Source organism: Halomonas sp. AOP13-D3-9 (genome assembly GCF_052379125.1).
Taxonomy (GTDB): Bacteria; Pseudomonadota; Gammaproteobacteria; order Pseudomonadales; family Halomonadaceae; genus Vreelandella.
Genome location: NZ_JBQSYH010000008.1, coordinates 115,343 through 173,013 on the forward strand (window position 1 = coordinate 115,343; position 57,671 = coordinate 173,013).

Genomic DNA, 57,671 nt, shown 5'->3' on the forward strand with positions numbered 1-57,671 from the left:
CCTGATGAGTCGATACAAGAACTGAACCGGGTGATTGAACGTATGCGCCACACCGAGGGTAGCCGACTGCGCCTCGACCTTGGCACCAGCTTCGACTGCCCCTTCGAGGGCACCATTAGCTGGCAACAAGTTGATCGTATTCTCAGCAGCGCACTTGATCTGATTGGCGACTTGCCTCTAGAGGTAGCGCTTTGTGACACGACCGGACGAGCTACACCCTACCAAGTAGCCGACTATTTCACGCAATTGCGCGAACGACATGCCAGAGCAGGAGTGAACTGGGCCTTCCACGGCCATAATACGTTTGGCATGGGGGTAGCGAATGCCCTTTTCGCCATCAGCCATGGCGCCACAGCAGTCGACACTGCTTGCGCAGGACTTGGTGGATGCCCATTCGCGCCAGGCGCCACGGGTAACACCGCCACAGAGGATCTGCTATATGCCCTACATGGTGGTGGAATCACTACCGGTATCAACCTACCGAAACTGCTAGAAGCGGCTGATATGCTTGCCGCCCTGCCTGGCGGTCAAACGGCTAGCCATCTGCGGCAGGTTCCTAGGGAACGAGTGAGCTGAGGGGGTTCCCAGGATTGCCTTGCTCACAACGTTGGGCTTCTCCTCAGGACTTACAAACAACTTTGCGACTAATCTTCCACCGACTAAAAAGCCATAGAAAAGTGCTAACGAAAAGCGATAAAAACAATGAAATCCAAAACGCAAAACCGGAAGGCAATAATTCTATACTTACACTTAACACAGCACTAAACGCTACTAAGCTGAGCATTCCAAGCTGCGTATTGGCTAACGTAACCCGCGCTACTTCAACCCCATATCGCTGATGAAGCGTCAGAGCAATGGTTAACATGCCGATGGGGAAACTCAGCACAATACCCGAGACAGCAGGGTCGACATTAACCAACAGAATTGTCGCCAAGCAGACAACACCTCCCGCTAACACACCGCGAACGAGCAAGTCTCCCCAACGTACGGGTGCCGAAACGGCTTTGGAAGAGAGCCCAATCGAATTAATGTAAACCCGCGAAAACAGTAACATTACCCCAAAAAGCGACAGCGCTAAGAGAACGCCGCCTGGTAGCCGATCCGATATTGCTGCTGCCAACATCCAAATGAGTGCAGAGCAAGCAACACTCGCAACAGCACCCCATCGCTTAGCAAGCAGCACATAGCTAAGACAGAACATCAACGTCGCCAACATAGCATGCAAAGAGCCCAGTGCCGCATCAGCCACAAATGGGTCGGACTGCTCACGAATCATGAAAAAGTAGCCAGGGCCCAGCACTATTGGCGTACCGGCCAACACGCCTCCGATCTTAGGGCCCAGGCGAACAGCTGCAAGCGATACGCAGACCACCACTAACGTGGTGGAAAGCCACTTTACAAGAATAAGGCTTAGCATAAGTCTATTTTCAGCCCACTACATGACGTCGCCACTGTTAGGCCCGAGCGTCTGTCCAAGGTAAAGATCGCCATCGGGAGAGGCAGCGAGCATAAGCGCCGTGGGCGCCACTTCTTCTGCTGTTCCAAACCTGCCTAGCGGGAGTTCAGCTTCTTTATTGGCAACCCACTCTTTACTAAGCCCCTCTAGCATCGGCGTTAGAATAGGGCCTGGTGCGATGGCATTGGTAAGAATCCCATAGGGTGCTAACTCTCTCGCCATCGATTTAGTTAGCCCCAATAGCCCCGCCTTCGCTGAGCAGTAGTGAGATAAGCCCACGCCTCCTTTGAGCGCTAACTGGGAGGAAATATTGATGATCCGACCGCTTTTTCGCTTCACCATCTGCTCGGCAACATAGCGTCCCACCAAGAAAGTACCGCGCAGATTAATACTGATCATTCGATCAAACGTCTCAGCAGACATTTCCAAGAAAGGCGTTTCATCCAGAATGCCCGCGCAATTGACCAGTACATCGATAGTCTGGTGATGGCGTATCACCTCATCAACCATCAACTGAACAGAGGATTCCTCAGCGACATCGACGCTATGATGCGTTGCACTGTCTCCAAGTAATACGGCTATCTCTTCACATGCGTCACGATTGCGATCAGCCAAGGCAACGGTGGCGCCTTCCGCATGAAAACACTCCGCAATCGCACGGCCGATGCCGCTAGCGCCACCCACGACGAGGGCAACTTGTCCCTGAAGTTTTTTAGACATAAGGATCACTCAGCTTATTAAATAGAAGAAGCGAGGATTGCTCCTCGCTTCATAGGCAGATAATTAGCTCGGCCAACGCACGGTCAAGCCGCCATCGACCACCAGTTGCTGGCCTGTAACGTAGGCTGCATCGTCACTGCTCAGAAAACGTGCCGTACGGGCAGCCTCCTCGGCATACCCCACACGCCCTAAAGGAATTAATTTACTAGCCGCCGCTAAGCCTTCTGGCCCAAGTGAATTAACCGGATCAAGCGATTGAGGCGTCTCGATCAGCCCTGGAATCAGGGTATTCACACGAATACCGCGAGGGGCAAGTTCAACCGCTAGCGACTTGACTAAGCCTACTAAACCACTTTTGGCGGCAGCATAATGGGCGTGGTTATCCCATCCATACACACCACCGGCGATAGATGAAATAGCCACCATAGCGCCCCCTTCATGCATTAACTTGGAAGCACTACGGAAGACTCTCATTACCCCCGTCAAGTCTACGGATAGCATGTCGTCCCATGCTTGATCGGTAAGCTCGCCTAAGGGTGCCTGGCGTAGAATGCCTGCTCCGGCAACAACGATGTGAAGGGCGCCAAAGGTGTCGATGGCCGTCTGCGCAAAGTTATCGCATTGATTGGCATCTCTAACATCTAATGCAACCGCGACACACTCTCCGCCAATGGCTTTTACGGCGGAAACCGTCTCCTCGACATCGTGGGGATCGTTCGGGTAGTAACCTGCCACTACCTTAACGCCAGCTTTGGCATAGCTAATGGCAAGGGCTTGACCAATGCCGCTAGCGGCACCTGAGATGATGGCCACCTTGCCTGCCAAACCATCGTCGCGCGCTAATACGCTCATGCTACCGCCTCCTCTATTGGGTCATTTTCGAGGTGATCCACATGGCGCGTACCAAACATCAACAAGCCACTGAGAACCAATGGCAAAGAGCCCGCCAAAATCGCTGCCCAAATCATACTGACGCCAATCGTCAGCAGTATGGAAACCAGGCCTGAGCCAATAATCGCGCCTACCGGTGCCATTACGTGAGCCACGTTAGTGCCCGTGCCACGAACGTGCGCGGGGAAAGATTCGCCCATATAGAACAGGATTGCCGCAAAAGGGCCAAGCAGGAAAAACAGCGTGACGGCGTACATCATGTAGATAAAGCTGTCATTAGCCGGGCCAAGCAACATAACGATGCTGGCTATCCCCCCCAGCAGAAAGCCCATCAGCACGGTGTTGCGGCGACCAACACGATCTCCCATCCAGCCATGGCTTAGGTAGCCGACAAAGCCAACGGCGTTAGCCAGGATCAACACGTAAAGAGAGTTTTCAAAACTAACCCCCTTCGCTTCAACTAGTACGGTGGTACCCAGCACCGCGAAGACTTGAATGGCCATCCAACTGAATAGCCAGACCAACGAGAGCGAGATGGTATGACGGCGCAATTCTGGTGAAAAAACCCCTTTTAGACCCAGATTATTGCCAGTGTCGACTTCAATATCTTGCTCAGCAGCCAACTTTGCTGCGCCCTCTGCGTCTCCAGCCTTACGACGACGCTCTACTTCTTTAATAGCCGCAAACACAGGCGATTCAGGCAACTTAACTGCCATCACAATAACAATGATGGAGGCACAAGCGGCAACAAAGAAGCTGCCGCGCCAGCCCACGATGGGCAATAACAATGAGGTCATACCTGCAGCTAGTAGAGCACCCACAGGCCAGCCACTCTGTACAAGGCTGTACATGAAGCCCCGACCCTTGGCCTTCTTATAGATCTCATTGAGATAAACGGCGTTGACTACCTCTTCTGAAACCGCAAAGCCAGAGAAGGCGCGAATAATCACCATCGAAGCCGCCCCCATGGCGACACCCGATAGCCCAGAACTTACTGCTCCACCAATCACCAGTAAAATCAGCGTTTTCTTGCGCCCATAACGGTCAAGCATGAAGCCGACTACCAGCGAAACCAAAAATACGCCTATCGTTGCAAAGGTGTTAATGGCAGTGGCTTTAGCCGCACTCCAACCAAAATCCTCAGCAATGACAGGAAGCAATGTTCCAAACAGGGTGTAGTCGTAGACCGACGCCACCCAGGCAATGAAACAAACCAGCGAGGCATAGCCGATCTGTTTTTTAGTGATGACAGCATTCCAGGGCTCATCAGCGTGCTGACTTGCCTCGGAAGTCGTATTTGAATTTGGTTCGGCCATCGACTTCACCCTCTTTTCAATTATCGTTTTGTATTATTAACAGTGCTTATCGGCTTCAACTGCGCGGGCTGCGCTTAGCGAAGTCATCAGCGATCTCATCGAAGGTACAGAAGCGCACACCCTCATGGCTCTGCATATGCTCAATCAGACGCTCAAGCATCATCAGTACTTGAGGGCGGCCCGAAACATCCGGGTGAATGGTCATGGTAAACACCGCATAGTCGTTCTCGCGGTAGACCCAATCAAACTGGTCTTGCCACATTTCACCCAAATGGCGTGGGCTAACAAAACCATGGCTGTTGGGCGACTTTTTGATGAACATCATTGGCGGGAGGTCATCGAGATACCAGTTGGCAGGAATCTCGATCAAATCGGTTTCTTTGCCGCGAACCAGCGGCTTCATCCACTCCTTCGCAGCCTTGGAGTAATCAATTTTGGTCCAAGAGTCGCCGACGCGTACGTAATAGGGGTGGAAGTCATTGTGCATTAAGCTGTGGTCATACTTGATGCCACGCTCGAGTAAAAGCTCATTGGTGACCGGGCTAAACTCCCACCACGGGGCCACATAACCTGTCGGCCGCTTACCGGATAGCTGGGTAACCAGCTCGATGTTGTAGTCGAGCACATCCCGCTCTTGCTCACGCGTCATGGCGATCGGGTTTTCGTGGCTATAGCCATGAACGCCAACCTCGTGACCAGCATCAACGACCGCTTTCATCTGCTCCGGAAAGGTCTCAATGCTGTGGCCGGGAATGAACCAGGTCGTCTTCAGGTTGTAGCGCTCAAACAGTTTAAGCAGGCGCGGCGCCCCCACCTCACCAGCAAACAAACCGCGGGAAATATCGTCGGGCGAATCCTCACCACCGTACGACCCCAGCCAGCCAGCGACGGCATCAACGTCAACACCAAATGCGCAGAGAATCTCTTTTTTAGCCATTTTGAACACCTCGTTATTAGTACTTGGTCATGGTGTGCTTGCAGCAGGCGAATGATCACTATCACCAAACACCATAAATTGAAGACTGGACACAAAGGTCATTTATGTCAATAACGTATTATCGGCTGCCAAAAATGCTCAACACATCACTGCCAACTGCACCAAAAAGGAAAAAAATCGCTAAAAAACCCGAAAAATAAGCTATTTCCGCGATAAATTCATAAAAATCGCCCGTAAGAACCTAAGCCGCTTGGTGCAGCACATCGTTGAAGGAGAAGCGAAAGATACTCTTATGCCCCAAAAATGGGCATATTTTTGACTAATGGATCCGGTTAACGTTTTAAAAATGACGTCAATCCGCCAAAAACTGCCCCTACCGCAAGTATCTAGCGTTTTACAGGACAGCAGGGCGTTAAAAGAGAGTGGCTCAAGTAATTTTGAGTAGGTAAGGCGGGAGGTCTGGCTCGGGAAAAACCGATAAAACCTTTAACCGGCGCCGGGTACGCTCGGCGGCAGCATGGAGATGTGCTTGCAAACTTGATGCGGCAGCATCGAAAGCACCAAACAAGAGGTGGTCAAGCACCAGCTGATGCTCCCTCAAAAGGGGCTCGTTCGGGGGCACACCGACCGTTTGAAAAAACATACGATTGACAATTACCGGCAGCTGGCTCTGGGCAATCATCTCGCGAGCTTTGCGGTTTCGGTAGTGGCGCAGGCACCGCTGATGCAAATCTTGCTCAAGGTGATTTATCGACTCCGCACTCTGTAGTTCAGGATGGTCAATCAAGCGCTGAGTGTGTGCTTTCATCGCCTCTAGTTCAGCTTTATCCAGCAGAGGGCCTGAAGCCCTAAGCGCCGCTGGCTCCAGCAGCGCACGAATTTCGAAATCTTCAGCCACTGCCTGGGCAGTAAGGGGCCCCGCCAACCAGTGCGAGTAATTATCTTTTTCGACCAGCCTTTGGTTACGAAGGCGTCCCAGTACTTGCCGGGCGACGGTACGACTGACGCCGTAATATTCACTAAGCGTCGCCTCAACGATGCGAAAGTGGCCAAAGGCTAGGCACGTGGCGACAGCCTCTTCCACCTGAGCGTATATGCGATCAGAGATCGGACGAGCATCTATCTGTGACTTATAGTCAGAGGCGAGACCCAGCATCTCCGGCGTCAGCGTCTGACGCTTCGGCGTGACCGTTTCGGGCTCGGACGTTGCCAAAAAACCACGCCCCTCAAAGCGACTGATCATCCCCTCTTCATGCAGCAGCTCGAGCGCCTTGCGCACTGGCCCGCGACTGGTTCCATACATCCTCGCAAGCGGCCCCTCAAGCAGCACCAAACTGGGCGGCAAACGCTGAGACACAATGGCATCACGTAACGATTCTTGAATCTTGGCATAGCGTGGAGCTTGCCCTTCTTGAACGCTGTTAGAACTATCGTCAATGGTCAGAACCACATCCTCCACAAACTTATCCTTCCCTAGTTATTACCAAGTCCTGCTCAGCTATCACCATCAAGGTAAAGATACATGTCAATTGTTATATCCTAACACTTCCCTCCCTGCCTTTTGAGCCGAGAAAAAACGGCAACAGCCTGCCAAATACCCTCGCACTAACCTCCACCAAGATCTCTCTTAATTTTTTCATTTAAAAACAGAATATTAGATTAACCCAGGCAAATTTTCTGCACAGAATTATCGCGCGCCACTTGCTAGGTAATGTTTTTTGTATCCATACTACATTTTATAATTTAAAAAATAAGCACGCCATTGTCACCAAAACTGACTACCAACAATTCAGGGGAACAATGCAATGGAACCTACAAAAGATATCAACGAACCAGCAACGGCTGGATCAGACAATAGCCATCAGAACTTGCTGGAAGCCTCCATTTTGCCGGTCTGGCTGAATCAGCGAACGATTGGTTTCTTTGGTTTTATCTGGTTATGGATCGGGATGGCCGTCATCATTGCCACCTTCCAGCTCGGCGCTGGCGGTGTTGCTGGGCTACCACTGATTCAGGTCGTGGCCATCATCTTCTTCGCCAACCTTGTGCTTGGCGTCGTCATGAGTCTTACCGCTGATATTGGAACAGAGCACGGCCTCTCTTTTGCCGTCTACTTACGCGCCCCCTTTGGGCTCAAGGGCACGCATCTTCCTGCGGTCTCCAGGGGCGTGGTCGCTGCCATTTGGTTCGGTGTACAAACTTACCTCGGCGCCCTGGCCCTTAACGGCATTGTGGAGTACCTGTGGGGGTTTGATAATTGGGTATTGTGGTATGTGCTTTTCGCGGTAGTGCAGATCGTCAACACCGCTCTCGGCATTCGCGCAGTAGAATTACTCGCCTCTATCGCCGCCCCCTGCATCGTCGCCATCTCAGTCTGGATGTACTTCACGCTCAACGTGTTAGCTGAGACCAACGGCATCAATATCTGGACCTTTGTTGGCGATCAACAAGTAGTGCCTTTGGCGCTGTTCTTCGCCAACATGGCTTTTTGGTCAGCATTGGCGGTGGATATTCCCAACTTGACCCGCTTCCTACGCACGCCTGGAGGAGAACGTAGCTTCTTCGCCCGCAATCGCAACGTCTTCGTCGCACAGTTTCTGGCCTTACCTGCGACTCAGGCCTGGGTGGCGTTGATTGGTGGCGTGTCCTTTATCGCGGCAGGTGACTGGAACCCCGTCACCGTCATTCAAGGCCAGGGCGGGGGCTTCACCATGGTGGCACTATTAGCCATGGTGATATTGGCTCAGTGGTCTACCAATAATGCCGCCAACCTGATTCCGGCCGCCCTTACCTTCGTCAATGCCGGTGCACCTCGTATTAGCTATCCTGTCGCCTTGGTCATCGCCGGTATCATCGGCACCGCTTCCATGCCTTGGCTGATTCTGAACAATTTGTTTACCTTCCTTAGCTACTATGGCGCGATACTCTCCGCTATCGGCGGCATTATGGTCGCGGATTACTACATTTTGCGGCACCGTCGCCTTAATGTGCCCGCCTTGTACGATCCCGCAGGCCAGTTCCGCTTTTTCAACGGATTCAACCCAGCTGGCATTATCGCCTGGCTGGTTGGCGGGATCATGGCACTGATATTCCTACAGTACGCCTATGCAGTTGGTTTCATCACCGCGTTGGTGGTGTACGTGCTACTGATGAAAACCTGGATCCTGCGTCGCTACCCTCAAGAAGAGCTAGAGAGCAATTTTGATGATCGTTTTCTAGCGACGTCAGTAGGCATGAATTGGGTCTACACCGAGCAGAAACGCTTCGAGCGTCTGACGACCGACGACATCCCGACCTCTGCGCTTAAGCGTGAAGATCGCTAAGCTGGCATGCATCGTCGCTACAGCGCCAATCGACTAACTCGGGGGACTTTTATGGCCCATTATCCAAGCACTGCCCTTGCCATTGGCGAAGCCATCAAAAATGGCAGGCTCGACCCGGTCACACTGACGCGCCAATGCTTGGCAGCGGCTAAAGACAGCGACTCAGTGTTTATATCGCTCACTCCCGAACGCGCCATGTTCGAGGCCGAGGCCGCTGCACAGCGCCAAGCGCACGGCGCTTTGCTAGGGCCTCTCGATGGTGTCCCGATAGCCTGGAAAGACCTGTTCGATGTCTCAGGGAGCGTGACAACGGCTGGCAGTCGAGTACTCGCAGATAAGCCCGCCAAATACGATGCCATGGCGGTTCGCCATGCAACAGCAGCTGGCATGGTTTGCCTGGGCAAGACCAATCTGACTGAACTGGCCTACTCAGGCCTGGGGCTGAACCCGCACTATGGCACGCCTCACCATACGCCGGGCACGGGAGAGCCCAGGGTGCCCGGTGGCTCCAGCTCTGGATCAGCAGTGGCCGTCGCCAAAGGCATCGTCCCTGCAGCAATCGGAACCGATACGGCAGGCTCGCTTCGTGTACCTGCCGCTTTTAATGGCCTGGCATCCTATCGCCCATCCCAGGCTCGCCATAGTCGGCAAGGCGTCACTCCCCTAGCCCATAGCCTGGACACCATTGGCGTCATCGCTAATTCCTTGGAAGACTGTCTGGCCATCGACGATGTCATGCGAGGAGAAGAGGTTACAACGCGGGAGGGTGCTGACCCCGAACGCACGGTCATCGTGCTGGATACGTCCTATCTGGACGACGAACGTATCGAAGAAGCCGTGCGGCAAAACCTGGAGCGCAGCGCCGAGCAGCTTGTTAATGCAGGCTTTCACCTGGTCAGACGCAAGCTTGCCAGCGTGAGCGACACTCTGCACCTTATTCAACATCACGGCTGGCTGGGCGCAGCAGAAGCTTACACCGAGTACCGTGTGCTGCTGGAAAGTGACGCGGCAGACGCTATGGATCCAAGGGTTCGGCAGCGATTATTGAGTGCGCAAAAGATGGCACCAGACAGCATAGTGACGCTTTATCGCCAGCGCCGATCACTTCAAGCGCAGCTTCGCCATGAACTCGCCGGGGCGACGCTACTCTCACCCACGGTTGCTCACGTTGCGCCTCTCCTTGCCCCTTTGGAAGATAATCCAGAGCGTTTCGCTGAAGTGAATCTCGCCACGTTGCGGCTGAGCATGGTGGCAAGCCTGCTGGACTCCCCCGCTATCGCACTGCCCAGCGGTGTGGACGAGAACCAGCAGCACACCAGCATCCAGCTAACGGCACCTTGCGGAGAAGATGAGGCACTCATGAGAGTTGCACTTGCCGCCAGCGATCACTTGGGCTTCCCGGCTGCCACCCAATAGGCCCGTTGCCACTCTGAATCAACTGTTAAAGGAGCTGTTATGTGCGGATTATGCGGCGTATTCGGCGGTGAAAACCACTGGAGCACTCACATCGAAGACCCTGAGCAGGCTCACTACGAACGCCGCCGGGCCAGGGCCTACCGTGCAGAACTGATCAACCGCGTACTTAAGCCGCATCGCCTCGTGCTCGAGGATTTTCAGGCGTCCAGCTTTGTGATTGCCAGCGCAACAGGCAAGCGCGAGATCGTCCAGGATCTGGGCGGCATCTGGCGCCAAGCCGAGCTGATGACCGGCCGGGATATCGACCCGTTGGATGCCACTTTTCTGGCATCGTTAAACTAGAGGAGCCGATCAATGAACGACAAGACGCCACTGCTACCGGTTCACGTCATATCCGGCTTTCTTGGCAGTGGCAAAACCACCTTGCTCAAATCGGTGCTGGCCAGTGAAGAGTTCGGCGACAGCGCCGTGCTGATCAACGAATTCGGCGACGTGGGCCTAGACAACCGCCTGCTGGGTGAGATCGCCGAAGACGCTGTGCTGCTCTCCAGTGGCTGTGTCTGCTGCACCATTCGTGGCGAACTGTCTGATGCGTTACGGCGCCTGATGTCGCAGCGACAGGACGGCAAAATTCCGCCCTTCAAGCGCATCATCCTGGAAACCACTGGCCTGGCCGACCCCGGCCCCATCGCCTCAACGATTACCGCTGATCCTGTGCTGCGACACCATCTGCGCCCAGGCACCAATCTCACGCTGGTCGACGCCCTCAACGCCACCGCCAGCCGCAAGCTCCAGCCGGTGTGGGAATCCCAGATTGCCGTCGCCGACAAACTCGTCATCAGTAAGGTCGACCTGGTCGATCAAGCCCAGCTTGATGAAGTTCAGAGCCTGATTGACGCCATCAACCCGGCAGCACAGCAATTGGGGCAGGAAGCCTTAAAGCAGGCCAGTGATGAGCTATTCGGCAGTGGGCCGCATATTGACCACTACAGCTACTCAGAGGTAAAAACATGGCTTGGGCCCTGGCGTAAGCCGCCAGCACCTGACGCGGCTGCTCACCTTGGAGATGTTCAGTCATTCCGCCTCTGCTTCGACGGCGAAGTGGACTGGACGTGCTTTGGCCTTTGGCTCTCGATGTTGCTCAACCGCCATGGCAGTCACATCATGCGCGTCAAAGGCGTGCTGCATGTCAAAGGGGATACCCGCCCGGTGATCATACACGGCGTTCAGCACACCATTCATCCACCCGAGCACGTAGACGCCTGGCCTAAAGACGACCGCATCTCGGAGCTGATTTTCATCACTCATGGCATCACCGCCAAGTGCGTGACAGACTCGCTGAATACCTTCATGAATGCCGTTAGCAACCACCCAAGCCCCAGGATATTCCATGCATGAAGCTGCATCCCCCAAACCGCTAGCCATGCCCTATGTGAATCGTGGCCCCGTTACCCTAAGGGTGCTCGGCACGTCGGTGACGCTGCTTGAAAGCATTCGCAAGCGGGCTCGGGAAGACTTGGGCCTTCGACTCACCTTTGAGGTGCTCGATGGCGTCGCCGCCCAGCAAGCGGGGGTGCTCACCCCTGACAGCTTCGATATCTATGACCAATGGTTTCACAACGTGGACTTCGTATGGCCCGCTAATGCGATTCAACCCATTCAGGTCGATCGCATTAAACACTGGGACATGATCAATGATCTCCCCAAGACAGGAAGATTAACGCCCCACGCCCCCCTGGGGGCAGGCAGTAACCCGGTCAACCTCCTCTATGTCCAACCCGATGGCAGCTACGGTTCTAGCCCAAGTGGGCATATCACCATGCTCCCTGTTAGCCACAATGTGGACAGCTTCGGTTATCGCACCGACATGCTCCCCAAAGGGCTGGATATCCACCAAGAGAGCTGGAGCTGGTTGCTGGACAAGCGCTGGAAGGGCGTGGTCAGCCTGCAAAATGACAGCGCCATCGGCGCCATTGATGCCGCACTGGCAGCCAAAGCAGCGGGGCTAGTTGAGTTTGAAGACCTGGGCAATCTCAGCCTGGCAGAGATCGACAGCCTGATAGACTGCCTTATCAATCTTAAGCGTCAGCAACACTTCCGCGCCTTCTGGAGCAACCAGGATCAAGCCTCTTCGGATATGGTTCGCGGCCGGGTCGGCATCGAAAGCCTATGGTCGCCTGCCATGACCGATCTCAAAAAACGCTACATCAAGGTACGCATGGCGGCCCCCACAGAGGGCTACCGTGCCTGGTACGGCGGCATGTCAATCTCACGGCATGTGAAGGGGCGCACACTAGATGCGGCCTATGACTACCTCAACTGGTGGATTTCAGGATGGCCCGGCGCCGTCATGGCCCGCCAAGGCTATTACATTTCCACCCCTGAACTGACCCGCCCTCACCTTTCAGCTGCGGAGTGGGACTTTTGGTATGGCGGCAAACCCGCCGCCAAGAGCCTCCCGGGCCCCGATGGCAGCTCTGACATGATTCATCGAGGCGAAATCCGCGACGGCGGAGACTACCAGACAAGAATGAGCCGCATCGCGGTGTGGAATACCGTCATGGATGAGCATAACTATTTGGTAAGGCGCTGGAATGATTTTATGTCGGCTTAAGGTCGGTGCTTGATCTAGCATTTAGACTCTTCTCATTCGCCGCCCTCATACTGGCAGCTAACAGCTTGATGACCAAGCACATGCCCCGCCTATTGGCTTCCACGAGCTTATGCGGGGTGCTTGTTTGCTCTCCAGTTACCATCTAATCAAGACTGCGCCTGCGACACACGCACCAAAGCTGGAAAATATTATAGATCCTAGCCAGCAGGTCACGAAGAAGCGTTGAAAAGAAAAACTTACGAGCCTCATCCCGATTAAGCAGCTTGTGCTAGGCTAAGTTCAGTAGAGAATTGAGCAAGTGCCCGAAAGCTAAAAGGCAATGTATGGCTACGTAGCATGAGGTAGGACATGAGGTAGGAAATGCCACTGAACGGACGTGCTGGGAAATCCAGGAGGTGCGCTAATTTTTAATATCCAGCCTAATTAAAATTATAAATAATGTATATCAGTGGCTTAGATTGGATTTTGTAGGCTGCATTTGTCGGATAAACGTACAGTCACGTTTATCCAATCATAGGATGGGCAGTCTAATACCTATTAGGCCAATCAACGTATCCGTAAGAGGTGTTTTCAAGATGATAGAAAATTTGAACCTAAGTAAAAATGCACAGTTCTATAACTTGAAAAAGCCTTTGAGTCGGAAGTCTGTGGTTGATACTTTTAAGGAAATTTCTCAAGGTCGTATTGGAAATTACCTGATCAATAAAATAAAGGAAGCCTATATAACAAGCGCAGGACATAAGGCTATTTACTCAGTAGTCTCATATAAGATTGAGGCTGAGCCAGCCTTTTTAAAGGGTACTACCACAAAAGAACAAAAGTATGCATATTTGCTATTAATTGAGCTTGATGATGCATTGACAATTTTGAAGAAATATGTGGATTCGCCAGAGAAATACTTTTCTAGATTTATTGATGAATATGACTATGAGCAGTTCTGCCATTTTCATGGCGATAAAGATCCGGAATACGAACGGGTAACAATGAAAAATATGAGCATCTCTAATGCTGTTATTAGATCTCGGTCGTTAGAAGCAAAAAATTTAAATGGAATACTGTCATCTAATGCATCAAGTAGATCAATCCCCAGTAATTTTAGAATGAAAATTGGTCAAAGGTCATACACTTTGACGCCAAGTACTTCAAGAGTCAGTCATCGAGATAATAAATCTAACCTTGAAAAAATTATTGACTGGGCTTTCGAAATAAAAGAAGAAATAAAATCGACAACAGGCTTAAGCGAATTTATTAGTAATTTCGCCTCACCTATTTGCTTGCGAGAAATCATGGATGGTGGTTATAAAGTGGTTGCCATCCTATTGGATTTGAGTGAAATAGAAGAGAAAGTAAATACTGGCATTGCAAGTTTAAAGAAAAGTGATGGAACGCAGCTTGGTGCGAAAGAAATTAATAGATTTTTCGACAACATAAAAGCGCCAATACTAGTTGAGGGAGATGCTCTCAAAACTAAGGGTGTTATTTTAGCGGGAAAAGTGACCTATTCAAAAAATGTAATAACTGTCAGAAATAAAATACTTGAGCAAATTTTGGTTGAGGAAAATGGTGTTTCGGAATACTCCGTTGGAGCGTTTGTTAATAAACACAAGCCTTTCTCAGCAGTTTTCGACTCTCCTAACTATTCGTACTTCTCTAGATCATGCTTTGAAGATAAGCATCTATTAGGCAACATTCAGTCTATTCTTAACGTCTTTGAAGACAGTTATGACTTCTCTCTTGTTACTAGTGAAAAGGAAAAGCCACATGCTGCACACTTGACTAGATTCCCAGAAAAGTCACTATTTAGAGTCGTCGAGGATAATTATTGTAGAGGACACGATATTATTATCTGTGATGACATGAATGACGAATGGGCTGATCATATTGCTATTGATCGAAAAAATGCAATCCCATCTATATCTTTCATACACTCTAAATTCACTAAAAAAGATACTTATGGAGCTAGCGCATTCCATGAGGTAGTAGCACAAGCCTTAAAAAATATTGGACGAACCCAAGCCGAAAAATCTTTATACAAGTCTAAATATGATAATGAATGGTGTAAAAACTATGAAAGTACAAATATCAAGAGAGTTATTGGCGCAAAAAATTGGGTGGAATTAGAACAAGCTCTCGACGCCGTTGATCAAAACCCTAATTCAATTAAAAAAATAGTTTTGGCTGCTCCGTTCTTGAAAAAAGAAAAGCTGAAAAAGGAGCTGGATAAGCTTGCTCAAGGCCAGAAATGTAAGCCCCATTATGTACAGTTGATATGGCTGATAAATACATTTATAAGTTCATGCAAGGAATTTGGAGTACAAGCTCATATTCTATGCAAGAAATAGCCCTAACAATTGGCCCTTGATGGACATGCTACGCTGCTCTCCTGCACGTCGCAAAACCAAGACGTTATACGTAATTTTGCTGCACGCAATGGAATGATTTATGAAAAAAATAGCATTTCAAGTTGACACTAGATTAGCCAAACTCCTTTCGGAGAATTATAGGTCGACTGAGAGAGCTCTTAAAGAGCTGATAGATAATTCATGGGATGCTGACGCCACATCGGTTAATGTTTTTCTGCCGGAGCCTATGACTGACAGCCCTATTATTGTGCATGACAGCGGATCTGGAATGACCGAGCAGGAATTGCTTAGAGAGTATTTGTTTATTGCAAGTGATCGTAGAAAAAGGCGTGGTGAACTTACAGCAGTAAAAAAAAGAAAAGTTAAAGGAAAGAAAGGTATAGGTAAATTTTCTGGGTTAATGATTGCAAACTCGATGCGGTTAGAGACGTGGTCTAGAGGAGTTAAGTGTGAGTTTTCAATATCAATAAATGATTTTGAAAATGCAACTGACATTGAAGACTTGCCTATCAATCTTATTGTTGAAGATTGTGACCAAGATGCACAAGGAACCAAGATTACGCTATCCGAACTCATTCATGGACTGGCATTCCCTAATCCTGAAAAAATGCGGCAGCTATTACTGCAAGAGTATGGGCGTGAAGAAGGTTTTAATGTGAAGGTGAACGGCAAAATACTAGATATTGATGATATACAGGGAAATTATACTGAACATAATGCAAAACTTCAATCTACTGGAAGCGTGAATCTAAAATTCACGGTATCAAACCAAAAAGGGAAGTTGAAACAGCCAGGTATATCTATAAGAGTTGGCGGCAAAACTGTTGGCAGTCCCGGTTTCTTTGGGTTAGATCAGGAAGATGATTTTCCTCCAAAATTGTTGGAAAAAATATATGGAGAGGTGGAGGTCGATGGTTTGTATGACCATGTGACTGCTGATTGGGGAGCATTGGTAGAGAATAGCGAGCTGTATCAAGAAGTTGCAGATTACATTCGTCCAATAATTAAAGAAAAAGTCAAAGAAGAATATGGTCGGGAAATGAGTCTTGCACAAGCAAGGTTAAAGAAACGAATTAATGAGCGACTTGCAGAACTTCCAGAATATAAAAGAAAATATGCAGACAAAGCAATAAAATCAATTTTGGGGAGATACTATGGGGAGCCAGAATCAAAAGTAGAACCTATAGTCGGGGTCTTGTTAGATGCACTTGAACGAACAGACTATCGTGCGGTATTGGATTACATACATGATGCTCAACACTCGGATATAGCTAAGCTAGCTGAAGCACTGTCAGAGTTTGGCTTGGCAGAACTTGCAATCGTAGCTGAGCAAGCTAAAAGCAGGCTGGAGTTCCTTGACCGGTTTGAGGAGCTTTGCAAAAAAGACGATACAGAGGAAAACGTGGTTCACACGGCACTTGAAAAGTGTCTTTGGATTTTTGGTATTAAGTACTCGGTATTTAGCAGTAATAAAACTCTGAAGCGGCAGGTGGAAGATTATTTAGATAAAAAGTATTCGGGCAAAAGAGCTAACAAACGCCCTGATCTTCTTTTAAGCGCTAACTTTTCTGGTGAATATCTTTTGATTGAGTTTAAGCGGCCAAGCCATAGCTTAAGACACAAAGACTATCAGCAGGCTACTGCGTATCGAAATGATTTCGTACCTTATACAAATGCCGAGATGAGAGTTTTGCTAGTTGGTGGAAAAAGAGGACAAGACCTCCCCCCTCATTATAATAAAGAGCCTAATTCTGAGGTTGTTATTTTCGACGAGATTATTTCAAGCGCAAGAAACCAGCTAAATTGGCTTTTAGTAGAGCTTGGGGGCGAAGCACATGCATAAAAAACGTATAACAATCGCAAGCACTTGAAAAAACTTCGCTACTCTTCGTTTTTCGGGTGTTACGGGCGTTATGCATTAATTCTAATGATAAAAATCTAGCCAGGAGACGAAATGTCTGCGAAATCAAAATTGAAGCGAGCGCTAAATGCAATAGATGATGCTAAACGTGCTTTGAATCGTGTCAAGAATATAGAGGAAGCATACAGCGATATCCGAAAAGCTATTAGAGAACTTGATGATGCTGAGTCAGATATAAAGAGGGCAGTCCGCGAGATCCGTGATATTGAATAGTCTCAATAGAAGAGCCGAACATCAAGTATAAAGGGCGTCATGTGGTCAGAAGAAGAAGGAGGACGATTTATGGATGATGAGATTGAGTCAATCATGGCAATTCAAGAGTGTATGAGTAGTTTGGGGCTTCCTCGCAACAAGGCTCCGACCCAGAAGGCGAAAGCCCAAGTGAGAGACCATGCTGGTGGTTACATGCCAGGGTCAATTTTGGTCACGTTTCACTGTAATCAGCATTCTGGTCAAGGGCCGTACATTGAAATGGGCAACGAGATCAGAGGCTATGGAATCCTCTTCAATGAATTCAAGCCAAGGTTTCAAAGATTCAAGTTCACCAAGTCCGGGAAGTTTCTCACTGTCACAGGTGACGGTTACAAATTCTCGCTGAAATTCGACCTCGATGCATAACTAATCGCGCCACACGGACGAACTAAGATGCGGCGGTGCGCTTCGGCGCTACATCAGTGTCACCTAAAAGACTGTTCTTGGCCGATAACAGCCAAAAAAAGGGCCCACGATTTCTCGCAGGCCCCTTTTTACAATTTGGCGCGCCCGGCAGGATTTGAACCTGCGACCCTCGGCTTCGGAGGCCGATACTCTATCCAACTGAGCTACGGGCGCTTGTGGGTGCGTATCGTAACTGTGCGGGGGCGCTGTGTCCAGCCGTATGGCGCTTGAGTCCTTTGGTCAATTGACCGTTTTCCCCGCGGTGGTGCATGCTTTGGGAGCACTTCTGCACCTTCATCGATTGGGAACATAATAATATGAAAACATTTGCACGTAGCACGCTGGCACTGGGCATCTCACTGGCGCTGGTTAGCGCCGCGAACGCCGCTGATTTTGCTGATATGGATCCTGTTACCCTGCGCCTGGCCCACGTGGTCAATGAGCAGGATGGTTTCCATATCGCCGCCACCAAATTTGAAGAGCTGGTGGAAGAGCGCACCGACGGTAAGGTGGATATCGAGATCTACCCTAACGCCACCTTGGGTGACGAACGCACGCTGCTGGAAGGCATGCAGATCGGCACCGTGGATATGGGCGTGATCACCAACGGGCCGGTGGCCAACTTTGTCGAAGAGATGGCGGTATTCGAACTGCCGTTCCTGTTCCCCTCCCCGGAAGCCGCTTACGAAGTGCTCGATGGCCCGATTGGCCAGGAGCTGCTCGATAAGCTTTCTGAGGTGAACCTGAAAGGCATGGCCTACGCCGAGCGCGGTTTCCGCAACCTGACCAACAGCGAGCGGGCGGTAAACTCGCCGAAAGACCTGGACGGCCTGCGCATCCGCGTGATGGAAAACCCGGTTTACACCGATACCTTCCGCGAGCTGGGCGCCAACGCGATTCCCATGGCGTGGACTGAAGCACTCACCGCCATGCAGCAAGGCACCATCGACGGCCAGGAGAACCCGGTGAACGTGATCCACTCGTTCAACCTGGATGAAACCCAGAACTACATGACCCTTTCCCGCCACACCTACGCCCCGGCGATTTTTGTCATGGGTATGCCTGTCTGGAACCAACTGCCGGAAAACGCCCAAGAGGTACTGCTAACGGCAGCACAGGAAGCCGCAGAGCACGAGCGCCAGGTGAATGCAGAGATGGAGAGCGAACAGCTGCAGGCGCTGCGTGATGCAGGCATGGAGATCAACGATAATCCGGATATGGAAGCCTTCCAAGCCGCCGTCGCGCCAGTATACGAGAAGTACGGCGAGCAGTTCGGTGATTATCTGCCGCGCATCCAGGAGGCGCTCAAGTAAGTGACCACCACGACTCAACCGCTGTTAAAGCTGCTGCGTCGAATCGAGCGCGGGCTGGATGCCATCATCCAGCCCGTGGTCTTTGCGGGCATGGCGGCACTGATTGGGGTGATTACCCTGCAGATCGTCTCCCGGGTGCTGTTTACCGCGGTAGGCTGGACGGAAGAGGTCGCCCGCTTTCTGCTGGTGTGGATCACCTTTTTGGCTGGCACCCTGGCATTCCAGCGCGGGCGGCATATTGCCGTGACCTTTGTGGTCGATGCCCTGCCCGGCCGCCTGCGCCAAATCGCGCGCATTACTGCTCTGCTGGTGGTACTGGCGTTTATGATCACGCTGATCGTGATCGGCTACCGCTATATGCAGGTGCAGAGCTTTCAGAAGTCCGCCTCGCTGCGGCTGTCGATGACCTACGTTTACGCAGTGATGCCGATCTGCGCTGCCATCATGGCATGGTACGCGCTGGTGGATATCATTGAACTGCTGCTGGGCGACGAGACGACCCACGCTCAGGAGGAGTCGCTATGACGCTGCTGCTGTTTGGGCTGTTCTTCCTGTTTATGCTGCTGGGCGTGCCGATTGCCTTTGCGATTGGCGCCAGCACGCTCTATGCGCTCTATCAATCCGGCGTGCCGCTGATGGTGGTCACCCAGCAGATGTTCCAAGGCATTAACTCCTTTGCCCTGGTCGCGATCCCGATGTTTATCCTCGCTGGGGATTTAATGGCCCAGGGTAAGGTGAGCGAGAAGCTGGTCAGCTTTGCCGATTCGCTGGTCGGCTTTATGCGCGGCGGGCTGTCGGTGGTCTCGGTGATGGCGGGGATGTTCTTTGCGGCCATCTCCGGCTCTGGCGCCGCGACCACGGCCGCGGTGGGTTCCAGCCTGGTACCGGAGCTCAAGCGTAAAGGCTATGACCCGGCCTCAGCGGCCAGCTTGATCGCCGCCAGCGGCACCATCGGGGTGGTGATTCCGCCCTCGGTGCCGATGATCATCTACGCGGTCATCGCCCAGCAGTCGGTCTCCAAGCTGTTCCTGAACGGTTTTTTGCCGGGGCTGGCGATGGGACTGGGGTTGATGGCCATTGCGATTGCCCAGGCCTACAAGCGCCAATATCCCAAGGGCACACCGCTATCATTAACCACCATCTGGAATACCTTTAAAGATGCTAGCTGGGGCTTGATGACCCCGGTGATTATCCTCGGCGGGATTTTCTCTGGGATCTTCACGCCTTCCGAGGCGGCCGTGGTGGCAGTGAACTACGCCATGCTGGTGTCGCTGTTTGTCTATCGTGACCTTAACCTGCCCCAGATTTATAAGCTGCTGATCCGCTCGGCGATGACCACCGCAGTGATTATGCTGGTCATTGCCATGTCGGCGGTGTTGAGCTGGACGCTGTCTAGCTGGCAGGTGCCGGGGGCGATTGCTCAGGCGGTGCTGTCACTCTCTACCAACCCTTACGTGATTATGCTGCTGATCGTGGGGATTATTCTGCTCACCGGGGTGTTTATTGAAACCGCCAGTGCGCTGATTATTCTCACGCCGGTGCTGTTGCCGCTGGTGCTGCAGTTGGGGATTGACCCGATCCACTTTGGTTTGATTATCGTGGTGGGGCTCTCCATTGGCATGATTACCCCGCCGGTGGCGATCAACCTCTATGTGGCCTCCTCAATCACCCAGCTGCCGCTGGAGCGTATTACCCGCGCGATCATCCCTTACCTGCTGGGGCTGATTGGGGTGCTGCTATTAGTGGTTTACGTGCCGATTCTGTTGGGCTGGTCAGGTGGTTAGCCGGAAACGAAACGGGGCTTGCCAATGGCAAGCCCCGTTTTTATACCCGCTATAGCGCTAGGGGTTAGAACTCTTCCCACTCATCTGCAGCGTGCTTTGCCGGTGATGATGGCTGTGACGAGGCTTGCGATGAAAGCGCGGGGCGTTTCAGGCCTTTATCACCGCCACGCTGGTGAGGCGCCGGAGAGGCTAGCGCCTGATGCTGTGGCTCATCTTCGCCAAGCACAAAGGAATTGATGAGCTGATTCAGATGTTCTGCATGGCGGCGCATATTGGCGGCGGCAGTGGTCGACTCTTCTACCATGGCGGCGTTCTGCTGGGTCATGGTGTCCATTTCAGCCACGGCGGTGTTGATCTGGCCGATACCGCTGCTCTGCTCTTTAGCGCCCGCGGTGATCTCACCGATCACATCGGTAACTTTCGCCACGCTGGAGACAATCTCGCGCATGGTGTCGCCCGCGCTACGCACCAGCTTCGCGCCCGATTCAGTGTGCTGAACGGACGTATCGATAAGCGCACGAATCTCTTTAGAAGCATCGCTTGAACGGCTGGCCAGAATACGCACCTCTTGGGCCACCACGGCAAAGCCGCGGCCATGCTCACCTGCCCGTGCGGCTTCCACCGAGGCGTTGAGCGCCAGAATATTGGTCTGGAAGGCAATCGAATCGATCATGGTGATGATGTCGCTGATGCGCGATGCGGAGTCGTTGATATCGCGCATGGTGCTTTCGACCTGCCCCATTGAGGTCTCGCCTTCACGGGCCACGTCCGCGGTGGAAAGCACCAGCGTATTGGCCTGCTGGGCGTTGTCGGCGCTGTGGTTGACGGTCGAAGTGATCTCTTCCATGGAAGCCGAGGTTTCCTGGAGATTGGCCGCCGCCTGCTCGGTACGGGTGGCAAGCTCATCAGAGCTTTGTGAGATCTCCCCCGCCGCCTGGTGCACGCTCATTGTGCTGCTGCGCACATCGCGCAGAGTGTTCTGCATGCGCGCTACAAAGGCGTTGAATTGAACGCTAAGCTCGCCAATTTCGTCACCGCTTTCAACCGCTAAGCGACGGGTTAAATCACCGCGCCCCTGGGCAATATCGTGCATCGCCGCGGTCGTGCGCTTGATCGGCCCCAGCGTGCGACGCACCAGGCCATACGCAATCAGCGCAATGACGATAAATAGGCCCAGTCCCAACAGGGAGGCAAATATAATACCTTGGCGCAAATCGGCGGCAGCCGCGGCTTCAAGTTCGGCAATGGCATCGTCAGCATCGGTAACGTAAACGCCAGCACCAATGAGCCAGTCCCATTTTTCAAGGCGGTCAACGAAGGAGTGCTTGGGTTCTATTCTGTCGGTACCTGGGTAATCCCACATATAGCTGTAGAAGCCACCACCACTCTGGGCGAGCTCAATGATCTCGCGAATCAGGTAGGTGCCATCAGGGGTTTGTGCATCGATCATATTGGTGCCTTCACGCTCCGGTGCAGGCGCCGTGACGATGTTGTTACCGTCATAGTCGTAGATGAAAATGTAGTTGTTGTCTTCAAAGCGCATGGAACGCACAAGCTCAGCTACCTGCTGCTTGGCGGCCTCATCGTTGGCACCAGCTTGTTCGTAAATGGGCTCGATGGCAGAAGTCGCCATCTGGACGATATCGCGCACCGCACGGCGGCGCTCTTCAATAAGCATTTCACGCTGTTCTGCCAGTACGTTACGGGTGTCTTGGATGTTGCTATAGGCTTTAAAGCCAACCAGCGTAACCGTTACTAACAGAAGGGGGAGCAGTACAAGCATCAGCACCTTGGTTTGTAAACCCAGGGCACGTTTGGGAGCAGAAGAAGTAGTCATTTGTGAGCAAGTTCCAGAGGCTGTCTTGAGAAAAGATTTTTTTAATAGTTATAAGAAAGCTATCGACCTAAAATGAGCAAACTTTAACCAATTCTCGATATTTTCCACTTAATATTCAATTAATTAGCATTTAATAATTAAGTTCATAACCTAAGTTAAGGTTATTCATAAAATAAACGTCCAAGGTGGAGGTGTGGTGGCCAGGGATGGCCCGTTTTAGCACGATGCTAAACCACGAACTTCGGTTGCCCTGACCTCCCTACCGCCTGGTCAGGGCGACCTTTTTGTTTTATGTGCCTTCCTCGTACTTTGTAATCGTTCTTGCCGATTGTTATTTGCCGTCTCCATGGGCGTATCATGTCGCTAGTGCACAAGGAGGACGGCAAGCATGGTTCGAAACCACTCATTTTTTAGCGCTGTCTTGCTGCTGCTCCCCCGGTTGGCTCATTTTGCCTGGCGTGTATTACGCAATTTCCTGAAAAATCACGGCATCCTGCTTGCCGGTGGCGTGGGCTACAATATTCTGCTCTCTATTGTGCCGCTTTTTGCCGTGCTGGTGGTGCTATTAACCCAGGTGGTGGATCAGCAGCACCTTCTCAATGTGCTGTCGATACAAGCACGCCATATGGCACCCGCCCACGCCGAAGTCTTGGTTGAGGCCGTGCGCAGCCTCCTGGAATCCCGGGATGTCATCGGCATTCTGAGCTTTCCCATTCTATTACTGTTCAGCTCATTCGCCTTCCGTATGCTAGAAGACGCTTTAGCGATCATTTTCCATGCCCCGGATAGCCCGCATATCAAGCGCAGCGCCTGGGTGTCAGTGATGCTGCCTTACGCGTTTATGGTGGTGCTCGGGGCGGCACTTATGGTGCTCACGTTGGTGGTTACCTTGGCCAGTTCGCTGAATGCGCTGGTCATGGCAATCTTCGACCGTGAACTGCCATTGGCAGGGTTATCAGAACCGGTGCTTAACCTAGCTAGCTTTATCGGCGTATTTCTACTCTTCAGCGCTATCTACAAAGTGCTGCCGGTGGTGCGCATCGCTATACGCCGGGCAATCGTAGGCGGCTTTGCAGCGGCACTCATGTGGGAGGGGGTTCGGCTGTTACTGGTTTACTATTTTGCCAACCTGTCGTTCGTGAACGCCGTCTACGGTTCGCTGGCGGCGCTGGTGATCGTACTGATTAGCCTGGAAGTGGGCGCCATCATTTTACTGCTGGGCGCCCAGGTGATTGCCGAACTGGAGCGCAATTCACGCCTTGGCATGGCGTGGTATATCGACCCGAGTCGCCAGCCTATTACACGGGTAGAGTGAGCAATCCGAACGTGGCTGAGCTAGTCTTTAAACGCTTATCGCAAAACCATGATATAGGGGGTGAAAACGATGACGTTGTTCGATCTAACAGGCCGCACGGCGCTAATTACCGGTTCATCTGGAGGGTTAGGGCTTGCGATGGCGCGCGGGCTGGCGCAGTCAGGCGCTCAAATCATTATCCATGGGCGCAATCATGACAAACTAGAAGCCGCACGGCACGCGCTCTCCGAGGAGGGCCATCAAGTGCTTACAACGTCGTTTGATGTTGCCGACGAAGCCGCCATTGAGCAGGCACTTAAAGCGCTGAAAGACGATGGGATCAGTATCGATATACTGGTCAATAATGCTGGCATGCAGCTCCGTCGCCCTCTGCTTGAAGTCGAACTCGACCAATGGGATAAAGTCATTAACACTAACTTGACCAGCACGTTTCTACTGGGACGTAATGTTGCCAGGCAAATGATTGAACGCGGCAAGGGCGGCAAAATCATTAACATTGGGTCACTGATGAGCTCTGTCGCGCGGTCAACCGTGGGAGCTTATACGGCTTCCAAAGGCGGGGTGCGTTTATTGACCCAATCCATGGCAGCAGAATGGGCCGAGCATGACATTCAGACCAACGCTATCGGCCCAGGTTATATGATCACGGAAATGACCAAGCCGCTGGCCGATGACCCAACATTCAATGACTGGCTGATTAATCGCACCCCTTCCAAACGCTGGGGAGTGCCTGAAGACCTTGTCGGCACCGTGGTTTACCTCGCCTCTCCGGCTTCAAGCTACGTCAATGGACAGATCATTTATGTCGACGGCGGTATGTTGGCCGTTATTTAACGCCACGGCGCTTAGTGCATCAGTCAGCCAGCTACCACTAAAAGGCCGCCCAACATTTGGCGGCCTTTGCACACCGAGAATTTACTAAATGGCGCTGGTACTCGCGGAGGCCACTGTATCAGCCTGTGGGCGCCGCTCATCAAGCATGCCTTTATCGAGAATAAAGCGGATGATCTCTTCCAGCCCCACCCCGTCATACAGATTGGTAAACACAAAGGGCCGTTCGCCGCGCATCTTTTTGGAGTCCCGCGCCATGATGTCTAACGACGCATGCACCTGCTCGGCGATATCCATCTTATTGATAATCAGCAGGTCTGATTTGGTGATACCGGGGCCGCCTTTGCGGGGAATTTTGTCCCCGGCAGAAACGTCGATGACGTAGAGGGTTAGGTCGGAAAGTTCAGGGCTAAAGGTTGCCGAGAGGTTATCGCCGCCGGACTCCACCATCACCAGTTCCAGCTTAGGATGTCGCGCCTGTAGCTCGTCGATGGCGGCCAGGTTCATCGAGGCGTCTTCGCGAATCGCCGTATGCGGGCAGCCGCCGGTCTCTACGCCTAGAATACGATCCGCCGGCAGCGCATCGTGCTTGAGCAAAAAGTCGGCGTCTTCGCGGGTGTAGATATCGTTGGTGACCACGGCGATATCGTAGTAATCCCGCAGTGCTGAACAGAGCTGCTTGAGTAGCGCGGTTTTGCCGGAACCCACCGGGCCGCCCACGCCAATACGTAAACAGTGCGTCATGATGAATATCTCCTAACTTCTAAACAGTCGTGAATACTGGGTTTCGTGTAGGGCGCTTGCCAGGGCTAAGCCGGGCAGCACGGGCCCTAGCTCGTCGTCATCTAATGTCAGCGCTTGGTCAACGGCAGCCACTAACGCTGGCCGCAGCTTTTCTATAACGCGCTGGGCGGCGGTGTGGCCTAGCGGCAGGGCCTTGCAGGCCACCGCCAGCTGGTTCTCCAGCCACGCCCAGGCAAAACCCAGCAAGGTTTGTCTAACGGATACGCCGCGAGTGTGCGCCGTATAGGCAAAGAGCGTCACATAGCCTGCTTGAAGCGGAAGCAAGGGCAGTAGTAAGTCCTCACTTGGCATCAAGTCTAGGCTTTTCAACAGGCGCTTAAGAGAGGCGCCCAGGCGGCTATCTTCCGCGGCCAGCTCGGCGGTTTCCCGGGTGGCGGCTAGCCACTCGTCCCACTGGGCAATCGTATCGATGTCGCCTTCGCCAATGGCTTGATGCAGCCGCGCCAGCACGGGTAACTCGCAACGGGTTAAACCATCCTCCAATACACCGCTTAGCCACTCGGCAAGACTTGCTTCATCGCGTACCCAGTCAAGTTCAAAAGCGCTTTCCAAGCCTTGGGAAAACGCAAAAGCGCCGATGGGCAGCGCAGGGCTGACCAGCTGCATCAAGCCTAGCAGCGCCAGTTCATCGCTTTGGCTGTTTTGCGCAGTTACCTCAGTGGGCATGGTGATGCTCATGTGAGTGGTCGTGGTCGTGGTCGTGGTCGTGGTCGTGGTCGTGTGAATGATCGTGCGAATGGCCATGACCATGTGAATGAGAGTGCCCGCCACCTACTTGGTTATAGGCGCCCGGCTCGGGGTCGAAGGTGGCGTTATGGTGCTCCAGTTCGGCCCCCAGCAGTTCGGCGAGTTCTTCCAGCACGTGATCCGGCGGGAAGCGCACCCAGGCGCCCTTTTCGTCTTCACCCAGTGCCAGCTGTACGTGGCGGTTGCCTAAGTGGTAAGCCAGCCGCGCCAGCGGTAAGCCAGTACTCACTCGCGCGGTAACCACCGGTTCTACGGCGGCGCATACGCGCACGACTTCGCCGCTTTCGGCTTTTAGGCCTTCGCCGCTGCGCAGTACCGGGCCGCGATCCAGAAATAGGCCCAGCTCGCGGCCGCTATCGCTTTGGGCTTTTAAGCGCCCACGAATGCGTAGCTCAAAGGGCAGAGTGAGTGTGTCGCTGGCGGCGCTTTCCTCTATCGGCCCTAAGCGTTCTATGAGTTTAAGCATTGCTATTGTCCTTTCGCTATCTATGTGGCTGTGCCGGGGGTAGGCCTACGAGAGGGCGCTGTGAATACCTCCCTGTACGCTACTTTTGCCATCCATGGCAAAAGACCCTCTCTACGGCCTACCCCCGTCACCTCGACCTAAGTGCAATAGCCTCAATTAAAATAAATGATAACGCTGGGCCAGCGGCAGCTCGGTTGCGGGTTCGCAGGTTAAAATTTCGCCATCGCAACGGACTTCGTAAGTTTGTGGGTCGACGGTCAAATCGGGGCAGGCATCATTCAGTTTCATATCCTGCTTGCGCACCTGGCGCACATTTTTACACGCGGCGAGTTCGCTATTAAGCCCCAGGGTCTGTTTGATTCCTGCGTCTAACGCGGCCTGGCTAACAAAACTGAGCCGAGTCTGGCTCGCTGCACGGCCGAAAGCGCCAAACATGTACCGGTAATGCACTGGCTGCGGGGTAGGAATCGAGGCGTTGGGGTCGCCCATGGGCGCCGCCGCAATCATGCCGCCTTTGATCATCATGGCCGGTTTTACGCCGAAAAAGGCCGGTTTCCATAGCACCAGATCCGCCAGCTTACCCACTTCGATAGAGCCCACTTCATGGGCAATCCCGTGGGTAATCGCCGGGTTAATGGTGTACTTGGCGATATAGCGCTTGGCGCGGAAGTTATCGGCGCCCAGGGCTTCATCTTCCGGCAGCAGGCCGCGCTGCACCTTCATTTTATGGGCGGTTTGCCAGGTACGGCAGACCACTTCACCTACCCGCCCCATGGCTTGGGAGTCTGAAGCGATCATCGAGATCACGCCCAGGTCATGCAGAATATCTTCCGCGGCGATGGTTTCGCGGCGAATGCGCGAGTCGGCGAAGGCCACGTCTTCGGGAATATTGGGATCCAGGTGGTGACACACCATCAGCATATCGAGGTGCTCGTCGATGGTGTTGACCGTGTAGGGCCGCGTTGGGTTGGTGGACGACGGCAGCACGTACGGTTTGGCACAGGCGGTTAGGATATCCGGCGCGTGGCCGCCGCCAGCACCCTCGGTGTGGTAGGTATGAATGCAGCGCTCTTTGAACGCGGCCAGGGTGTCTTCCACAAAGCCCGATTCGTTCAGGGTGTCGGTGTGGATCGCCACCTGCACATCATAGGCATCGGCGACGTTAAGGCAGTTATTGATCGAGGCAGGCGTGGTGCCCCAATCTTCGTGCAATTTGAGGCCCATGGCGCCTGCTTGGAGCTGGAGCTCTAGGGACTCCGGCAGGCTGGCGTTGCCTTTGCCCAGAAAGCCAATATTCATGGGCATATCGTCCACCGCTTGCAGCATCTTACCGATGTGCCAAGCGCCGGGGGTACAGGTGGTTGCGTTGGTACCGGTGGCCGGGCCGGTGCCGCCGCCGAGCATGGTGGTGACGCCGCTCATCAGCGCTTCTTCGACCTGCTGGGGGCAGATAAAGTGAATGTGGGAGTCGATGCCGCCCGCGGTCAGAATTTTGCCTTCGCCGGAGATAATTTCGGTGCCGGGGCCAATCACGATCTCAACATCGGGCTGTACATCAGGGTTGCCCGCTTTGCCAATCGCCGCGATACGTCCGTTTTGAATCCCTACATCGGCCTTAACAATGCCCCACCAGTCTAAAATCAGCGCATTGGTGATGACTGTATCCATGACCGTGTCGTCAGCGCGCTGGCTTTGGCCCATGCCGTCGCGGATGACCTTGCCGCCACCGAATTTCACTTCATCGCCATAGTGGGTGGCGTCTTTTTCGACTTCAATCCAAAGCTCGGTATCGCCCAGGCGCACGCGGTCGCCCACCGTGGGGCCGTACATATCGGCATAGGCTTGCCGACTGATCTTGTTAACGGGTTTCATTGTTTACCTCCATCCAGCGCGCCCATCACATCGCCGCGAAAGCCGTAAATTTCGCGCTTGCCGACAAAGGGAATCAACGTGACTTCGCGGGTCTGGCCGGGCTCAAAGCGAATCGCCGTGCCTGCGGCCACATCCAATCGGTAACCCCGCGCCTTGGCGCGATCAAAGGTCAGTGCTGGGTTGGCTTCGGCAAAGTGGTAGTGGGAACCAATTTGTATCGGCCGGTCGCCGGTATTGCCCACCTCAACCGTGATGCGCTCCCGCCCCACACAAAGCTCGATCTCACCCTCTTTTAACTGATACTCACCGGGAATCATCTGCTTGCTCCTTTGTTCAATCGCCCCTCACACAATAGGCGTATGTACAGTGACCAGTTTGGTGCCGTCGGGGAAAGTGGCTTCGACCTGCACTTCGTCGACCATTTCGGCGACGCCGTCCATCACGTCTTCACGGCTGAGTATCTCGCGACCATAGCTCATTAAATCGGCCACGCTGCGGCCATCCCGGGCGCCTTCCATAATCTCGAAACTGATCAGCGCCACCGCTTCCGGGTAGTTGAGCTTTAAACCACGTGCGCGGCGACGCTCCGCCAGCTGGGCGGCGGAGAACAGCAGCAGCTTGTCTTTGTCTCTCGGGGTTAATTCCATGGAATATGTCTCCAGCAATGCATCACAGTGATACGTATTAGGTTAGCCAAATTCGCGGCGTATGCGCGGCGCGGTCGATCCAACGGGGGCGCAGCAGTTGCCAGGCTTGTTCACACAGCGCCCAGGCTTCGTTACGCGAATTACCCAGATAGCGCAGCAGCACTACGCCATGGCGAACGGTGACCGCCCAGCGCGGGTTATCCGGCAGCGCTTCACGCAGGGCCTCAATAGCCGCAGGTGCGTCGCTAATGCCTACCGCCCACAGCGTGGCTTGCACCGTGGCGCCGCCTTGGCCCCAGCGGCCCGCGAAACGTGGGTGAAGCGGATCCAGCGGCTGGCGCTCTAGCCACAGCGGCTTGCCGTCCAGGGTTAAGCGAAAGTGCTGCTCAATACGTCCAGAGATGTAAGGTAACTCGCTGGCTGGGCGGCCCAATGCCATCACTTCCCAACCCAGGCAGCGGGCGCTGCCGTGAAGGTCAATTTGGGTGCGCTGCTCGCCTTTGGAGCCATCAAAGGCGAGGGTCTCCTGGGGCAGCCATTCCAGGACCGCGCCATCTTCAACGCTTAACCGGGTGTGCTGCGTCCAGGCGACGCCCTGGCTGTCGGCTTTATAGAGTTTATTGGCGGCGGGAGTGGTGAGCAGCGCATGGGCGCCACTCTCGACATCGGCGCTAATGGAGAGCGCATCGCCACTGACTAGGCCACCCGGCGGGTGAAGCACATAGACATGGCAGGCCTCACCGCGGCCTTCCGGATAAAACGGGCGCTGCACCCGTAGTGGCCCTGAGTGGCGCGCCTGCACCATGCGGGTGACGCCGTCGCGGTTGGCAAAGCGTAGCGCTAACGAAGCTGCCCAGTGGCGGCCCGCATCAAAGCGGTGGCCGGAGGCAACTTGCGGTTTTGCGAGATCGCACAGAATCATGGGTCGCTATCGCTTCCTTTTTCACTAAGCCGTTAACTTATAGAAGCAATTAATGCGCCAAAATGGTGAAAAACCCTACTGGGCGATCAATGGTAGGGATTAACGCAAGTAGCTTGCAGCGCCACACGCCCATTCGCACCAAAATAGAACCACACTAAACCCTAAATGCACCAAATAAATGCAGCCACTCCTGGTTTAAACTCAACCCAGCTTATGCTCACTCTTCCCACCCTCATGCACCACAACTCGATTCCGACCGCCGCGCTTTGCTTGATAAAGCGCTTGGTCAGCCCGCTGTAAAGAGTGATTATAGTCGGGGTGGCCATCGTGGAGCGTAACGCCCACGCTAATCGTCACATTAAGCAACGTATCGGCGCCCGCGAGCATCGGCTCTTTAGCCACCGCCTGACGCAAACGCTCAGCAAATAAGCGGCTGCCGTCATGATCGGTATCCACTAGCACGATTAAAAACTCTTCGCCCCCCATGCGGAACACGTAATCTCCCCCGCGAGTGGAGCGGTCAAGGATACTCGCCACCTGTTGCAGCACGGTGTCGCCAGCGTCGTGCCCATGGGTATCGTTGATCGATTTAAAGTGGTCGATGTCTACCATCAACAGCGCAAAGCAGTGCTCCGAGTGGCGGGCAATATCAATTTCACGGCTAAGCACCACCGATAGAAACTTACGGTTAAGCAACCGGGTTAGGCTATCGCGACCGGCATCTAAACCAGAGGCGCGCTCCAACACATCGTCAAGCAGCATCAACACCGTGCGGGCGGCGTCTCGAATCTCGCCCAGCGCCTTAAGCCGTTGGCTAGCATCTTCATGTAGCAGGACCTCCAGCCACTCACGATCCACCTGCTGAATATGCCGTGAAATAGTGACAATCTCTGGCGCGCCCTCAAACGCATGGCACGCTTTATGGAAGTACCACAAACCAAAGTCGGAATTGGCTAACTTCGGCAGCGTGGCGATATCCTGCTGGGCGGCGACGGCAAACATCAGTGCGTTTTCCCAGTTCAGCAGCGCCGAACGCTGGCGCTCACGCTCATCACCAATGCTTTGAGTAAGGGAAAATAGCTTGTACGCCTCTTCGGTGCGGGCATTACGGTCACTGGCCACTGAGTAAGCGTGGCTCATGATTTCCATGGCCATATCAATATGTTCAGAGACATACACCGAGGCATCCCCCGGGGAGAGCGGGCTTTTGAACGTAGCACTAAGCTGCTGATACAACGCCTGCTTAAGCTGTCGCGCCCCGTTAAGCACCAGATTGATCGGAATATCGATGCGAGCATGCACCTGCCCAACTTTCTCCTGCTGCTCAACCAAGGCTTCGAAATCGACGTGCTCGACGGCAAACATGGCCTTCAGCCAGCGCCGCATAGAGGGATTTAAGCGCTGCTCCACTTGATCGTTGGAGAGAAACAGCGAGGCATGCGGGTCTTCCAGCATTACGCTGTAAAAGTGGTCAGCAAAATAGCCACAATGCCGCGTTACCAGTGTTTCCACCGCCTGGCGCAGTGGCCTAGGCGTGCGCTCTAATAACGTCTGCCACTCGGCGGCGAGCTGATGTTTATCTTTATAGCGCATACCCCACCTGCTTCTTATTGCTAAAACAATCAATGTTACAGGCAAAAAATCGCCTTCAACCGAACACAGAACAGGGTTTTAGCGAATAAGCAGGCACCCGCTAGATCATTCCCCCAGATACCTCTCTACCCTGGGTATCACTTGACCAGGGCAACAGCGTCATGTATATCATTTGATAGTATTTTGAAGTATCAAATGAGGATAACGCCATGAATGTCCACTTCACTCAATACCAGCCACCCAAAGCCCTGGTATCCGGCTTCTGGCAACAGATTGGCCTGCCTGCACGGGGCCGCAAGTTGCATGAGCTACTGCATCAAGGCGTGGAGTACCGGGTTTACCCCCGGCTAGCGAAGGTATCAGGTATCGAGCAGAAGGCGCTGGCGGGCTATGTGGATATTCCCTCTGCCACGCTCAGCCGCCGCGCCAAATCGGGCCGCTTCAAAATGGCGGAGAGTGACCGGCTGTATCGCTTTGCTGAACTCTTCAAGGCGGCACTGGATCTGTTCGAGGGGGACGCTGAGGGCGCCCGCGCCTGGCTGCTCAAACCCAATGCGGGGCTAGGCGGTCGTCGCCCTGTCGAAATGAGCGCCACATCGGCAGAGTATCAAACGGTGTTGAACCTGATCGGGCGGCTGGAGCACGGGATCTCGGTATGAACGAAGTCACCGCCTATCGGCTGGTTAAGCGTAAGTTTCAGGAGACAGCGTTTGATGGCGAGGGCGCACGGCTTTACGGTGGGCGCTGGAACAGTCCCGGTAACGCCTGTGTGTATGTGGCAAGCTCCGAGTCGCTGGCGCTACTGGAAATTATGGTGAATCTGGAAAGCTATCGGCTGCTCAATGCGTATGCGCTGCTGCGCCTGACGCTGCCAGCCGACAGCATTTTAAGCGTTGGCAAAGAAGATCTACCGGAAAACTGGCAGGAAGCCCCAGCGCCCGCAGAGACTGCTGAACTTGGCGATGGCTGGCTGGCATCCAAGCAAAGTCTGGCACTGGCAGTGCCGAGCGTGGTCGTGCCGAGAGAGCTCAACTACATGCTCAACCCGGCGCACCACTTGTTTGATCAAATCATCGCGACGGCCGTGGCGCTGCCCTTCCAGCCCGATCCAAGGCTTTGAACCGGGTGTGGATAACTTAAACCGTCCTTAGCAGATTTCAAAGGCGCGTTAGTAACCCGTCTTACGTTTATTCCCGCAATACTCAGATACCCCTTTCAGCCCACCTCAGCGTCTTTTATCCGCTTGACATTGCATGAATAGCGCCACAAACTTAGCCAAGGCTATACTTCTTTCACCAAGACAATAAAATTACACGAAGCAATTTCAACCCAACGACCTCATGTCGAGTCTGGAGCTTAATGATGGCAACAAAACATGCCGTGATTCTATTGGGAATGCTCCCTTTAAGCCCATTGGCAACTGCTGATGAAGCGCCCTTAAACGTGGTGGCAACGATTGGGATGATTGCCGATGTGGCGCAACAAGTAGGCGGCGAATGCGTTCATGTGGAAGCCATGATGGGCCCAGGCGTAGACCCCCACCTGTATCAGGCAAGCGCTAGCGATGTGGCCCTGCTGCGTGGCGCCGAGCAAATTATCTATTCGGGCTACTCACTGGAGGGGCAGCTAGGGAGCGTGCTGGAGAATTTCTCTACCCGAACGCCAACGCTTGCCGTGGCTCCCGCTTCCATTGATCCTGCGTCGTTGATCACCGCTCAGGATGTCTATGGGGTCGATCCTCACCTGTGGATGGATATCTCTTTATGGGCACAAACGCTGCCCACCTTGCGTGATACCTTCAGCGAAGCACGCCCTGAGTGCGCAAAGACGATTGAAGCTAATACCGAGCGCTATCAGGCTCAGTTGCAAGCCCTGCATGCATGGGTCAAAGAGAGTATCGCCAGCATTCCCGAAGAGCAGCGCGTGCTGGTCACCGCCCACGACGCGTTTAACTATTTTGGCCGTGCTTACGACATCGACGTTGAAGGTATCCAAGGGATCAGCACCGAAACCGAAACCGGGATCGCTGATATTCGCAGCATGGCGGATAGCGTGGTCACGCGTAACGTGCCCGCGGTATTTGTCGAGAGCACGATCAATCCACGCACCATTCAAGCAGTGATCAATGCCGCCAGGCAGCGCGGCCATGATGTTGCGATCGGTGGCGAACTCTACTCCGACGCCATGGGCGATGAAGGTACGGTCGATGGCACGTACATGGGGATGATTTACCGTAACACTCAGCACATTGTCGAGGCGCTGGGCGGTTCGCTGGCGCCGCTGCCAAGCACACTGAACGACTGGGCCAGCGAGTGGCAGCTCGCTCACTAAGCATTCAATAAGGCAGCGTATCCATGGCGACATCCGACTATACCGACACCGCTTTGAGCATTAAAAATCTGACGGTGAGCTACCATAACCAGCCCGTGCTTTGGGATATCGATCTGGATATTCCCGCCGGTGTGATGGCGGGTATTGTCGGCCCTAATGGCGCGGGGAAGAGCACGCTTATCAAAAGTCTGCTGGGGCTGGTGCCGTCGCTTTCCGGCGAGGTGATGGTGCATGGGCGCCCCTACGCCGCGCAGCGTAGACGGGTGGGCTACGTGCCCCAGCGCTCAAGTGTTGATTGGGATTTCCCTACCACCGCGCTGGACGTAGTCACCATGGGGCTTTACGGGCGCCTGGGCTGGTTCAGACGACCGGGTCGAAAAGAGCGTAACGAGGCGCTGGGAGCCCTTGAGATGGTCAGTATGAGCGCCTTCGCTGACCGCCAGATCAGCCAGCTTTCCGGCGGCCAGCAACAGCGGGTATTTCTGGCCCGGGCGCTGGTGCAGCAGGCCGATGTCTATTTTCTCGACGAGCCCATGGCCGGGGTCGATGCCACCACCGAGCGGGCCATTATCGATATCCTGCGCCGCCTGCGCGACGCGGGCAAAACGCTGATCGTGGTGCATCACGACCTGCAGACTGTGCGCAACTACTTTGACTGGCTGCTGCTGTTAAACGTGCGTGTGATCGCCAGCGGCAAGGCCGAGGACGTATTCAAGATCGACCACCTGCGCCAGGCTTACGGCGGCCAGATCGCGCTACTTAACGATAATGAATCGTTAATGTTTGCCGCCTCAAAGGTGACGTAACCCATGGCGTGGATTGAACTCTTATCTGATTACACCTTTCAGAATGTGGTGATCGGCGCCTCGCTTCTGGGGCTGATTAGCGGCCCCCTGGGCTGTTTTGCGGTGCTGCGTCGCCAAAGCCTGTTGGGAGATGCGATTTCCCACGCCGCCCTTCCCGGCATCTGTTTAAGCTTTATCATCACCGGCAGCCGTGATATTGGCGGGATTATTATTGGATCGCTGATCACGGGCTCAGCTGCCGCGCTGATTATGCTAATGCTGACGCGCTTAAGTCGCCTTAAAACCGATGCGGCCTTGGGTGCCTGCCTGAGTATCTTTTTTGCCGTGGGCATTGTCCTGCTCACCTATATCCAGGGCACCAATAACGCCTCCCAGGGCGGCCTTGAGGCCTTTCTATTCGGCCAGGCCGCCGCGACGCTGCGCTCCGACTTATGGGTGATGGGCAGCATTACGCTGATCACGCTGCTGCTGCTCGCCACCTTCTGGAAACAGGCCAAACTGGTCACCTTTGATGCGGAGTATGCCCGCACGCTCGGCATGCCCACTACTGCCATCGAGGCATCGCTCACCGCCATGGTTGCGCTGGCGGTCGTGGTCGGCCTGCAGATGGTCGGTGTAATTTTGATGGCCGCCATGATCGTGGCACCCGCGGCCGCAGCCCGACAGTGGAGCCGCCACCTGGGCGGCATGCTCGCCATCGCCGCAGGCGTCGGTATTGTCAGTGGTGTTTCAGGGGCGACCATCAGCACCCTATCGCGGGGCCTGGCAACCGGCCCGCTGATTGTCCTTACTGCGACCACCATCGTGCTTCTATCGTTGGCATTGGCGCCCGGCCGTGGCCTGCTGTGGGGTGTGATAAAGCACTATCGCCAAAAGTCAGCGCTGCAGAAACAGCAGCTACTTTATGCGCTATATAAGCACTCGGCCGATCCCTCACGCGCACTCTCAACACTCGGTTCACGCAGGATGCTCAATAAGCTTAAGCAGCAAGGCTACCTAACCCGCTCTCCACGCGGCACCACCCCAGGCGACGACTGCTGGGGGCTAACGGCACAGGGCCAGGCGGAGGCTAGAAGAGTGGTCGAGGCCTTTGAGGAGTTAGCATCATGATGGCAGAACTGCTGACCACAACTGCCCTGCCCATTATTCTAGTCGGTGCGATGGTGGGCATCGCCTCCTCGGCGGTGGGCACCTTTTTAGTGCTGCGTGGCAACAGCATGTTATCCGACGCAATCAGCCATTCGATTGTGTTTGGCATCGTCATCGTCTGGCTGCTGACCAAGCAGCAAAGCGGAGCAGTGCAACTGATTGGTGCAGCACTCACTGGGCTGTTAACCGTGCTGCTCACCGAAGCGCTAGCGAGCACCAAGCGGGTCAAGCAGGACACTGCTATCGGTTTGGTCTTCCCGGCACTGTTCTCGATTGGGGTGCTGCTGTTAAATATTTATGCCAACGATGTGCATATCGATACACACACCGTCCTGCTCGGTGAGATCGGGTTTGTCTGGCTGGATACTATCGATCTGTTTGGCCTGCCCATCCCCCAGGCGCTGGTATCGATGAGCGTGATGACGCTGCTCAACTACGGCTTTATCGGCCTGTTCTACAAAGAGCTCAAGCTGGCGACCTTCGACCCCGCACTGGCCAAAACCTTCGGTTTTATGCCCTCGATTCTTTTCTATGCGCTGCTAATGCTAACTAGTTCCACCGCCGTGGCGGCCTTTGACGCGGTAGGCGCGGTGCTGTTTATCGCCTTTGCCATTGTCCCCGCCTCCGCCGCTTATTTGCTGACCGACCGGCTGTGGATGATGTTTATCATCGGCGCGCTGATCTCAATCGCCTCGAGTATTTCTGGCTACTACCTCGCAGTGTATCTCAACGTATCCATTGGCGGCATGATGGCCGTCATGACCGGCGTATTCCTGATGCTCGCCTTTCTGGCTGGGCCGCGCTATGGCGTGATTACCCAACTGGTCAAACGCCAACGGGCACGCCAGGCGCCGGTGGAGCCGCCTGCATTGTTTTGAAAGGCTAAACGTCAGTACCAGGGCGCCACTTGCAACGACGAAGACGCACGCTTTTATGCAGGCCCTAGCCACGTGAACGCTCGTTCAGCATTACCAGCGCACCCGTAATAAGCGCTCGCATACCTTCCTCTAATTCCGCCTCCATTTCGGCCTCCTCCAGGCCGCGGTTCGCCTCCTCGACAGGCTCTTTCCCCACTACCGAATAAATCGTATCGGCGACGGAAAAGCATTGAAAAGCTATCGTCGCCAGAAGCCAGCGAGCCTGCTCCTGGGAGATATCATACACCTCCGCAATATGGTTTTGATGTGCACGAATTTTTTCAATCATGGGCTGAGTGGCAGCCAAGCGACGAATCACATAGGGCGTTAATCCTGGGTGAGCTTTGACAAACTCGCTTATCGAAGCGGCAAAAGTGAATAGATACTCTTTCAATTCCCCGGGCGCATCATTGGAAGCTCGTGGAATTTTCCAACGTTGAAATATCTCTTCGGCCACTAAGCATTTCAGCGCCTTCAAATTGGGCACGTGCTTATAAAGCGCCATATGGCTGATGCCTAGCGCGCTGGCCACCCCGACAAAGGTGATGTTGGGTAGGCCGATTTCGATACCCGCATTCGCAATACGCTCAAGCGTGATGGTAGGCGGCCGCCCTCGTGTTTTAACTGGCTGTTGCGTTGTCATATTGCGTCCTTGATCACTAGCGCCCCTTATCTAGCCATTCACTCACCGTAGGGTCAATTAGCCGATTGACATGCAATTATATTAATTAGTTTATTGCCATGAAACTAATTATCTATTAGCCTAATTAAACGCGACTAATTCTCGTTACAGCTAGCTGCTACGCAGGCTCACTAAACCCCCATGGCCGAGTACTAACGTTTCATGAGCACGCACGACACATCGATACCCCAAGGCAAGAGCCCCATCAGCCAAGTGTTGGCCCCTATACGCACACGGCTTTTTGCCGCGGCAATGCTAGCGGGCATCGGCACGATATTAACGATGGTGCCTCTCGCCGGGATGGCGCATATCGCCAAGATTCTTATGTCTGCCCCAGACACCGCCTGGGAGTTATCAACCGCCAATGCGCGTGAAGTCGGCTGGGTGGTAGCCGCCAGCGTCGTGAGTGTCTTCATCGGCATGGGGTGCATGTTCCTGGGCGAACTGGTAGCGCATCTGGCGGATAACCGACTGACCTACCACCTCCGCCTAGCGGTTATGCGGCGCTTGTCCCAGGCGCCGCTTGGCTGGTTTACCAGCCGAGCATCCGGCGACGTCAAGCAAGCGATGCAGGACGATATTGCGACGCTGCACAGCCTGACCGCGCACTTTTACACCGCGGTAGGACGAGCACTTGGCGCCTTACTGATCTCGGTGATTTACCTGGTCGCACTGGATTGGAAAATCGCCGTGATTACGTTGCTGCCCTTGCCCGGGTTCTTTCTTTTCCTGCGCCGACTCATGCAAGCCAGCAAAGCCAATATGGGTGAGTTTGTCACGCAGCTTGAGCGCATGAATAACGCCATCAATGAATTTGTCTGCGGTATTCCCGTGGTCAAGGCGTTCGGTACGACCGGGCAAGCCTATCGAGGCTACCAGCAGGCAGTGGACAGCTTTGCCCAGGCATTTGAGCTTTTTACCCGCCCTCTGGTCGCTTCAATGGCGCATGTCCATGCCATGGTGACGCCGGTGACGATATTGGGACTGGCGCTCACCTTCGGCACATTTTCCGTTGCCAACGGCTGGGCAGACCCTGTCGATATAGTGCCGTTCATTCTGGTGGCGCCTGGCATCTGCGCCCCATTACTGCTGCTGCATACTTTGCTGCACGACTTAGGCAGTGCCGTTGGCGCCGCCCAACGCGTGGCGGCGCTGCTTGAAACGCCGGTGCTGCCCTCCATACCCGCCAATGAGCGCCAGCTCCCAGATGGCCATGAAGTTCGCTTCGAAAACGTAAGTTACACCTATGACAACGCGCAAAACGGGCTGTCGAACCTTCACTTTACGCTTGCCCCTGGCAGCATGACGGCGATTGTCGGCCCCTCGGGGGCGGGCAAATCAACCCTGGCACGACTGCTGCTGCGCTTTTTTGACCCAACCCAAGGGCGCATTACGTTAGGCGGAGTGGATCTGCGTCATCTTGAGATGGCAACGCTCTACCAGCGTATCGGTTTTGTTCTGCAGGACGTGCGCCTCATCCATGCCAGCCTTCGCGACAACATTGCGTTGGGCCGCCCTTCGGCCAGCCAGCAGGAAATCGAGGAGGCCGCTCGCGCGGCGAATATTCACGAGCGTATTGCAGCACTGCCTCACGGTTACCTATCGGTTGTTGGCGAAGATATCCAGCTGTCAGGCGGCGAGCAGCAGCGTGTCAGTATTGCCCGCGCCATGTTACTTGACCCTCCCCTATTGGTGCTGGACGAAGCGACAGCAGCGCTTGACGCCAGCAACGAGCTGGCCATCCAGCAGGCACTGTCGCGTTTAACCCGGGGACGCACGCTTGTGATTATTTCGCATCGCCTCGAGACGATCGTGCACGCCGATCACATTCTGGTACTCGATGGCGGTACGGTCGCTGAGCAAGGCGATCACGATCATCTGCTTGCCAGAGGTGGCCTTTATGCTCGCCTTTGGGCGCTGGAAGAGAACACAACCTCACTGGAATCGAAGGTGCCAGCGTGCTGAAAATACTCAATCAACTGCTTGGCGACGACACCACGCTCTTGCGTCGCTATCTCGGGCTGGCCATCGCCTATGGTGTGCTAAGCGGCCTGACCATCCTGGCCCTTGTTCCGCTGCTCAAGTACCTGCTGATCGGCCAACTCAGCGTGGCCACCGCCTGGCTGGCAGCGCTACTTTGCGGCATCCTGATCTGTTGGGGCGTGCGTTGGCACGTGGAACAGGCGGGCGTCCGTGTCGGCGTAGCCATCTTGCAGTCGGGCCGCCATCGCCTAGGCGAACACGTGGCTCATCTGCCGGTCGGCTGGTTTACCTCGACGCATACCGCGCGCCTTAGCCATGTCACCACGCAGGGTATGATGGCGGTGGCTCAGCTCCCTGCCCACGTCTTTACACCGGTGATCAGCGGGCTTGTCACGCCTATCGTCATCCTTGCCGCGCTGTTGGTGTTGCACCCACCGCTGGGCTTGGCGGCGCTGGTCGCGCTGCCGCTGCTTGTGGGGATCTTATTCCTCACCGCCAAGCTTGCCCGGCATGCCGACAGTGCCTTCCAGCAACACTTTGCCGAGACCAGCCAGCGCATGGTCGAGTTCGCCAGTGCTCAGACGGTATTACGCGCCTTTAGTGGCAAAAACCACAGCACGCGCTTCTTGGAACAGGCCATGGAAAAACAGCACCGCTCGGGAACAAGGCTGGCTTGCCTCTCGGCACTTTCGGCGCTGCTCAATGCCTGGGCAGTGCAGGCAGTCTTTGCCGTGCTGCTGATCGTAACGACCGTGTGGATCAATGCGCTTCTGGAAGGATCGCTGACGGCGTCGAGCATCACCAGCGTCATCGTTGCGTTGATGCTGGTCAGCCGATTCGTCGAACCACTGCTAGACGTCGCCCAGCATAGCGACATTTTGCGCAGCGCAAAGGGCCAGCTCGAGGCGATACAGGCGATTTTCGACGCTGAACCCTTAGCCGAGCCAACGGCTCCTCAGCCGCCCCGCGATGCCTCCATCGAATTGCGAGCTGTGCGCTTTCGCTATGCGCCGCATGAGCCCGACGTGCTCAACGGGGTGAGCCTGTCTATCACGCCTGGCAGCATGACCGCCTTGATCGGCGAGTCAGGCTCGGGCAAGACCACCCTGGCGCGACTGGTGGCGAGGTTTTTCGATGCCGATCACGGAAGCGTTTTAGTCGGCGGTGTGGACGTGCGCGCTATGTCAAGCGCCCAGCTTGCGGATCACGTAAGCCAGATCTTCCAGGAGAGCTACCTGTTTGCCGGCAGCATTGCTGACAATATTCGCTTTGGACGCCCCAAAGCCAGCGATGCCGAACTGAGGGAAGCAGCGCGTCTGGCCGGTGTCATCGAGATCGTCGAACGCCTGCCCCAAGGCTTGGATACCCCGGTGGGCGAAGGCGGCACCCGCCTTTCCGGCGGCGAGCGCCAGCGTATCGCCATCGCCCGAGCACTGATCAAGGATGCGCCCATTCTACTGGTGGATGAAGCGACTGCCGCACTGGATGCGGAAAATCAGGCCATCATTACCCAGACGCTGGTTCGCCTGAGAGGCCAACGTACTCTATTGGTGATCGCCCACCAACTCTCTACTGTGGGCATGGCTGACCAGATCATCGTGCTGGATGACGGACACATCGTTGAGCAAGGCGCGCCCGATGAGCTACTCGCTCGGCAGGGGCGGTACGCCACGTTTCTTGGCCAGCGTCAGGCCGCCAACGGGTGGCGCATCACCGCGGATAAAACGGGGGAAACCGCCTCGTGATGCGCGTGTATCTGCCTTGCCTGTTTGTATTGCTTTGCGGACTATCGTTACTGGTCGGCGCGCGGCAGATGAGCGGGTACCAACTCATCACCCTGTCAGAGGATGCGTGGTTGACGCTGACGGCCAGCCGACTGCCGCGTCTTATCACGGTGTCGTTGACCGGTGTGGGCCTGTCGATTTGCGGTGTGATTCTGCAGCATATCGTACGCAACAAGTTCGTAGAGCCAGCCACCTCGGGCGGGCTTGATGCCGCCAAACTGGGCATTCTCGTAGCGCTGACCCTAATGCCTGCGGCCGGCGCTGGATCACGAATGCTTGCCGCCCTGCTCTTCTGCTTCGCGGCGAATGTCGTGTTTATCACTATCGTTCGCCGCATCAGGTTCACCAACACCGTGCTGATTCCCGTCATCGGCTTGATGTACGGTGGCGTGCTAAGTGCCCTAGCCGAGTTCTACGCCTACCGCCATAACATCCTGCAAAGCATGCAGGGCTGGCTGCTGGGCGACTTTTCGAAGATCGTCCAGGGGCATTACGAAATTATCTACCTCATCCTGCCGGTCGTTGTGCTGACCTACCTCTACGCTCATCGCTTCACGGTACTGGGCATGGGGGAAGACATGGCGACGAGTTTAGGCGTGAACTATCTCGTCACCTCCACTCTGGGGCTTATGCTGGTGGCCATTACCGTCTCGGTCACGGTCATCGCCGTGGGCGCTATCCCCTTTGTCGGCTTAGTGATTCCCAATCTGGTCGCGCTCTACTACGGCGATAACCTGACTCGCACCCTGCCAGCCGTAGCACTGTCGGGGGCGACCCTGCTGCTGGCCTGCGACATTGTGGGCCGGCTGCTGATCTATCCCTTTGAAGTACCCATCGGCTTAACGACGGCTTGCGTCGGGGGAATACTGTTTCTGGTCTTGATTGTCGGGAGAACACAACGATGACGGTCAAGACCCGCCACTTCGTTTGGGTAGCCGTGGTCGCTCTTGCGCTCGTTTTCGTCTTCATGCGCTCCGGTCTCGACCTCGCGTATGTGATTCCGAAACGGCTCGAGCGGTTGGCCACCATGGTGATCGGCGGCATCTGTGTCGCCTGGTCTGCCATTACGTTTCAAAGTCTTACCGGCAACCGGATCTTAACGCCTGCCATCATGGGCTACGAGGCCGTCTATCTGCTGTTTCAGGCCCTGTTGATGCTGATGCTGGGCACCCGCAGCCTGGTGGTGCTCGGCGAGCACGGCAACGTCGCGTTCTCTATCCTGCTGATGCTTGGCTACTCCTGGGCGCTGCATCGCTGGCTGTTTCGCGACGGTAGAGACAACGTCTATTTCCTGCTGCTGGTCGGACTGGTACTGACAATGGTCATTACCACTTTCACCCAGTTCGTTCAGCTCAAGATGAGTCCAGGCGAATTTTCCATTCTGATGGGTTACAGCCAAGCCACTTTCGGCAACGCCAGCGCTGCACAACTGCTCTACGCCACCCTCATCGTGGCCACGATTTGCCTGGTGGGCCTTAAAAGCATCCCGACGCTCGATGTGCTCTTGCTGGGTAGGGAACAGGCCATATCGTTCGGCATCGATTATCGACGCTGCGTGCAACGCCAGCTCTGGCTGATCGCCGTGCTGGTGGCGGTATCGACCAGCCTGCTTGGCCCCACGGCGTTCATGGGCATCTTCGTGGCCAATACGGCCTATGCGCTGGCAGGCACTTACCGTCATCGGGTCACGCTGCCGGTAGGTTGTGCCATCGCCATCGCCCTTTTCATCCTCGCCCAACTGCTGGTCGAACATCTCTTCAACTACAAAACCACCGTCGGCATCCTCGTCAACCTCGTGTGTGGGGCTTACTTCCTGTCGCTGATGGTGCGTACGCGGGGCACGGCATGATCACGGTTCAAGACCTCCATAAAACCTACGGTAACCGCACAGTGCTATCGGCGGTCAATCTCCGCTTTCCATCGGGTCAGTTGACGTCCCTGGTGGGCCCCAATGGCGCGGGTAAGACGACGCTGCTGATGATGCTCGCGAGGCTGCTGAAGCCCTCTCGGGGGGATATTCGACTCGACGGCGCCCGGGTAACGAGCATTCGCATCAGCGAGTATGCCAAGCAGGTAGCCACGCTGCGCCAAACGCCTGAATTCAACCTGCGCCTGACCGTCGAGGAGCTGGTCGCCTTTGGTCGCTTTCCCTACACCCGCGGCACGCTCACTCGGCATGACCACCGTGTGATCGACGACGCCCTGTCGTTTCTATCGCTGACCGCGCTACGCGGCGCTTATCTGAACGAGCTCAGCGGCGGCCAGCGCCAAATGGCGTTCCTGGCCATGACCATTGCACAGCAAACCGATTACCTGTTGCTCGACGAGCCACTGAACAACCTCGATATCAAGCATGCCGTTCAGATCATGCAGGCCCTTCGCCGTCTCTGCGACGAGCATGGACGAACGGTCATCCTGGTCGTCCATGACATCAACTTTGCCGCCAACTACGCCGATTACATCGTCGCCATGAAGGATGGGGCCGTGCACTGCGATGGCAGCGTCACCGACGTCATCACCGAACGGCGCTTGAGTGAACTTTACGGACTGAACGTCGACGTCGCCCGTCACGAGCGCGGCTATCTATGTAATTACTTCAAGCCCTCAGGAAACCTGGAATGAAGCGATATCTCAACAACAGCCTGGCACGCCTTCTCCCACTCGCCATGGTGGCGTTGCTAGCCGGGTGCGATCAGCCCTCAGCCAACGACATGCCCGCACCGGAGGCCATGACGCCGCTCACGATTCACCACGCGCTGGGAAGTACCGTGATCGATCACCGTCCACGTCGGGTAGCGGCACTGGACATGAATGAAGTCGACTTTCTGGATCAGTTGGACGTTCCGGTGTCGGGCATGCCAAAGGACTTTATTCCCCATTTTCTGGAGGAGTATCGACAAAACCCGGCAATTGAAGATCTCGGCGCTATCGTACGCCCCAACCTTGAGCGGGTGCATCGAGCCAACCCTGACCTCATTCTCATGACGTCGCTACAGGCCGACTACTATAACGAGCTGACGCAGATTGCACCAACGCTTCACTTCGACGTGGATTACCGCGACAGCCATACCAACCACATTGACGTTGTCATGGATCACCTCATGGATCTTGGGCAGATCTTTGGCAAGCAGGCGTTGGCACGTCAGCGAGTAGCCGAGCTGGAACATACCGTCGAGGAGGTCAGACATGTTACCCAGGGCCGCCCTGAGAAAGCCCTTATCCTGCTGCACAATAATGGCGCCTTCCACTCCTTTGGCGTGCAGTCACGCTACGGCTTCATCTTCACCGAACTAGGCGTTGCCCCCGCCGCACCTGACATCGATACCGGCCTGCACGGCCAGCCGGTCTCTAGCGAATTCATTCAACAGGCCGACCCCGACATCATCTATGTCGTGGATCGTACTGCCGTGATGGAGCACCGGCCCGCCATGCGTGCCGACAGCCTGGCAAATCCCCTGATACGCCAAACTAACGCGTGGCGAAATGACCGGGTGGTCTTTGTCGACCCCGAAGCATGGTATGTCACCGCCGCCAGCGTCAGCTCTCTGGCGATCATCGCGGATGACATTATCGACGGGTACCGGAACTAGCGGCCCGTCGCCCCAAAGCACCTCAAAAACGATTTAACCGACTGCTTCATCGAGCATTTCAACAGCTGCTCGACGAGAGCGGTGTAGTTCCTCTGTCTGATAAAAATGGAGATCGACATGGCCTTACGATGCCACCACCTCACCCCCCAGCCGACACCGCAGGGGAGAGCGCTGCATTACGCTTCTTGCGCAAGCCCTTTAGCGCTCGTCAGGAGCGCATTTCCGCTGGCCCTGAGCGCGAGTGCTCTCATGCTGCTTTCTTTACAGGCTCTCGCACAAACTCACCAGGCGACCGAAACACGCAGTACCACCGCCCTGGCGCCCGTCACCGTACACGGAGAAGCAACATCCGTTGACGATGCGTATGCCGGTGGCCAAGTCACCTACAGCAACCGAGCCGGTTTCCTGGGTAACAGAGACTTCATGGAGACGCCTTTCAATGCCATCAGCTATACGGATCGCTTTATCCAGGATCAACAAGCGCAGAATATTACCGATGTGATTGCAGCGACCGATCCAAGTGTCTTCAGCAACGGCGTCACCAGTGCCTGGAGCGAAACCTACTCGATCCGTGGTTTCAACGCCAGCACAGGTGACGTGACGTTCGGCGGTCTGGCCGGAATGGCCCCCTACTACCGCACGTCCCCCGAGATGTTCGAGCGTATCGAGGTGCTCAAGGGGCCGTCGGCGTTACTCAACGGAATGCCGCCAGGTGGCTCCGTTGGTGGTGCCATTAACCTGGTGCCCAAGCGGGCTGGCGATGAACCGTTGACGCGCTTCACCACCACGTACATGTCCGACGCTCAGTTTGGCGGGCACCTGGACGTCGGCCGACGCCTGGGTGACGACCAGCAGTTTGGCGTTCGCTTTAACGGCGTATACCGCGACGGCGAAGGGGCTGTGGATAACCAGGAACCCAGGGTTCAAATGGGCGCTCTGGGGCTGGACTGGCGCGGTGAGCGAGCTCGACTGTCGGCCGACTTGTACAGTGCGGACGACCATATCGATGGCCCCGTTCGAGGTATCAACCTGGCACCCGGCCTGGCAGTACCGACGCCTCCCGAACCCGATACGCTGATCAATCCTGACTGGGCCTTTGCCGACACGCGCGACAAGGGGGCCGTATTGCGTGGCGAATTCGACTTTACCGACGAGATCATGGGGTACGCGTCAATAGGTCAAAGCGAAACCAATTACACCTACAACGGTGCCATGTTAGCCCAAGTGCTTGATGATCAAGGCAACTATCGCACAAGCATTGGTCAGCTCGCCTTCGATGTCGAAAAAACATCGGCGGAAGTCGGGGTTCGCGGTCACTTCCAGACCGGTGCTATCAATCACGACATCAGCGTCAATGCCACCCATTATGAGCACGAGCAGCACGATTACGGCCGGAGAATTGTCCCCGGTGCGGACTGGATCACCAACCTATACAATCCGCAGTGGGGCGCCGCCGCCGAATTCATCACGCCACACATCATGCATACAGAGCTACGCTTGAACAGTTACGGTTTGGCGGACACCCTCTCGTTTGCCGATGATCGCATACAACTGACGCTCGGCGCCCGACGCCAGGAGGTGGTGAGCGACGCCTACAGCGTGACGAGCGGCGCGCGTATCTCCCGCTACGATGAAAGCGCGGTCACACCCGCTGCAGCGCTACTCTTCAAAGCCACCGACCAGGTATCGCTCTACGCCAACTATATCGAGGGGCTCAGCCAGGGGGCCACGGCGCCGATGACTGCTGCCAACGCTGGTGAGGTGTTCGAGCCTTACAAGACCAAACAGAACGAGGTTGGCGTGAAACTTGATCTGGGTGATTTTTCACACACGCTTAGCCTGTATGAAATCAAGCGACCCAGCAGCTACACCGACCTGGAAACCAATATCTTCTCGTTTGGTGGCGAACAGCGAAACCGAGGAGTGGAGTGGAGCTTCTTCGGCAGTCCCCTCAGCAACCTGCGCATGATGGGGGGTATCGCCTATGTAGATCCAGAAATCACCCGTGCTGCGAGCGATGAAGACCAAGGTAATCAGGCAACGGGAGTGCCAGACCTTCAAGCCAAGCTAGGCACTGAATGGGATCTACCCGCAGCACCAGGACTGACACTGACCGCTAATGCCACCGCGATGTCAGAGCAGTACATTAATAGTGACAACTCCCTATCAGTACCCGGACACACTATTTATGACGTTGGCGCACGCTACGCCACTCACCTTTCCAGCTATCCACTCACACTGCGTGCCACTATTAACAATGTGACCGATAAAACGTACTGGGGAATGCCACAACTCTCAAGCCTCGCATTAGGCGCCCCCCGCACCTTTATGTTTTCAGCCTCCCTAGACTTCTAGATGGCTGTAACAAGCGGTGCTTTTGCCCTAACACCTAATGTTTTTCACTACTAGGCCAGTAAACATACACCACCTACGCCAGCCGAGCGGGCGTAGGTGGGGATAACTTAAACCGTCAGGTGCTGTTTAATCAGCTCATTGGAGAGTTCGCTGATCTCACCTTTAGCCACCGGGCGGCCACGATCCATGATCACAAAGCGGTCGGCGTACTTGCGGGCAAAGGGTAGTTTTTGCTCTACCAATAGCACCGTTAAGCCGTCTTCATTGATCAACTGGCGGATTACCTGACCGATTTGCGCCACGATATTGGGCTGAATGCCCTCCCCCGGTTCATCCAAAATCAGCAACTTGGGTTCAATGACCAACGCGCGGCCAATCGCCAGCTGTTGCTGCTGGCCGCCGGAAAGGTCGCCGCCACGGCGGTGTTTCATCTCTTTCAGCACCGGGAACAGTTCGTAGACTCGCTCGGGGATCTTTTTCAGTCCGTCGCTGCGCGCAGCCAGACCGGTGCGCAGGTTCTCCTCCACAGTGAGCAGCGGAAATATCTGCCGCCCCTGGGGCACATAGCCAATACCCAGCCGCGATCGGGCTTCAACGGCTTTTTTGGTTAGCTCGGTCTCGCCTGTCTCAGTGGTGTAGCGCAGCTCGCCGCTTTTTACCGCGACTTCACCCATCACCGCTTTCAACAGCGTGGTTTTACCTACGCCATTGCGGCCCATTACGCAGGTGCACTGGCCGGTGGGCACGTCAAGATCCAGATCCCAAAGGGTGTGGCTTTCGCCGTAAAACTGGTTGAGCTTTTCAATCGCTAACATCAGGCGGCCTCCTCGTCGTCAGCACCCAGGTAGACCTCGATCACTTTGGGGTCGTTGGAGACTTGATCCATAGTGCCTTCCGCCAGCACGCTGCCCTGGTGCAGTACGGTCACCTGGCGAGCAATGGAGCGCACAAAACCCATATCATGCTCGACCACGACTACGGACTGCTTGCCAGCCAGCCCGGTGAGCAGTTCGGCGGTGCGCTCCATTTCTTGCTCGGTCATGCCCGCGACAGGCTCATCCACCAGCAGCAGGCGTGGGCGCTGCATCAGCAACATGCCGATCTCCAGCCACTGTTTCTGACCGTGGGAAAGAATCCCCGCGGGCTGATGGCGCAGTGCCGTTAGGCCGATGGTTTCCAGCACTTCGTCGATGCGGTCTTTGATCTCCCCGGTCATGCGTGCAGTGAGCGTAGGAAAAATCCGCTTGTCAGCCGCCATGGCCAGTTCCAGGTTTTCAAATACCGACAGCGCTTCAAATACGGTGGGTTTTTGAAACTTGCGGCCAATGCCTAAGCTGGCAATATCGGGCTCGTTCATATGCAGCAGGTTATGGCGGCTACCGAACCATACGCTGCCGCTGGTGGGGCGGGTTTTGCCGGTGATGATATCCATCATGGTGGTTTTACCCGCCCCGTTGGGGCCGATAATGCAGCGCAGCTCACCGTCGTTAATAGTTAGGTTAAGGTTATTGATCGCCTTGAAACCATCGAAGCTCACGGTGACATCTTCCATGTAAAGAATCGGCCCGTGGCGAACGTCTACCGGCGAGGCCTGAGGCGCCATAAAATCGAATACCCGGTCACGCTGGGTCAGCGAGTGCAGCAAACTCATGCGGAGGCCTCCTTGGGCGTACTGTTGGGATCAGCGTTCGGGTCAGACGTTGCCGTATCGTCGCGTTTGCGACGCTTGAGATAGCGAAACAGCCCCGCCACCCCTTTAGGCAGAAACACCGTGACCAGTACGAACATCGCCCCTAGCGCAAACAGCCAGGCATCGGGCATTACGCCGGTAAAGATGGTTTTGGCGTAGTTGACCAGAATGGCACCAATCACCGCGCCATACAGCGTGGCGCGGCCGCCCAGGGCTACCCACAGTACAATCTCGATGGAGAAGATCGGCGAGAACTCACTGGGGTTGATAATCCCCACTTGTGGCACGTAGAGCGCCCCCGCGAGGCCCGCCAGCATGGCGGAAACCACAAACACAAACAGCTGAAAGCGCTCGACCCGGTAGCCAAGAAAGCGCGTGCGCGCTTCGGCATCCCGAGTAGCCACGCTCACCCGGCCCAGCTTACTGGTCACAATCGCGCGGCAGAGGATAAAGCCCAGCGCCAGGACAACGCCGGTAGCGAGGAACAGGCCCAAACGTGTGGCATCACTGCGTAAATCAAAGCCGACGATTTCGCGGAAGTCGGTCAGGCCGTTATTGCCACCAAAGCCCATCTCATTACGGAAAAAGGCCAGCATCAGGGCAAAGGTCAGTGCCTGGGTGATGATTGACAGATACACCCCGGTGACCCGGGAGCGAAACGCCAGGAAGCCAAACACCAGTGCCAGTAACCCAGGCGCCAGCAGCACCATGGCAAAGGTAAACCAGGCCATATCAAAGCCATGCCAGAACCACGGCAGGCTGTCCCAGTTTAAGAACACCATAAAATCGGGCAGCACCGGGTTGCCGTAGGTGCCTCGATCACCAATTTGGCGCATTAAATACATGCCCATGGCGTAGCCGCCAATGGCGAAGAAGGCGCCGTGGCCCAGGCTCAGAATCCCCAGGTAACCCCACACCAGATCCACCGCCACAGCGAGCAGCGCGTAGCTCAGGTATTTACCGAACAGATTGACCGTATACGCACCAATATGTAGCGGGTTGTCCGCAGGCACCGCCACGTGTAGCAGTGTGACCAGTGCCAGCGCGGCGATCAGCACGCCGAGAAAGATCTGCGTGGAGCGTTCGCTGAACGGGCGTGTTAGCCAAAAATTTGTCGATGATTCGGTCGTTAATGACATCGCTTAGCCCTCCGCAGCCCGGCCCTTCTGCGGGAAGAGTCCACGCGGGCGTTTTTGAATGAATAGGATGATAAAGACCAGCACGATAATTTTGGCCAGCACCGCGCCTGCCCAGGGTTCCAGCACCTGGTTGATGACCCCGAGCGATAGACCGGCGACCAGTGTGCCCCACAGATTGCCCACACCGCCGAACACCACCACCATAAAGGAGTCGATGATGTAGTTCTGGCCCAGGTTGGGGCCGACGTTGGTGAGCTGGGAGAGCGCAACACCGGCAAGACCGGCCACACCGGAGCCCAGTGCAAAGGTCATAATATCGACACGAGTGGCACGAATACCCATTGAGCGGGCCATGGCGCGGTTCTGGGTAACGGCACGCACCTCGAGCCCTAGCCGCGTGCGGCGCATGATCAGCATCAGGCCAGCAAACACCACCAGCGCAAAACCGAGTACGTACATGCGGTTAAGCGTTAATGAGAGCGCATCGTTCACCACTAGCGAACCGCTCATCCACTCGGGGGTGATGACGGTACGGTTGAGCGGAGAAATTACCGTGCGCACCAGCTGCTGCAGAATCAAACTGATACCAAAGGTCGCCAGCAGGGTTTCCAGCGGGCGGCCCTTGAGGAACTGAATCACGCCGCGCTCGATCGCCACACCTGCTAAGGCGGCAACCATAAAGCCTGCGGGAATCGACAAAATCAGCGCCAGCCCTGGTTGGCCGGGTAATAGTTGCTGCATCGCCCAAGTGGTGTAGGCGCCCAGCATCATTAGCTCGCCGTGGGCCATATTGATCACGCCCATGACGCCGAAAGTGATCGCCAGGCCAATGGCCGCGAGCACCAGCACCGAGCCAAGGCTTAAACCGAAATAGAGGGTTTCCAGGCCGCGGTTGATTTTGAGCTGCTGCTCAATGCCCGCCAAAGAGGCCGCTGCGGCGTTAGCAACCACCGGGTCGTCGCCATTAGCTGCTCGACTCAGGGCCACACGAGAGCGCGGGTGCAGGCTGCCATCCAGCGCTTCAACGCCCGCCATTTCACCCGCTTCAGCACGATAAATCGCCACGGCCTGGGTCAACCGATAGCGCACCTGTTCGTCCTCTTCCTGCGCAATCAATTCTTCGAGAGTGGGCACCAGCTCACCGTCTACTTCACCTAACAGACGCTCGGCCGACGTGCGGCGGCGTTCAACGTTAGGCGAGTAGAGATCAACCACCGCGATAGCGCTACGCAGTTGATTGCGTAGGTTGTTGTTGATACCAACACGCTCCAGGTCGCGACGGGACATCTCGCCCAGCGCTTCGCCGGTTAATACATCGGCCACCGGCCAGTCACGGCCGCGGTTCTCAAGCACCAGCACGAACCGGCCGTCTTCGGTGCGCTGTAAGCGGCCATCCAGCAGGGCCTGTAGCCAGTCACGGGCGCGCTCGTCATCGCTTTGCAAAATAGCGGTAATCGCTTCGCCTTTGGCGGTGTAAGACTCAACGTCCAGCGCCTCTAACAGCTCGAGAGCGGCGGTATCATCGGCACTGCTCGCCGTGGAGCTCGTTTGTGCTTGGGCTGTCACTGTAATGCTCAACAACAGTAGACACAGGAGCCCTAAGGAAAGGAAACGCCTCATGGGGTTCTTCCTTCAGTTATTTAAATCAGTTATCTAAAAGGGGGAGGTAGCGTGCTCCCTCGCCACCCGGCTCAAGCCAGGTGGCGAGGGATTGGTAGTTACTCAGTAGATGAGTATTTACTCAGCGAGTGCTGCTTCGGCTTCTTCTGCTGCGGTGCTGCCACCGCACGAGCCGTTCACGACGTTGAAGTTGCCGCACTCCATCGGCTTGCGCCAATCGGCAATTAGGTCACGCGAGCCAGGCAGGTAGTCAGACCAGGCATCGCCCGCCACGGTAGACGGTGTTTGCCAAACGATATCGAACTGGCCGTTATCCTGAATCTCACCAATCAGCACCGGCTTGGTGATGTGGTGGTTAGGCATCATGGCCGCATAGCCGCCAGAGAGGTTAGGCACGGTCACACCGATAATGGCGTCTTTCACCGTATCGACGTCCGTAGTGCCCGCTTTGCGAACCGCTTCGGCCCACATATTGAAGCCAATGTAGTGCGCTTCCATCGGGTCGTTAGTGACCGCCATATCGTCGCCGGTGTACTCAATCCAGGCGTCGATAAAGTCGTAGTTGTCGTCGTTATCGACGCTCATGAAGTAGTTCCAGGCGGCCAAGTGACCTACCAGCGGGCCCGTATCAATACCGGTCAGTTCCTGCTCGCCCACAGAGAAGGCGATAACCGGAATATCCGCAGCGTCGATACCCTGGTTAGAGAGCTCGGTATAGAACGGCACGTTGGCGTCGCCGTTAACCGTTGAAATCACCGCGGTGGGTTTACCCTCTTCACCGAAACGACGAATCTCCGCTACGATGTTCTGCCAATCAGAGTGACCGAACGGCGTGTAGTTAACCATGATGTCCTCATCCGCGATGCCGTGTTCATCCTTAAGGAAGGCTTCGAGGATGCGGTTGGTGGTGCGCGGATAGACATAGTCAGTACCGACTAGCGCAAAGCGTTCGATACCCACTTCGTTGATCAGGTATTCAACCGCAGGAATGGCCTGCTGGTTAGGCGCGGCGCCGGTGTAGAAGACGTTTTCAGAGGACTCTTCACCTTCATACTGCACGGGGTAGAACAACAAACCGTTGAGCTCTTCGACGACCGGTAGCACCGCTTTACGGGAAACCGAGGTCCAGTTGCCGAAAATAACGTCGACTTCTTCTTGGGCCAGCAGTTCACGCGCGCGTTCGGCAAATAGCGGCCAGTTAGAGGCGGGGTCGACTACCACGGCTTCTAGCTGGCGGCCCAGCAAACCACCGGCTTCGTTCTGCTGTTCGATCAGCATTTCGACGGTGTCTTTAAGAACCGTTTCACTGATCGCCATGGTGCCGGAGAGGGAGTGCAGGATACCAACTTTGATCGGGTCATCATCTTGGGCGATGACCTGGGTGCTGGCCCCCATCACGGCGGCGGTCAGTAAAGCGGTCGCGAAACGGCCACGTGATAGGAATGGGCGGGAGTGTGTCGAGCGTTTGAGAGTGTTCATTGTTAATCTCCTTGCACCCCTTATGGCTGGGGTTTGTTATGACCGAGGCTTGATGATTGGCTTCGCACTTGGGGTTGTTGTGTTAGCTCCCCAATACGTCCACTAGCCATTAACACCTGCAAGGGATGCGCCAGATTGACACAAAGTTGTCTTATAGCTCTTTAATCAGCCACTTAATAATCAACAGAAAATCTCAACACTCACCGCATGCACCAAAATAAAGCACAAGAACGCATCTAAAGCACTCTCTCAATGCACCAATAAAATCCAGTGCACCAACTAAGTACTTGAGCTTTTTGAATACAGATCAGTAACGTAACACTTACTTATTAGTTACAACTCACTCTTTGTTGTCAGTTAAAAAGCAGTTAAAAAAAGGAGCCTTGGCATCACCAAGGCTCCTCGCTATCCACCCTTTAAATCGCGGCGTTAAACAGCCACGTCGGGTGGAACTTTCTTACGGCGCTTTTTCAGTAATGGTAAGCCTAGCGACAGCAAGGCCACCACCAGCAGACCAAGCGAGATAGGCTTGTCGATAAAGGTCATCCAGTCGCCACCGGAGATCTGCAGCGCACGGCGCATGGACTCTTCCATAATGTTGCCCAGAATCAGCGCTAGAATCAGCGGCGCTGCGGGGAAGCCAAACAAGCGCATACCCAGGCCGACCAGCCCAAAGCCAAGCAGTAACAGCAGGTCAAATATGCTGAAGCTCATTCCGTAAACGCCGATCATGCAAAAGATCAAAATCAGCGATAACAACAGCGGCTTGGGCAGATCAAGAATCTTGGCAATCAGCGGGATCAGCGGCAGGTTAAGCACCAGCAGGAAGATATTGCCGATATACATACTAGCCACCACGCCCCAGAACACGTCCGGGCGCTGCTCCAGCATCATCGGGCCAGGGTTGACCCCCATAACCAGCAGTGCGCCAAGCAGAACGGCGGTGGTGCCCGAGCCCGGTACACCCAGGGTCAGCAGTGGCACAAAGGAGCCGGTACAAGCGGCGTTGTTAGCCGCTTCCGGCGCCGCCACACCCTTAATATTCCCCTGCCCAAAGGTGTCGCCATCTTTGGCAATGCGTTTTTCCATGCTGTAGCCCAGGAAGGAACCAATGGTCGCTCCTGCGCCTGGCAATACACCGGTGAAGAAACCCAGCACCGAGCTGCGGCCAACCGGGCCTGCAATCTCTCTGACTTCGCTACGGGTCAGTTTCAGCGAGCCAATCGCATTGCGGGGTGCCTCTTTGCCACCACCACCGCGCAGCAGCATATAGAACACCTCGGCGAGGGCAAAAATCCCCAGCGCCACCACCAGGAAGTCGATACCGTCGAGGAGCTGAACGGAGCCGAAGGTAAAGCGCTCGGTACCGGTCTGCATATCGATACCCACGATCGAAATAATCACCCCAACAACAGCAGCTATCAGCCCCTTGATCAACGATTTATCCGACAGCGAGACCACGGCGGTTAAGCCCAGCACCATCAGTGCAAAGTACTCGGAAGGGCCAAAGCTAACGGCCACCTTGGAGAGTAGCGGGGCCACCAACATCAAGAAAATAACCGATACCGTGCCGCCCACAAATGACGAGTAGGCAGCAATCGCCAGCGCTTTACCCGCCAAGCCTTTTTTGGCCATCGGGTAGCCGTCAAAGGAGGTCGCCACGGTACCCGCCACGCCGGGGGCGTTAAGCAGAATCGACGAGGTGGAGCCACCAAAGATGGCGCCGTAATAAACCCCTGCCATTAGAATCAAACCCGACGAGGGCTCCATGGCAAAGGTGATAGGAATCATCAGGGCAAGTGCACTGATAGGGCCAAGGCCCGGCAGCATGCCGATAATGGTGCCAGCAAATACGCCAGCAAATACATAGGCAATATTGATAGGCTCAAGCGCGATGCCAAAGCCGTACATCAGATTATTGAAGGCATCCATGGGAATTGCTCTCTTAAAAACCGGCTAGAAAATCTGCTAGCGTAAAGGGGCTACCAACGACCACCGGGGCGTCCTCAGAAAGGCAGCACGCCAGTGGGTAGGTAAACATCCATCACCCGCGTCATGGTTAGGTAGAGCGCCAGCACTACCCCCAGCGACGTGGCAAAGTTGACGCCATGGCGGCGATAGCCGTAGTAGGCCGTCAGGCCAACGCAGAGCAGCGTAGAGGCGAGAACAAAGCCCAGTGGCACCAGCAAAAACGCATAGGCGGCAATCGCCAGTGATGTCACCACCACCCGCGCCCATGGCGTTAGCAGCAGAGGCCCTTGCTGCGCTTCATCGTCTATTTCATCGGCACCGGCAATCGGGGTGGGTTTCTCAAAGAACAGAAACACTGACAGGATCAAGAGCGAGAAGCCCAATACTTTAGGAAACAGGTCAGAGTCGACCGGACGCGGCAACGGAAAGGTGGGGATTTGCCACGCCATCGCGATATAGCCAGCGGCCAATACCGCAAATACCAGCGCTAGCCACTGATTGGTATTTAAACGAGTCATAGGATTCTCTCCGAAGGAGCCAACACGCATCCCGCGGTTAACGCATAGGGTTAACTACGGAAGCCCCTGGCTGCACTAAGCAGCCAGGGGATACACAAAGCTAGGATTACTGACGCAGTAAGCCAAGCTCGCTCAGCACATCGCTGAACTGCTCTTGCTGCTGATCCAGAAAGGCACCAAACTCTTCGCTGTTCTGGTAGGCGTCGATCCAGCCCAGTTGGTCGCTCGCTTCACGCCATGCATCGGTCTCAAGCATTTCGGCGAACAGGTCTTCGTAGTAGGCCACGGCTTCTTCCGGCATATCGGGAGCGCCCATCACGCCACGCCAGATATCGAAGGTGTAGTCGAAGCCCTGCTCTTGATACGTCGGCACTTCGCTCAAACCGCCGCCCAAACGCTCTTCAGAAGAGACGCCCAGCGCACGCAATTGGCTGCCTTCACCCAGTTGGCCAACGGCTTCACCCGCACCACCGACCACGGCTTCGATGTGGCCGCCCATCAGGTTGGTCATGGCGTCGCCACCGCCCGAGAACGGGATGTAGTTGACTGCCGAAGCGTCCATACCCGCTGCAGAGGCTAAACCAGCGATAGCGATATGATCCATGGAGCCCGGTGCACTGCCGCCGCCCACGCTTAAGCCGGGGTCTGCTTTCAGCGCATCGAGTAGATCTTCAAGGTTCTGATATTCAGAGTCCGCCGACACTAGAATGATCGAGTAATCGGTATTGATCCGCGCGACCGGGGTAAAGTCGGTGTGGTCGTAGCGCGAAGCACCTGCAAGCGGCACTAGAATCATCGGCGGGCTGGTGGCAAACAGCTTGTGCGGGTTGCCGCTATCACGAGCGATTTGCGCCCAGGCTACGGCACCACCGCCGCCAGGGACGTTAATCGCAGCGAAGCTTTCATCGGCCAGCTCTTCTTGCTGAATCACCCGCGACATGGTGCGAACCAGGGTATCCCAGCCGCCGCCGGGGTTGGCCGGTGCGACGAATTCGATGGAACGGCTCGGCGTCCACTCTTGCGCCTGTGCGGCGGTGCTCATGCCTGCTAAGGCAGCGAGGGGTAGCGCAAATACAGATAAACGCTTGAGGGTAAGCGACGTCATGATGGCGTTCTCCACGTATCAGTGTTGTTGTGTGATGAGTTTGCTGTGTAGAGCTTCTTATTGTGAGACTGCACGCCGCGAACGTTAGAAGACCATGACCCTGACCGACAAGCTTGTGCGCATAAAAGGCAAAAAGTTCTTTATGAGCATTTTGTTCATTTTGTTCACGCGGGTTTGCTTATAGCATGCACTTATAGAGAGTCTAGCCACTTGTGTGCCGTCTCCAACAGCCGATAGCGACGCTCGGGCCGCCCTACATCACCATAGCCCAGCTCGGCACTGACTGCCTGCTCGGCGACTAAAAACTCTAAATAGCGGCGCGCGGTAGAGCGGCTGGCCCCCATAATGCGCGCCATCTGCATGGCGGTGAGGGAGTCGGGAGCGTCTGCCAGGGCATCGATTACCCGGCGCAGCGTCAACCTATCAATGCCTTTGGGCAGGGTTTGAGTTTTGGCACGCGGCGTCTCGCCTGGCTGTAAGCGCGCCAGCACGGAATCCAGTTCGTCTTGGTTCATCTCGGCGCGGTTGGCCAAGGCTTCACGCTCGCGACGGAAGCGAGTCAGCATTTGCGTCATTCGCGCGGCTTCAATGGGCTTGATCAGATAGTCGAACACCCCGCCACGCAGCGCCTCGCTGATGGTTTCCACTTCCCGGGCAGCGGTAACCATGACGATATCCACATGCACGTAGTCGCGGCGAATCGCCCATAGCAGTTCCAGGCCTTCAACATCGGGGAGGTAGGCGTCGAGCAAGATCAACTGGATGTTGGTGGCCTGCTCCGCCATGATCGCCTTGGCTTCGCTGCCG

At 55.1% G+C, this 57,671-nt stretch carries 53 protein-coding genes and 1 tRNA gene (2 of these 54 running past the window's edge); 28 read left to right on the forward strand and 26 right to left on the reverse strand.

The window, feature by feature from the left end; genetic code table 11:
• Positions 1-576 carry the 3' portion of a hydroxymethylglutaryl-CoA lyase gene (locus ACT3UM_RS10600; protein WP_498898585.1) on the forward strand. It extends 357 nt beyond the left edge of the window, so 576 of the gene's 933 nt are visible here — the last part of the coding sequence; its start codon lies off the left edge, out of view; it ends in the stop codon at positions 574-576.
• Positions 577-619: 43 nt separating this feature from the next.
• Here ACT3UM_RS10600 and ACT3UM_RS10605 read toward each other — a convergent pair whose 3' ends face one another.
• From ACT3UM_RS10605 to ACT3UM_RS10630, 6 genes are all read right to left on the reverse strand, one after another.
• Complete coding sequence (locus tag ACT3UM_RS10605; protein ID WP_498898587.1) at positions 620-1,321, reverse strand: hypothetical protein; 702 nt, start codon at positions 1,319-1,321, stop codon at positions 620-622.
• 114 nt (positions 1,322-1,435) lie between these two features.
• The gene (locus ACT3UM_RS10610) at positions 1,436-2,176 is read right to left on the reverse strand and encodes an SDR family NAD(P)-dependent oxidoreductase (protein ID WP_498898589.1); all 741 of its coding nucleotides are present in this window, start codon (positions 2,174-2,176) and stop codon (positions 1,436-1,438) included.
• Positions 2,177-2,239: 63 nt separating this feature from the next.
• The gene (locus ACT3UM_RS10615; protein ID WP_498898591.1) at positions 2,240-3,028 is read right to left on the reverse strand and encodes an SDR family NAD(P)-dependent oxidoreductase; all 789 of its coding nucleotides are present in this window, start codon (positions 3,026-3,028) and stop codon (positions 2,240-2,242) included.
• Entirely contained in the window at positions 3,025-4,383 is a 1,359-nt protein-coding gene (locus ACT3UM_RS10620; protein ID WP_498898593.1) for an MFS transporter, read from the reverse strand. The genes ACT3UM_RS10615 and ACT3UM_RS10620 overlap by 4 nt, the downstream gene beginning before the upstream one ends.
• A 55-nt stretch (positions 4,384-4,438) precedes the next feature.
• Positions 4,439-5,320 (reverse strand): polysaccharide deacetylase family protein, encoded by an 882-nt coding sequence (locus ACT3UM_RS10625; protein WP_498898595.1) that lies wholly within the window; start codon positions 5,318-5,320, stop codon positions 4,439-4,441.
• A 427-nt stretch (positions 5,321-5,747) separates the two neighbouring features.
• Positions 5,748-6,779: a GntR family transcriptional regulator gene (locus tag ACT3UM_RS10630; RefSeq protein WP_498898597.1), complete on the reverse strand. Its 1,032-nt coding sequence runs from the start codon at positions 6,777-6,779 to the stop codon at positions 5,748-5,750.
• Between the two features lie 346 nt (positions 6,780-7,125).
• On the opposite strand from ACT3UM_RS10630, the gene ACT3UM_RS10635 reads away from it, so the two are divergent.
• From ACT3UM_RS10635 to ACT3UM_RS10675, 9 genes are all read left to right on the forward strand, one after another.
• Positions 7,126-8,643 carry an NCS1 family transporter gene (locus tag ACT3UM_RS10635; protein WP_498898599.1) on the forward strand — a complete coding sequence of 506 codons (1,518 nt, stop codon included), beginning with the start codon at positions 7,126-7,128 and terminating at the stop codon, positions 8,641-8,643.
• 51 nt (positions 8,644-8,694) lie between these two features.
• Positions 8,695-10,059, forward strand: a complete 1,365-nt coding sequence (locus ACT3UM_RS10640; protein ID WP_498898601.1) for an amidase family protein — start codon at positions 8,695-8,697, stop codon at positions 10,057-10,059.
• 39 nt (positions 10,060-10,098) lie between these two features.
• Entirely contained in the window at positions 10,099-10,401 is a 303-nt protein-coding gene (locus ACT3UM_RS10645) for a hypothetical protein (RefSeq protein ID WP_498898603.1), read from the forward strand.
• Between the two features lie 12 nt (positions 10,402-10,413).
• Positions 10,414-11,457: a CobW family GTP-binding protein gene (locus tag ACT3UM_RS10650; protein ID WP_498898605.1), complete on the forward strand. Its 1,044-nt coding sequence runs from the start codon at positions 10,414-10,416 to the stop codon at positions 11,455-11,457.
• Positions 11,450-12,673 (forward strand): ABC transporter substrate-binding protein, encoded by a 1,224-nt coding sequence (locus ACT3UM_RS10655; RefSeq protein WP_498898607.1) that lies wholly within the window; start codon positions 11,450-11,452, stop codon positions 12,671-12,673. The genes ACT3UM_RS10650 and ACT3UM_RS10655 overlap by 8 nt, the downstream gene beginning before the upstream one ends.
• Positions 12,674-13,248: 575 nt before the next feature.
• Positions 13,249-15,015, forward strand: a complete 1,767-nt coding sequence (locus ACT3UM_RS10660) for a hypothetical protein (RefSeq protein ID WP_498898609.1) — start codon at positions 13,249-13,251, stop codon at positions 15,013-15,015.
• A gap of 100 nt (positions 15,016-15,115) precedes the next feature.
• Positions 15,116-16,879, forward strand: a complete 1,764-nt coding sequence (locus ACT3UM_RS10665) for an ATP-binding protein (protein ID WP_498898611.1) — start codon at positions 15,116-15,118, stop codon at positions 16,877-16,879.
• A 111-nt stretch (positions 16,880-16,990) separates the two neighbouring features.
• Complete coding sequence (locus ACT3UM_RS10670) at positions 16,991-17,170, forward strand: hypothetical protein (protein ID WP_498898612.1); 180 nt, start codon at positions 16,991-16,993, stop codon at positions 17,168-17,170.
• A gap of 69 nt (positions 17,171-17,239) precedes the next feature.
• Positions 17,240-17,575: a hypothetical protein gene (locus ACT3UM_RS10675; RefSeq protein ID WP_498898614.1), complete on the forward strand. Its 336-nt coding sequence runs from the start codon at positions 17,240-17,242 to the stop codon at positions 17,573-17,575.
• 136 nt (positions 17,576-17,711) lie between these two features.
• On the opposite strand, the gene ACT3UM_RS10680 is transcribed toward ACT3UM_RS10675, so the two are convergent.
• Positions 17,712-17,788: transfer RNA gene (locus ACT3UM_RS10680), tRNA-Arg, on the reverse strand.
• A 143-nt stretch (positions 17,789-17,931) separates the two neighbouring features.
• On the opposite strand from ACT3UM_RS10680, the gene ACT3UM_RS10685 reads away from it, so the two are divergent.
• Genes ACT3UM_RS10685 through ACT3UM_RS10695 form a run of 3 tightly spaced genes read left to right on the forward strand, consistent with a single transcriptional unit; the run spans position 17,932 to position 20,711 of the window.
• Positions 17,932-18,927 carry a TRAP transporter substrate-binding protein gene (locus ACT3UM_RS10685; RefSeq protein ID WP_498898616.1) on the forward strand — a complete coding sequence of 332 codons (996 nt, stop codon included), beginning with the start codon at positions 17,932-17,934 and terminating at the stop codon, positions 18,925-18,927.
• Complete coding sequence (locus tag ACT3UM_RS10690) at positions 18,928-19,452, forward strand: TRAP transporter small permease (protein ID WP_498898618.1); 525 nt, start codon at positions 18,928-18,930, stop codon at positions 19,450-19,452.
• A complete protein-coding gene (locus ACT3UM_RS10695) occupies positions 19,449-20,711 on the forward strand; it encodes a TRAP transporter large permease (protein ID WP_498898620.1) in 1,263 nt (420 codons plus the stop codon). Before ACT3UM_RS10690 ends, ACT3UM_RS10695 begins: the two co-directional genes overlap by 4 nt.
• 64 nt (positions 20,712-20,775) lie before the next feature.
• Here the strand turns inward: ACT3UM_RS10695 and ACT3UM_RS10700 are convergent, their stop codons facing one another.
• Positions 20,776-22,548 carry a methyl-accepting chemotaxis protein gene (locus ACT3UM_RS10700; protein WP_498898622.1) on the reverse strand — a complete coding sequence of 591 codons (1,773 nt, stop codon included), beginning with the start codon at positions 22,546-22,548 and terminating at the stop codon, positions 20,776-20,778.
• 388 nt (positions 22,549-22,936) lie between these two features.
• On the opposite strand from ACT3UM_RS10700, the gene ACT3UM_RS10705 reads away from it, so the two are divergent.
• Both ACT3UM_RS10705 and ACT3UM_RS10710 read left to right on the forward strand, forming a co-directional pair.
• A complete protein-coding gene (locus tag ACT3UM_RS10705; protein ID WP_498898624.1) occupies positions 22,937-23,863 on the forward strand; it encodes a YihY/virulence factor BrkB family protein in 927 nt (308 codons plus the stop codon).
• A 69-nt stretch (positions 23,864-23,932) separates the two neighbouring features.
• Positions 23,933-24,697, forward strand: coding sequence for an SDR family oxidoreductase (locus tag ACT3UM_RS10710; RefSeq protein WP_498898626.1), 765 nt, complete (start codon positions 23,933-23,935; stop codon positions 24,695-24,697).
• A gap of 84 nt (positions 24,698-24,781) precedes the next feature.
• On the opposite strand, the gene ureG is transcribed toward ACT3UM_RS10710, so the two are convergent.
• The 8 genes from ureG to ACT3UM_RS10750 form a co-directional block, all read right to left on the reverse strand.
• The gene (gene ureG / locus ACT3UM_RS10715; RefSeq protein WP_498898628.1) at positions 24,782-25,438 is read right to left on the reverse strand and encodes an urease accessory protein UreG; all 657 of its coding nucleotides are present in this window, start codon (positions 25,436-25,438) and stop codon (positions 24,782-24,784) included.
• A gap of 12 nt (positions 25,439-25,450) precedes the next feature.
• Positions 25,451-26,164: an urease accessory protein UreF gene (locus tag ACT3UM_RS10720; RefSeq protein WP_498898630.1), complete on the reverse strand. Its 714-nt coding sequence runs from the start codon at positions 26,162-26,164 to the stop codon at positions 25,451-25,453.
• A complete protein-coding gene (gene ureE / locus ACT3UM_RS10725; RefSeq protein ID WP_498898632.1) occupies positions 26,154-26,711 on the reverse strand; it encodes an urease accessory protein UreE in 558 nt (185 codons plus the stop codon). Before ureE ends, ACT3UM_RS10720 begins: the two co-directional genes overlap by 11 nt.
• Before the next feature lie 156 nt (positions 26,712-26,867).
• Positions 26,868-28,583: an urease subunit alpha gene (gene ureC / locus ACT3UM_RS10730; protein WP_498898634.1), complete on the reverse strand. Its 1,716-nt coding sequence runs from the start codon at positions 28,581-28,583 to the stop codon at positions 26,868-26,870.
• Positions 28,580-28,900 carry an urease subunit beta gene (locus tag ACT3UM_RS10735; RefSeq protein ID WP_498898636.1) on the reverse strand — a complete coding sequence of 107 codons (321 nt, stop codon included), beginning with the start codon at positions 28,898-28,900 and terminating at the stop codon, positions 28,580-28,582. Before ACT3UM_RS10735 ends, ureC begins: the two co-directional genes overlap by 4 nt.
• Before the next feature lie 27 nt (positions 28,901-28,927).
• Positions 28,928-29,230, reverse strand: a complete 303-nt coding sequence (locus ACT3UM_RS10740) for an urease subunit gamma (protein ID WP_280111724.1) — start codon at positions 29,228-29,230, stop codon at positions 28,928-28,930.
• 37 nt (positions 29,231-29,267) lie between these two features.
• A complete protein-coding gene (locus ACT3UM_RS10745) occupies positions 29,268-30,152 on the reverse strand; it encodes an urease accessory protein UreD (protein WP_498898638.1) in 885 nt (294 codons plus the stop codon).
• A gap of 201 nt (positions 30,153-30,353) precedes the next feature.
• Positions 30,354-31,745, reverse strand: a complete 1,392-nt coding sequence (locus tag ACT3UM_RS10750) for a diguanylate cyclase (protein ID WP_498898640.1) — start codon at positions 31,743-31,745, stop codon at positions 30,354-30,356.
• 209 nt (positions 31,746-31,954) lie between these two features.
• On the opposite strand from ACT3UM_RS10750, the gene ACT3UM_RS10755 reads away from it, so the two are divergent.
• The 6 genes from ACT3UM_RS10755 (at position 31,955) to ACT3UM_RS10780 (ending at position 36,909) form a co-directional block, all read left to right on the forward strand.
• Positions 31,955-32,404: an Xre family toxin-antitoxin system antitoxin gene (locus ACT3UM_RS10755; RefSeq protein WP_498898642.1), complete on the forward strand. Its 450-nt coding sequence runs from the start codon at positions 31,955-31,957 to the stop codon at positions 32,402-32,404.
• Positions 32,401-32,865: an RES family NAD+ phosphorylase gene (locus ACT3UM_RS10760; RefSeq protein ID WP_498898644.1), complete on the forward strand. Its 465-nt coding sequence runs from the start codon at positions 32,401-32,403 to the stop codon at positions 32,863-32,865. Before ACT3UM_RS10755 ends, ACT3UM_RS10760 begins: the two co-directional genes overlap by 4 nt.
• Before the next feature lie 242 nt (positions 32,866-33,107).
• Positions 33,108-34,076, forward strand: a complete 969-nt coding sequence (locus ACT3UM_RS10765) for a metal ABC transporter solute-binding protein, Zn/Mn family (RefSeq protein ID WP_498898646.1) — start codon at positions 33,108-33,110, stop codon at positions 34,074-34,076.
• A 23-nt stretch (positions 34,077-34,099) separates the two neighbouring features.
• Positions 34,100-34,882 (forward strand): metal ABC transporter ATP-binding protein, encoded by a 783-nt coding sequence (locus ACT3UM_RS10770; protein WP_498898648.1) that lies wholly within the window; start codon positions 34,100-34,102, stop codon positions 34,880-34,882.
• A gap of 3 nt (positions 34,883-34,885) precedes the next feature.
• Positions 34,886-35,992 carry a metal ABC transporter permease gene (locus ACT3UM_RS10775; RefSeq protein ID WP_498898650.1) on the forward strand — a complete coding sequence of 369 codons (1,107 nt, stop codon included), beginning with the start codon at positions 34,886-34,888 and terminating at the stop codon, positions 35,990-35,992.
• Positions 35,989-36,909 carry a metal ABC transporter permease gene (locus ACT3UM_RS10780; RefSeq protein ID WP_498898652.1) on the forward strand — a complete coding sequence of 307 codons (921 nt, stop codon included), beginning with the start codon at positions 35,989-35,991 and terminating at the stop codon, positions 36,907-36,909. The genes ACT3UM_RS10775 and ACT3UM_RS10780 overlap by 4 nt, the downstream gene beginning before the upstream one ends.
• Before the next feature lie 64 nt (positions 36,910-36,973).
• On the opposite strand, the gene ACT3UM_RS10785 is transcribed toward ACT3UM_RS10780, so the two are convergent.
• Positions 36,974-37,591, reverse strand: coding sequence for a TetR/AcrR family transcriptional regulator (locus tag ACT3UM_RS10785; RefSeq protein WP_498898654.1), 618 nt, complete (start codon positions 37,589-37,591; stop codon positions 36,974-36,976).
• A gap of 201 nt (positions 37,592-37,792) precedes the next feature.
• Between ACT3UM_RS10785 and ACT3UM_RS10790 the strand changes: the two genes are divergently transcribed.
• The 7 genes from ACT3UM_RS10790 (at position 37,793) to ACT3UM_RS10820 (ending at position 47,342) form a co-directional block, all read left to right on the forward strand.
• Entirely contained in the window at positions 37,793-39,595 is a 1,803-nt protein-coding gene (locus ACT3UM_RS10790; protein WP_498898656.1) for an ABC transporter ATP-binding protein, read from the forward strand.
• A complete protein-coding gene (locus tag ACT3UM_RS10795; RefSeq protein WP_498898658.1) occupies positions 39,589-41,358 on the forward strand; it encodes an ABC transporter ATP-binding protein in 1,770 nt (589 codons plus the stop codon). Before ACT3UM_RS10790 ends, ACT3UM_RS10795 begins: the two co-directional genes overlap by 7 nt.
• Positions 41,358-42,302, forward strand: coding sequence for an ABC transporter permease (locus tag ACT3UM_RS10800; protein WP_498898770.1), 945 nt, complete (start codon positions 41,358-41,360; stop codon positions 42,300-42,302). Before ACT3UM_RS10795 ends, ACT3UM_RS10800 begins: the two co-directional genes overlap by 1 nt.
• A complete protein-coding gene (locus ACT3UM_RS10805) occupies positions 42,299-43,246 on the forward strand; it encodes an iron chelate uptake ABC transporter family permease subunit (protein ID WP_498898660.1) in 948 nt (315 codons plus the stop codon). The genes ACT3UM_RS10800 and ACT3UM_RS10805 overlap by 4 nt, the downstream gene beginning before the upstream one ends.
• Positions 43,243-44,019 carry an iron ABC transporter ATP-binding protein gene (locus ACT3UM_RS10810; protein ID WP_498898662.1) on the forward strand — a complete coding sequence of 259 codons (777 nt, stop codon included), beginning with the start codon at positions 43,243-43,245 and terminating at the stop codon, positions 44,017-44,019. The genes ACT3UM_RS10805 and ACT3UM_RS10810 overlap by 4 nt, the downstream gene beginning before the upstream one ends.
• Positions 44,016-44,987: a siderophore ABC transporter substrate-binding protein gene (locus ACT3UM_RS10815; RefSeq protein WP_498898664.1), complete on the forward strand. Its 972-nt coding sequence runs from the start codon at positions 44,016-44,018 to the stop codon at positions 44,985-44,987. The genes ACT3UM_RS10810 and ACT3UM_RS10815 overlap by 4 nt, the downstream gene beginning before the upstream one ends.
• Positions 44,988-45,236: 249 nt before the next feature.
• Positions 45,237-47,342 (forward strand): TonB-dependent receptor, encoded by a 2,106-nt coding sequence (locus ACT3UM_RS10820; RefSeq protein WP_498898666.1) that lies wholly within the window; start codon positions 45,237-45,239, stop codon positions 47,340-47,342.
• Positions 47,343-47,449: 107 nt separating this feature from the next.
• On the opposite strand, the gene urtE is transcribed toward ACT3UM_RS10820, so the two are convergent.
• The 9 genes from urtE to ACT3UM_RS10865 form a co-directional block, all read right to left on the reverse strand.
• On the reverse strand, positions 47,450-48,157 hold the full coding sequence (gene urtE / locus ACT3UM_RS10825) for an urea ABC transporter ATP-binding subunit UrtE (RefSeq protein WP_498898668.1): 708 nt from the start codon (positions 48,155-48,157) through the stop codon (positions 47,450-47,452).
• Positions 48,157-48,993: an urea ABC transporter ATP-binding protein UrtD gene (urtD, locus tag ACT3UM_RS10830; protein ID WP_498898670.1), complete on the reverse strand. Its 837-nt coding sequence runs from the start codon at positions 48,991-48,993 to the stop codon at positions 48,157-48,159. Before urtD ends, urtE begins: the two co-directional genes overlap by 1 nt.
• The gene (gene urtC / locus ACT3UM_RS10835) at positions 48,990-50,171 is read right to left on the reverse strand and encodes an urea ABC transporter permease subunit UrtC (RefSeq protein WP_498898672.1); all 1,182 of its coding nucleotides are present in this window, start codon (positions 50,169-50,171) and stop codon (positions 48,990-48,992) included. Before urtC ends, urtD begins: the two co-directional genes overlap by 4 nt.
• A 3-nt stretch (positions 50,172-50,174) precedes the next feature.
• A complete protein-coding gene (gene urtB, locus ACT3UM_RS10840) occupies positions 50,175-51,791 on the reverse strand; it encodes an urea ABC transporter permease subunit UrtB (protein WP_498898674.1) in 1,617 nt (538 codons plus the stop codon).
• 117 nt (positions 51,792-51,908) lie between these two features.
• Complete coding sequence (urtA, locus tag ACT3UM_RS10845) at positions 51,909-53,270, reverse strand: urea ABC transporter substrate-binding protein (RefSeq protein ID WP_498898676.1); 1,362 nt, start codon at positions 53,268-53,270, stop codon at positions 51,909-51,911.
• A 429-nt stretch (positions 53,271-53,699) separates the two neighbouring features.
• Positions 53,700-55,202 (reverse strand): tripartite tricarboxylate transporter permease, encoded by a 1,503-nt coding sequence (locus ACT3UM_RS10850; protein WP_498898678.1) that lies wholly within the window; start codon positions 55,200-55,202, stop codon positions 53,700-53,702.
• A gap of 74 nt (positions 55,203-55,276) precedes the next feature.
• Entirely contained in the window at positions 55,277-55,759 is a 483-nt protein-coding gene (locus ACT3UM_RS10855) for a tripartite tricarboxylate transporter TctB family protein (protein ID WP_498898680.1), read from the reverse strand.
• Positions 55,760-55,865: 106 nt separating this feature from the next.
• The gene (locus ACT3UM_RS10860) at positions 55,866-56,864 is read right to left on the reverse strand and encodes a Bug family tripartite tricarboxylate transporter substrate binding protein (RefSeq protein ID WP_498898682.1); all 999 of its coding nucleotides are present in this window, start codon (positions 56,862-56,864) and stop codon (positions 55,866-55,868) included.
• Positions 56,865-57,055: 191 nt separating this feature from the next.
• Positions 57,056-57,671 carry the 3' portion of a response regulator gene (locus tag ACT3UM_RS10865; protein ID WP_498898684.1) on the reverse strand. Its footprint extends 116 nt past the window's final position, so 616 of the gene's 732 nt are visible here — the last part of the coding sequence; the start codon falls outside the window, past its right edge — the gene reads right to left on this strand; the stop codon is at positions 57,056-57,058.

Excerpts from the sequence above, each read along its gene's own strand:
- urtC (WP_498898672.1), bottom strand. The coding sequence starts at position 50,171 with ATGTCATTAACGACCGAATCATCGACAAATTTTTGGCTAACACGCCCG.
- ureE (WP_498898632.1), bottom strand. The coding sequence starts at position 26,711 with ATGCTTAAACTCATAGAACGCTTAGGGCCGATAGAGGAAAGCGCCGCC.
- ureC (WP_498898634.1), bottom strand. The coding sequence starts at position 28,583 with ATGAAACCCGTTAACAAGATCAGTCGGCAAGCCTATGCCGATATGTAC.
- urtA (WP_498898676.1), bottom strand. The coding sequence starts at position 53,270 with ATGAACACTCTCAAACGCTCGACACACTCCCGCCCATTCCTATCACGT.
- ureG (WP_498898628.1), bottom strand. The coding sequence starts at position 25,438 with ATGACGCACTGTTTACGTATTGGCGTGGGCGGCCCGGTGGGTTCCGGC.
- ACT3UM_RS10850 (WP_498898678.1), bottom strand. The coding sequence starts at position 55,202 with ATGGATGCCTTCAATAATCTGATGTACGGCTTTGGCATCGCGCTTGAG.
- ACT3UM_RS10750 (WP_498898640.1), bottom strand. The coding sequence starts at position 31,745 with ATGCGCTATAAAGATAAACATCAGCTCGCCGCCGAGTGGCAGACGTTA.
- urtD (WP_498898670.1), bottom strand. The coding sequence starts at position 48,993 with ATGAGTTTGCTGCACTCGCTGACCCAGCGTGACCGGGTATTCGATTTT.
- ACT3UM_RS10805 (WP_498898660.1), top strand. The coding sequence starts at position 42,299 with ATGACGGTCAAGACCCGCCACTTCGTTTGGGTAGCCGTGGTCGCTCTT.
- ACT3UM_RS10785 (WP_498898654.1), bottom strand. The coding sequence starts at position 37,591 with ATGACAACGCAACAGCCAGTTAAAACACGAGGGCGGCCGCCTACCATC.
- ACT3UM_RS10745 (WP_498898638.1), bottom strand. The coding sequence starts at position 30,152 with ATGATTCTGTGCGATCTCGCAAAACCGCAAGTTGCCTCCGGCCACCGC.
- ACT3UM_RS10695 (WP_498898620.1), top strand. The coding sequence starts at position 19,449 with ATGACGCTGCTGCTGTTTGGGCTGTTCTTCCTGTTTATGCTGCTGGGC.
- ACT3UM_RS10620 (WP_498898593.1), bottom strand. The coding sequence starts at position 4,383 with ATGGCCGAACCAAATTCAAATACGACTTCCGAGGCAAGTCAGCACGCT.
- ACT3UM_RS10720 (WP_498898630.1), bottom strand. The coding sequence starts at position 26,164 with ATGCCCACTGAGGTAACTGCGCAAAACAGCCAAAGCGATGAACTGGCG.
- ACT3UM_RS10790 (WP_498898656.1), top strand. The coding sequence starts at position 37,793 with ATGAGCACGCACGACACATCGATACCCCAAGGCAAGAGCCCCATCAGC.
- ACT3UM_RS10755 (WP_498898642.1), top strand. The coding sequence starts at position 31,955 with ATGAATGTCCACTTCACTCAATACCAGCCACCCAAAGCCCTGGTATCC.
- ACT3UM_RS10660 (WP_498898609.1), top strand. The coding sequence starts at position 13,249 with ATGATAGAAAATTTGAACCTAAGTAAAAATGCACAGTTCTATAACTTG.
- ACT3UM_RS10615 (WP_498898591.1), bottom strand. The coding sequence starts at position 3,028 with ATGAGCGTATTAGCGCGCGACGATGGTTTGGCAGGCAAGGTGGCCATC.
- ACT3UM_RS10855 (WP_498898680.1), bottom strand. The coding sequence starts at position 55,759 with ATGACTCGTTTAAATACCAATCAGTGGCTAGCGCTGGTATTTGCGGTA.
- ACT3UM_RS10740 (WP_280111724.1), bottom strand. The coding sequence starts at position 29,230 with ATGGAATTAACCCCGAGAGACAAAGACAAGCTGCTGCTGTTCTCCGCC.
- urtB (WP_498898674.1), bottom strand. The coding sequence starts at position 51,791 with ATGAGGCGTTTCCTTTCCTTAGGGCTCCTGTGTCTACTGTTGTTGAGC.
- ACT3UM_RS10765 (WP_498898646.1), top strand. The coding sequence starts at position 33,108 with ATGGCAACAAAACATGCCGTGATTCTATTGGGAATGCTCCCTTTAAGC.
- ACT3UM_RS10775 (WP_498898650.1), top strand. The coding sequence starts at position 34,886 with ATGGCGTGGATTGAACTCTTATCTGATTACACCTTTCAGAATGTGGTG.
- ACT3UM_RS10780 (WP_498898652.1), top strand. The coding sequence starts at position 35,989 with ATGATGGCAGAACTGCTGACCACAACTGCCCTGCCCATTATTCTAGTC.
- ACT3UM_RS10800 (WP_498898770.1), top strand. The coding sequence starts at position 41,358 with ATGCGCGTGTATCTGCCTTGCCTGTTTGTATTGCTTTGCGGACTATCG.
- ACT3UM_RS10810 (WP_498898662.1), top strand. The coding sequence starts at position 43,243 with ATGATCACGGTTCAAGACCTCCATAAAACCTACGGTAACCGCACAGTG.
- ACT3UM_RS10700 (WP_498898622.1), bottom strand. The coding sequence starts at position 22,548 with ATGACTACTTCTTCTGCTCCCAAACGTGCCCTGGGTTTACAAACCAAG.
- ACT3UM_RS10815 (WP_498898664.1), top strand. The coding sequence starts at position 44,016 with ATGAAGCGATATCTCAACAACAGCCTGGCACGCCTTCTCCCACTCGCC.
- ACT3UM_RS10735 (WP_498898636.1), bottom strand. The coding sequence starts at position 28,900 with ATGATTCCCGGTGAGTATCAGTTAAAAGAGGGTGAGATCGAGCTTTGT.
- ACT3UM_RS10770 (WP_498898648.1), top strand. The coding sequence starts at position 34,100 with ATGGCGACATCCGACTATACCGACACCGCTTTGAGCATTAAAAATCTG.
- ACT3UM_RS10650 (WP_498898605.1), top strand. The coding sequence starts at position 10,414 with ATGAACGACAAGACGCCACTGCTACCGGTTCACGTCATATCCGGCTTT.
- ACT3UM_RS10655 (WP_498898607.1), top strand. The coding sequence starts at position 11,450 with ATGCATGAAGCTGCATCCCCCAAACCGCTAGCCATGCCCTATGTGAAT.
- ACT3UM_RS10685 (WP_498898616.1), top strand. The coding sequence starts at position 17,932 with ATGAAAACATTTGCACGTAGCACGCTGGCACTGGGCATCTCACTGGCG.
- ACT3UM_RS10675 (WP_498898614.1), top strand. The coding sequence starts at position 17,240 with ATGGATGATGAGATTGAGTCAATCATGGCAATTCAAGAGTGTATGAGT.
- ACT3UM_RS10760 (WP_498898644.1), top strand. The coding sequence starts at position 32,401 with ATGAACGAAGTCACCGCCTATCGGCTGGTTAAGCGTAAGTTTCAGGAG.
- ACT3UM_RS10640 (WP_498898601.1), top strand. The coding sequence starts at position 8,695 with ATGGCCCATTATCCAAGCACTGCCCTTGCCATTGGCGAAGCCATCAAA.
- ACT3UM_RS10635 (WP_498898599.1), top strand. The coding sequence starts at position 7,126 with ATGGAACCTACAAAAGATATCAACGAACCAGCAACGGCTGGATCAGAC.
- ACT3UM_RS10710 (WP_498898626.1), top strand. The coding sequence starts at position 23,933 with ATGACGTTGTTCGATCTAACAGGCCGCACGGCGCTAATTACCGGTTCA.
- ACT3UM_RS10665 (WP_498898611.1), top strand. The coding sequence starts at position 15,116 with ATGAAAAAAATAGCATTTCAAGTTGACACTAGATTAGCCAAACTCCTT.
- ACT3UM_RS10860 (WP_498898682.1), bottom strand. The coding sequence starts at position 56,864 with ATGACGTCGCTTACCCTCAAGCGTTTATCTGTATTTGCGCTACCCCTC.
- ACT3UM_RS10610 (WP_498898589.1), bottom strand. The coding sequence starts at position 2,176 with ATGTCTAAAAAACTTCAGGGACAAGTTGCCCTCGTCGTGGGTGGCGCT.
- ACT3UM_RS10705 (WP_498898624.1), top strand. The coding sequence starts at position 22,937 with ATGGTTCGAAACCACTCATTTTTTAGCGCTGTCTTGCTGCTGCTCCCC.
- ACT3UM_RS10820 (WP_498898666.1), top strand. The coding sequence starts at position 45,237 with ATGCTGCTTTCTTTACAGGCTCTCGCACAAACTCACCAGGCGACCGAA.
- urtE (WP_498898668.1), bottom strand. The coding sequence starts at position 48,157 with ATGTTAGCGATTGAAAAGCTCAACCAGTTTTACGGCGAAAGCCACACC.
- ACT3UM_RS10670 (WP_498898612.1), top strand. The coding sequence starts at position 16,991 with ATGTCTGCGAAATCAAAATTGAAGCGAGCGCTAAATGCAATAGATGAT.
- ACT3UM_RS10625 (WP_498898595.1), bottom strand. The coding sequence starts at position 5,320 with ATGGCTAAAAAAGAGATTCTCTGCGCATTTGGTGTTGACGTTGATGCC.
- ACT3UM_RS10645 (WP_498898603.1), top strand. The coding sequence starts at position 10,099 with ATGTGCGGATTATGCGGCGTATTCGGCGGTGAAAACCACTGGAGCACT.